Annotated in this window: 51 protein-coding genes and 3 tRNA genes (1 of these 54 cut by a window edge); 36 read left to right on the forward strand and 18 right to left on the reverse strand. The window is 65.6% G+C overall.

From position 1 onward, the window contains the following. The 9 genes from AC3WJU_RS02390 to AC3WJU_RS02430 all read left to right on the forward strand — a co-directional run. Positions 1-960, forward strand: partial view of an ABC transporter substrate-binding protein gene (locus AC3WJU_RS02390; protein ID WP_492259033.1) — the 3' portion only. 564 nt of this gene lie to the left of the window's left edge; only the last 960 of its 1,524 coding nucleotides appear in the window; its start codon lies beyond the left edge, outside the window; it ends in the stop codon at positions 958-960. Between the two features lie 87 nt (positions 961-1,047). Further along, a complete protein-coding gene (locus AC3WJU_RS02395) occupies positions 1,048-1,989 on the forward strand; it encodes an ABC transporter permease (protein ID WP_492259034.1) in 942 nt (313 codons plus the stop codon). After that, positions 1,986-3,848, forward strand: coding sequence for a dipeptide/oligopeptide/nickel ABC transporter permease/ATP-binding protein (locus AC3WJU_RS02400; protein WP_492259035.1), 1,863 nt, complete (start codon positions 1,986-1,988; stop codon positions 3,846-3,848). Before AC3WJU_RS02395 ends, AC3WJU_RS02400 begins: the two co-directional genes overlap by 4 nt. Further along, positions 3,845-4,705 (forward strand): ATP-binding cassette domain-containing protein, encoded by an 861-nt coding sequence (locus tag AC3WJU_RS02405; RefSeq protein ID WP_461835007.1) that lies wholly within the window; start codon positions 3,845-3,847, stop codon positions 4,703-4,705. Before AC3WJU_RS02400 ends, AC3WJU_RS02405 begins: the two co-directional genes overlap by 4 nt. 52 nt (positions 4,706-4,757) lie before the next feature. Then, the gene (locus AC3WJU_RS02410; RefSeq protein WP_492259036.1) at positions 4,758-6,194 is read left to right on the forward strand and encodes a GH1 family beta-glucosidase; all 1,437 of its coding nucleotides are present in this window, start codon (positions 4,758-4,760) and stop codon (positions 6,192-6,194) included. After that, the gene (locus tag AC3WJU_RS02415) at positions 6,191-8,737 is read left to right on the forward strand and encodes a beta-glucosidase family protein (RefSeq protein WP_492259037.1); all 2,547 of its coding nucleotides are present in this window, start codon (positions 6,191-6,193) and stop codon (positions 8,735-8,737) included. Before AC3WJU_RS02410 ends, AC3WJU_RS02415 begins: the two co-directional genes overlap by 4 nt. After that, the gene (locus tag AC3WJU_RS02420; protein WP_492259038.1) at positions 8,734-10,263 is read left to right on the forward strand and encodes a glycoside hydrolase family 43 protein; all 1,530 of its coding nucleotides are present in this window, start codon (positions 8,734-8,736) and stop codon (positions 10,261-10,263) included. Before AC3WJU_RS02415 ends, AC3WJU_RS02420 begins: the two co-directional genes overlap by 4 nt. Before the next feature lie 44 nt (positions 10,264-10,307). Further along, entirely contained in the window at positions 10,308-13,235 is a 2,928-nt protein-coding gene (locus AC3WJU_RS02425) for a family 78 glycoside hydrolase catalytic domain (RefSeq protein ID WP_492259039.1), read from the forward strand. A gap of 29 nt (positions 13,236-13,264) precedes the next feature. Further along, positions 13,265-15,037 (forward strand): DUF5605 domain-containing protein, encoded by a 1,773-nt coding sequence (locus AC3WJU_RS02430; RefSeq protein ID WP_492259040.1) that lies wholly within the window; start codon positions 13,265-13,267, stop codon positions 15,035-15,037. Positions 15,038-15,043: 6 nt separating this feature from the next. On the opposite strand, the gene hutG is transcribed toward AC3WJU_RS02430, so the two are convergent. Together hutG and AC3WJU_RS02440 are read right to left on the reverse strand one after the other, a co-directional pair. Further along, complete coding sequence (hutG, locus tag AC3WJU_RS02435) at positions 15,044-16,024, reverse strand: formimidoylglutamase (RefSeq protein WP_492259041.1); 981 nt, start codon at positions 16,022-16,024, stop codon at positions 15,044-15,046. Between the two features lie 74 nt (positions 16,025-16,098). Further along, positions 16,099-17,541 (reverse strand): NCS2 family permease, encoded by a 1,443-nt coding sequence (locus tag AC3WJU_RS02440; RefSeq protein WP_059388467.1) that lies wholly within the window; start codon positions 17,539-17,541, stop codon positions 16,099-16,101. 114 nt (positions 17,542-17,655) lie between these two features. On the opposite strand from AC3WJU_RS02440, the gene AC3WJU_RS02445 reads away from it, so the two are divergent. Then, the gene (locus tag AC3WJU_RS02445; protein ID WP_492259042.1) at positions 17,656-18,354 is read left to right on the forward strand and encodes a copper resistance CopC family protein; all 699 of its coding nucleotides are present in this window, start codon (positions 17,656-17,658) and stop codon (positions 18,352-18,354) included. Here the strand turns inward: AC3WJU_RS02445 and AC3WJU_RS02450 are convergent. Continuing rightward, positions 18,351-19,019, reverse strand: coding sequence for an NAD(P)/FAD-dependent oxidoreductase (locus tag AC3WJU_RS02450; protein ID WP_059388469.1), 669 nt, complete (start codon positions 19,017-19,019; stop codon positions 18,351-18,353). The genes AC3WJU_RS02445 and AC3WJU_RS02450 overlap by 4 nt on opposite strands. Before the next feature lie 397 nt (positions 19,020-19,416). Between AC3WJU_RS02450 and AC3WJU_RS02455 the strand changes: the two genes are divergently transcribed. Both AC3WJU_RS02455 and AC3WJU_RS02460 read left to right on the forward strand, forming a co-directional pair. Beyond that, complete coding sequence (locus AC3WJU_RS02455; RefSeq protein ID WP_284991875.1) at positions 19,417-20,469, forward strand: universal stress protein; 1,053 nt, start codon at positions 19,417-19,419, stop codon at positions 20,467-20,469. Positions 20,470-20,508: 39 nt separating this feature from the next. Further along, positions 20,509-23,250, forward strand: a complete 2,742-nt coding sequence (locus tag AC3WJU_RS02460) for a PEP/pyruvate-binding domain-containing protein (RefSeq protein WP_492259043.1) — start codon at positions 20,509-20,511, stop codon at positions 23,248-23,250. Between the two features lies 1 nt (position 23,251). On the opposite strand, the gene AC3WJU_RS02465 is transcribed toward AC3WJU_RS02460, so the two are convergent. Then, on the reverse strand, positions 23,252-23,761 hold the full coding sequence (locus AC3WJU_RS02465) for a metallopeptidase family protein (RefSeq protein WP_306960768.1): 510 nt from the start codon (positions 23,759-23,761) through the stop codon (positions 23,252-23,254). A 160-nt stretch (positions 23,762-23,921) separates the two neighbouring features. Here AC3WJU_RS02465 and AC3WJU_RS02470 point away from each other — a divergent pair, with 160 nt between their 5' ends. Next, positions 23,922-24,974, forward strand: coding sequence for a LacI family DNA-binding transcriptional regulator (locus AC3WJU_RS02470; protein WP_492259044.1), 1,053 nt, complete (start codon positions 23,922-23,924; stop codon positions 24,972-24,974). Between the two features lie 47 nt (positions 24,975-25,021). Beyond that, positions 25,022-25,942 carry a carbohydrate kinase family protein gene (locus AC3WJU_RS02475; RefSeq protein WP_284991870.1) on the forward strand — a complete coding sequence of 307 codons (921 nt, stop codon included), beginning with the start codon at positions 25,022-25,024 and terminating at the stop codon, positions 25,940-25,942. 57 nt (positions 25,943-25,999) lie between these two features. Here AC3WJU_RS02475 and AC3WJU_RS02480 read toward each other — a convergent pair whose 3' ends face one another. Next, positions 26,000-26,923, reverse strand: a complete 924-nt coding sequence (locus tag AC3WJU_RS02480; protein ID WP_332602523.1) for a DMT family transporter — start codon at positions 26,921-26,923, stop codon at positions 26,000-26,002. Between the two features lie 264 nt (positions 26,924-27,187). Between AC3WJU_RS02480 and AC3WJU_RS02485 the strand changes: the two genes are divergently transcribed. The 9 genes from AC3WJU_RS02485 (at position 27,188) to AC3WJU_RS02525 (ending at position 30,624) form a co-directional block, all read left to right on the forward strand. Further along, positions 27,188-27,260 (forward strand) — tRNA-Glu (locus AC3WJU_RS02485). Positions 27,261-27,360: 100 nt separating this feature from the next. Continuing rightward, positions 27,361-27,434: transfer RNA gene (locus AC3WJU_RS02490), tRNA-Asp, on the forward strand. A 50-nt stretch (positions 27,435-27,484) separates the two neighbouring features. After that, positions 27,485-27,560 (forward strand) — tRNA-Phe (locus AC3WJU_RS02495). 217 nt (positions 27,561-27,777) lie between these two features. After that, on the forward strand, positions 27,778-28,251 hold the full coding sequence (locus tag AC3WJU_RS02500; RefSeq protein WP_492259045.1) for an Asp23/Gls24 family envelope stress response protein: 474 nt from the start codon (positions 27,778-27,780) through the stop codon (positions 28,249-28,251). Further along, complete coding sequence (locus tag AC3WJU_RS02505; protein ID WP_059388473.1) at positions 28,248-28,439, forward strand: DUF2273 domain-containing protein; 192 nt, start codon at positions 28,248-28,250, stop codon at positions 28,437-28,439. Before AC3WJU_RS02500 ends, AC3WJU_RS02505 begins: the two co-directional genes overlap by 4 nt. Next, positions 28,436-28,819: a hypothetical protein gene (locus AC3WJU_RS02510; protein WP_059388474.1), complete on the forward strand. Its 384-nt coding sequence runs from the start codon at positions 28,436-28,438 to the stop codon at positions 28,817-28,819. The genes AC3WJU_RS02505 and AC3WJU_RS02510 overlap by 4 nt, the downstream gene beginning before the upstream one ends. Further along, positions 28,816-29,511, forward strand: coding sequence for a hypothetical protein (locus AC3WJU_RS02515; RefSeq protein WP_492259046.1), 696 nt, complete (start codon positions 28,816-28,818; stop codon positions 29,509-29,511). The genes AC3WJU_RS02510 and AC3WJU_RS02515 overlap by 4 nt, the downstream gene beginning before the upstream one ends. Next, complete coding sequence (locus AC3WJU_RS02520; RefSeq protein ID WP_284991866.1) at positions 29,508-30,119, forward strand: hypothetical protein; 612 nt, start codon at positions 29,508-29,510, stop codon at positions 30,117-30,119. Before AC3WJU_RS02515 ends, AC3WJU_RS02520 begins: the two co-directional genes overlap by 4 nt. A gap of 199 nt (positions 30,120-30,318) precedes the next feature. After that, positions 30,319-30,624 (forward strand): hypothetical protein, encoded by a 306-nt coding sequence (locus tag AC3WJU_RS02525; protein WP_492259047.1) that lies wholly within the window; start codon positions 30,319-30,321, stop codon positions 30,622-30,624. A gap of 120 nt (positions 30,625-30,744) precedes the next feature. Here the strand turns inward: AC3WJU_RS02525 and AC3WJU_RS02530 are convergent, their stop codons facing one another. Then, the gene (locus AC3WJU_RS02530; RefSeq protein ID WP_492259048.1) at positions 30,745-32,604 is read right to left on the reverse strand and encodes a glycoside hydrolase family 13 protein; all 1,860 of its coding nucleotides are present in this window, start codon (positions 32,602-32,604) and stop codon (positions 30,745-30,747) included. Positions 32,605-32,732: 128 nt separating this feature from the next. On the opposite strand from AC3WJU_RS02530, the gene AC3WJU_RS02535 reads away from it, so the two are divergent. The 5 genes from AC3WJU_RS02535 (at position 32,733) to AC3WJU_RS02555 (ending at position 37,442) form a co-directional block, all read left to right on the forward strand. Next, positions 32,733-34,013 (forward strand): ABC transporter substrate-binding protein, encoded by a 1,281-nt coding sequence (locus AC3WJU_RS02535; RefSeq protein ID WP_059388478.1) that lies wholly within the window; start codon positions 32,733-32,735, stop codon positions 34,011-34,013. Between the two features lie 87 nt (positions 34,014-34,100). Beyond that, entirely contained in the window at positions 34,101-35,123 is a 1,023-nt protein-coding gene (locus tag AC3WJU_RS02540; protein WP_059388479.1) for a carbohydrate ABC transporter permease, read from the forward strand. Further along, positions 35,120-35,995 (forward strand): carbohydrate ABC transporter permease, encoded by an 876-nt coding sequence (locus AC3WJU_RS02545; RefSeq protein ID WP_059388480.1) that lies wholly within the window; start codon positions 35,120-35,122, stop codon positions 35,993-35,995. The genes AC3WJU_RS02540 and AC3WJU_RS02545 overlap by 4 nt, the downstream gene beginning before the upstream one ends. Then, the gene (locus AC3WJU_RS02550; protein ID WP_253257252.1) at positions 35,992-36,264 is read left to right on the forward strand and encodes a hypothetical protein; all 273 of its coding nucleotides are present in this window, start codon (positions 35,992-35,994) and stop codon (positions 36,262-36,264) included. The genes AC3WJU_RS02545 and AC3WJU_RS02550 overlap by 4 nt, the downstream gene beginning before the upstream one ends. Positions 36,265-36,383: 119 nt before the next feature. Further along, positions 36,384-37,442 (forward strand): LacI family DNA-binding transcriptional regulator, encoded by a 1,059-nt coding sequence (locus AC3WJU_RS02555; protein WP_307052896.1) that lies wholly within the window; start codon positions 36,384-36,386, stop codon positions 37,440-37,442. 12 nt (positions 37,443-37,454) lie between these two features. Here AC3WJU_RS02555 and AC3WJU_RS02560 read toward each other — a convergent pair whose 3' ends face one another. The 6 genes from AC3WJU_RS02560 to AC3WJU_RS02585 all read right to left on the reverse strand — a co-directional run bounded on the left by AC3WJU_RS02560 (position 37,455) and on the right by AC3WJU_RS02585 (position 42,389). Then, positions 37,455-38,324 carry a DUF8083 family protein gene (locus AC3WJU_RS02560; RefSeq protein WP_284754665.1) on the reverse strand — a complete coding sequence of 290 codons (870 nt, stop codon included), beginning with the start codon at positions 38,322-38,324 and terminating at the stop codon, positions 37,455-37,457. A 32-nt stretch (positions 38,325-38,356) separates the two neighbouring features. Continuing rightward, complete coding sequence (locus AC3WJU_RS02565) at positions 38,357-39,163, reverse strand: exodeoxyribonuclease III (protein ID WP_492259049.1); 807 nt, start codon at positions 39,161-39,163, stop codon at positions 38,357-38,359. A gap of 63 nt (positions 39,164-39,226) precedes the next feature. Continuing rightward, positions 39,227-39,793, reverse strand: a complete 567-nt coding sequence (locus tag AC3WJU_RS02570; RefSeq protein ID WP_059388482.1) for an HdeD family acid-resistance protein — start codon at positions 39,791-39,793, stop codon at positions 39,227-39,229. Positions 39,794-39,859: 66 nt separating this feature from the next. Next, complete coding sequence (locus tag AC3WJU_RS02575; protein WP_306964081.1) at positions 39,860-40,444, reverse strand: dihydrofolate reductase family protein; 585 nt, start codon at positions 40,442-40,444, stop codon at positions 39,860-39,862. Between the two features lie 98 nt (positions 40,445-40,542). After that, positions 40,543-41,169, reverse strand: a complete 627-nt coding sequence (locus AC3WJU_RS02580) for a response regulator (protein ID WP_306964083.1) — start codon at positions 41,167-41,169, stop codon at positions 40,543-40,545. Continuing rightward, positions 41,166-42,389 carry a sensor histidine kinase gene (locus AC3WJU_RS02585; RefSeq protein ID WP_492259050.1) on the reverse strand — a complete coding sequence of 408 codons (1,224 nt, stop codon included), beginning with the start codon at positions 42,387-42,389 and terminating at the stop codon, positions 41,166-41,168. The genes AC3WJU_RS02580 and AC3WJU_RS02585 overlap by 4 nt, the downstream gene beginning before the upstream one ends. A 161-nt stretch (positions 42,390-42,550) precedes the next feature. Between AC3WJU_RS02585 and AC3WJU_RS02590 the strand changes: the two genes are divergently transcribed. After that, on the forward strand, positions 42,551-43,111 hold the full coding sequence (locus AC3WJU_RS02590; RefSeq protein ID WP_284991858.1) for a GlcG/HbpS family heme-binding protein: 561 nt from the start codon (positions 42,551-42,553) through the stop codon (positions 43,109-43,111). A 114-nt stretch (positions 43,112-43,225) separates the two neighbouring features. On the opposite strand, the gene AC3WJU_RS02595 is transcribed toward AC3WJU_RS02590, so the two are convergent. Genes AC3WJU_RS02595 through AC3WJU_RS02605 form a run of 3 tightly spaced genes read right to left on the reverse strand, consistent with a single transcriptional unit; the run spans position 43,226 to position 45,854 of the window. Then, entirely contained in the window at positions 43,226-44,431 is a 1,206-nt protein-coding gene (locus AC3WJU_RS02595; protein ID WP_492259051.1) for an acetyl-CoA acetyltransferase, read from the reverse strand. Beyond that, positions 44,428-45,111, reverse strand: coding sequence for a CoA transferase subunit B (locus AC3WJU_RS02600; protein ID WP_307052890.1), 684 nt, complete (start codon positions 45,109-45,111; stop codon positions 44,428-44,430). The genes AC3WJU_RS02595 and AC3WJU_RS02600 overlap by 4 nt, the downstream gene beginning before the upstream one ends. A 26-nt stretch (positions 45,112-45,137) precedes the next feature. Continuing rightward, the gene (locus AC3WJU_RS02605) at positions 45,138-45,854 is read right to left on the reverse strand and encodes a CoA transferase subunit A (RefSeq protein ID WP_284991248.1); all 717 of its coding nucleotides are present in this window, start codon (positions 45,852-45,854) and stop codon (positions 45,138-45,140) included. A gap of 208 nt (positions 45,855-46,062) precedes the next feature. Here AC3WJU_RS02605 and AC3WJU_RS02610 point away from each other — a divergent pair, with 208 nt between their 5' ends. The 7 genes from AC3WJU_RS02610 to AC3WJU_RS02640 all read left to right on the forward strand — a co-directional run bounded on the left by AC3WJU_RS02610 (position 46,063) and on the right by AC3WJU_RS02640 (position 53,589). Then, positions 46,063-46,839 carry an IclR family transcriptional regulator gene (locus AC3WJU_RS02610; RefSeq protein ID WP_284991239.1) on the forward strand — a complete coding sequence of 259 codons (777 nt, stop codon included), beginning with the start codon at positions 46,063-46,065 and terminating at the stop codon, positions 46,837-46,839. A gap of 148 nt (positions 46,840-46,987) precedes the next feature. Next, entirely contained in the window at positions 46,988-47,659 is a 672-nt protein-coding gene (locus tag AC3WJU_RS02615) for a fasciclin domain-containing protein (RefSeq protein WP_059388488.1), read from the forward strand. Positions 47,660-47,733: 74 nt separating this feature from the next. Next, complete coding sequence (locus tag AC3WJU_RS02620) at positions 47,734-49,125, forward strand: cryptochrome/photolyase family protein (RefSeq protein ID WP_492259052.1); 1,392 nt, start codon at positions 47,734-47,736, stop codon at positions 49,123-49,125. A 146-nt stretch (positions 49,126-49,271) separates the two neighbouring features. Beyond that, positions 49,272-50,771: a CoA-acylating methylmalonate-semialdehyde dehydrogenase gene (locus tag AC3WJU_RS02625; protein ID WP_284991241.1), complete on the forward strand. Its 1,500-nt coding sequence runs from the start codon at positions 49,272-49,274 to the stop codon at positions 50,769-50,771. Next, a complete protein-coding gene (locus tag AC3WJU_RS02630; RefSeq protein WP_492259053.1) occupies positions 50,771-51,817 on the forward strand; it encodes an enoyl-CoA hydratase/isomerase family protein in 1,047 nt (348 codons plus the stop codon). Before AC3WJU_RS02625 ends, AC3WJU_RS02630 begins: the two co-directional genes overlap by 1 nt. Then, positions 51,810-52,730 (forward strand): 3-hydroxyisobutyrate dehydrogenase, encoded by a 921-nt coding sequence (gene mmsB / locus AC3WJU_RS02635; RefSeq protein WP_284764097.1) that lies wholly within the window; start codon positions 51,810-51,812, stop codon positions 52,728-52,730. The genes AC3WJU_RS02630 and mmsB overlap by 8 nt, the downstream gene beginning before the upstream one ends. Positions 52,731-52,809: 79 nt before the next feature. Then, positions 52,810-53,589 (forward strand): enoyl-CoA hydratase, encoded by a 780-nt coding sequence (locus AC3WJU_RS02640; RefSeq protein ID WP_492259054.1) that lies wholly within the window; start codon positions 52,810-52,812, stop codon positions 53,587-53,589. Here the strand turns inward: AC3WJU_RS02640 and AC3WJU_RS02645 are convergent. The 3 genes from AC3WJU_RS02645 to AC3WJU_RS02655 form a co-directional block, all read right to left on the reverse strand. Further along, positions 53,576-54,409 (reverse strand): sulfurtransferase, encoded by an 834-nt coding sequence (locus AC3WJU_RS02645; protein WP_492259055.1) that lies wholly within the window; start codon positions 54,407-54,409, stop codon positions 53,576-53,578. The genes AC3WJU_RS02640 and AC3WJU_RS02645 overlap by 14 nt on opposite strands. A 62-nt stretch (positions 54,410-54,471) precedes the next feature. After that, positions 54,472-54,978 (reverse strand): MarR family winged helix-turn-helix transcriptional regulator, encoded by a 507-nt coding sequence (locus tag AC3WJU_RS02650; protein WP_306964104.1) that lies wholly within the window; start codon positions 54,976-54,978, stop codon positions 54,472-54,474. A gap of 26 nt (positions 54,979-55,004) precedes the next feature. Further along, positions 55,005-56,720, reverse strand: a complete 1,716-nt coding sequence (locus tag AC3WJU_RS02655; RefSeq protein ID WP_492259056.1) for an AMP-binding protein — start codon at positions 56,718-56,720, stop codon at positions 55,005-55,007. Between the last annotated feature and the right edge of the window lie 172 nt (positions 56,721-56,892).

A 56,892-nucleotide genomic window follows, 5' to 3' on the forward strand; every position in this document is an offset into this window, starting at 1 on the left:
GGTCCGTATGTGCTGGATACCGCCGCCACCGTGACCGGCACGTCCTACAGCTACCACCGCAACCCGAATTACTGGGACAAGAGTTTGGTGCACTACGACAACCTTGTCCTCAACGTCTACGGTGACCAGACCTCCCTGCTGAACGCCATCAAGTCCGGACAGCTCAACGCCGCCAACACCGCCGACAACAACACGCTCACGGAGATCCAGGCTGCCGGGTACAAGGTCAACCCACTCCAGCTGAACTGGGCAGGGCTCATCCTGTTTGACCGGGCCGGAACCACCAACCCCGCGCTCAAGGACGTCCGCGTCCGGCAGGCACTCAACTACGCCTTCGACACCAAGGCGATGCTGCAGTCAATCGGCCAGGGCTATGGCGAGCTGACCACCCAGGTGTTCCCGCCGTCGTCGGCTGCCTATGACAAGTCCCTGGACTCCCGCTACGCCTACAACCCTGCCAAGGCCAAGGAACTGCTTGCCCAGGCCGGATACGCCAGCGGGCTGACCCTGAAGCTGCCGTCCTCGGCGCTCATGGGCAACACCCTCCCGGCTCTGATCACCCAGCAGCTCAAGGATGTCGGCATCACGGCTGAGTTCACGGACACCGGCAACAACTTCATCGCCGACCTCCTGGCGCCGAAGTATGGCGTGAGCTACATGATCCTGGAGCAGCAGTCCGACTGGCAGCTGATCAACATGAAGATCGCTCCCGGTGCCCCGTGGAACCCGTACAAGTACGAGGACCCGAAGGTGGACAAGCTGATCAACAAGATCCATGTCGGTTCTACGGATGAGCAGACGGCCGCCGCGAAGGAACTGAACAAATACATCGTGGAGCAGGCATGGTTCGCTCCGTGGTACCGCCCGCAGTCCAGCTTCGTCACCGACGCCAAGACCAAGGTCGAGGTCCAGACGGGTAACGCCTACCCGTTCATCTGGTCCTTCTCTCCCGCCTCCTAGCGGACAGCCGCCGGGACCGGACCACGCGCTGACCCAAGCCGTGGTCCGGGCCCGGCGGCCCCAGGAACCTTCCCTTAAGGAACTTTGATGTACCGTTTCGTGCTGCGCCGCCTGCTTTCGGGCGTCCTCCTGCTGTTCGTCATTACAACGGTCGCCTACTTGCTGCTGTACGCGGGTGGCGGCGACATCGCCCGCCGCATCGTGGGCCCCACAGCCAGCCAGGCCCAGGTGACCCTGAAGGCTTCCCAGCTGGGCCTGAACCGCCCGCTCGTGGTCCAGTACTGGGATTGGCTCACCCACGCCGTCACCGGCGACCTTGGACGCTCGTGGTTCAACGGCCAACTGGTCAGCACCGGCGTCACCAGCCGGGTATCGGTGACCCTCTCCCTGGTGTTGGGCGCCACCATCATCGCGGCCGTGATCTCCGTGGTCATCGCTGTCCTGGCCGCAGTGCGCCGGGGCTGGGTGGACCGCGTGGTCCAGTTCGTGGGCGTCCTGGGATTCGCGATTCCCGGCTTCCTCATCGCTTTGGGACTCGTGTCCCTGTTCGCTTTGAACCTCAAGTGGTTCAAGGCCACCGGCTATGTACCGATTACGACGTCGTTCGGCGGCTGGGCGGCTACGGTCACCTTGCCGATCATCGCCCTTTCGATCGGCTGTATCGCCTCGGTGGTCCAGCAGGTCCGGGGATCCCTGATCGATGCGCTCCGCCAGGACTATGTCCGCACGCTCCGGGCCCGCGGCCTCTCCTTCAACCGGGTGGTGTACAGGCACGTGCTGCGCAACGCCGGCGGTCCTGCCCTGGCAGTCCTCTCGGTCCAGTTCATCGGCCTGCTCGGCGGTGCCGTGATCGTTGAACAGATCTTCGCCCTGCCCGGCCTCGGGCAGATCGCCGTTGCCGCCACCAGCCAGGGGGACATCCCGGTGGTGATGGGCGTCGTCGTCGCCACCGCCGCCATCGTGGTGATCGTCAACCTCATCATCGACCTCGCCCAAGGCTGGCTCAACCCGAAAGTTCGGCTGTCATGATCGACACTTCCATCGCACTGCCCACCCAGGCAGCCAAAGTCTCCTTGTTCCGCAAGCTCCTCACGAACCCCACCGGCGCCGTATCCATGCTGGTCCTCGCGGTCGTGGCTTTGGCCGCGGTGCTGGCACCTGTGCTCGCAACGCACGACCCAGGGCTGGCCAGCCTGCAGGCGGTCCTGGCCAAGTCCGGCCCTGACCACGTGCTGGGTGCGGACAGTGCCGGCCGTGACGTCTTCAGTCGTCTGCTCTTCGCTGGACAGTTCAGCTTGGCCGGGGCGCTGTTGGCGCTGGTTGTCGCCGTCGCGATCGGCGTCACGGGCGGCCTGGTGGCCGGATACTACGGCGGCTGGTTCGATTCGGTATCCTCATGGCTCACCGGCCTGCTCATGGCGATGCCCGGCATCGTCATCCTGCTGGCCGCGCGGGCCGTCGTGGGGCCATCGATGTGGTTGTCCATGATGATCTTCGGCGTCCTGCTTTCCCCGGCCTACTTCCGCTTGGTGTACGCCTGCGTGACGGCGGTGCGCAACGAACTGTACGTCGACGCGGCACGGGTCTCCGGGCTCAGTGATTTCCGGATCATCGGCCGCCACATCCTCACCGTGGTGCGCGCACCCGTCATCATCCAGTCCGCCATGGTCCTTGGCATCGCCATCGCCATCCAGGCCGGCCTGGAATTCCTCGGCTTGGGCGACCTCAACATCCCCACGTGGGGGAGCATGCTCAACGACGGCTTCATCAACCTCTACAAGGCACCCACCCTTGTCCTGTGGCCAAGCCTCGTCCTCGGCGTCGTCTGCATCGCGCTGACCCTGCTGGCCAATGCGATGCGCGACGAACTCGAGCGCAGCCGCGGGCCGGTCAAGCGCCGCCGCAAGGGGGCCGCCGTCGTCGACGCCGCAGAAGCCGCCGCCAAGCGCGGCGAGCCGACCGTGGTGCATCCCGAAACACCCGCCGGTGCACGCACTGCTAGCGCCGGTGAGGTCCTTCTGGAGGTCACCGACCTGGGCGTCGGCTACGACCAGCCCGATGGTTCCACCACCCACGTGGTGAACCATGTGGGCCTCACGGTCCGCCGGGGCGAGGTTCACGGGCTGGTGGGCGAGTCCGGCTCGGGCAAGACCCAGACCGCCTTCTCGATCCTCCGGCTCCTGCCGCAGGGCGGACGCGTCACCGGCGGCTCCATCGTCTTCGACGGCACGGACCTGGCCCGCCTCTCCGAGAAGGAAATGACGAAGGTCCGCGGCCAGCGCATCGCCTATATCCCGCAGGAACCCATGAGCAACCTGGACGCCGCCTTCACGATCGGCAGCCAGCTCATGGAGCCCATGCGGGTATGCCTCGGCATCTCCAAAGCGGAAGCCCGGAAGCGTGCACTGGCTCTGCTGGCCAAAGTGGGGATTCCCCACCCCGAACGGACCTTCAACGCCTATCCGCATGAAATCTCCGGAGGCATGGCGCAGCGGGTGCTGATCGCCGGCGCGGTCTCCTGTGAGCCGGACTTGCTTATCGCGGACGAGCCCACCACTGCATTGGACGTCACGGTGCAGGCCGAAGTGCTTGACCTGCTGCGCGAACTCCAGGACGAGCTGAAAATGGGCGTCATCCTGGTGACCCACAACTTCGGTGTCGTCGCCGATCTGTGCGACCGCGTGACCGTGATGCAGACAGGCCGCGTCGTGGAAACCGGGCCCGTCCGGACCATCTTCAAGGACGCCCGCCACCCGTACACCCGGCAACTGTTGGAAGCGATCCTCGAGGATGCGGCACCGCGCGGCCCGCTGGGCGCCGCTGGTCCCCGCACAAACGGTGCAAGCACCGACGGATCCCTCACCAGCCTGACAGGAGTGAAGCCATGACCGAAACACTGCTCGACGTCCGGGACGTCGTCGTCGAATATCCCCTCAAGGGCTTCCGGAAGGAACCGTTCAAGGCCCTCAAGGGCGTTTCCCTCGACATCCGCCCCGGCGAGACGGTGGGCCTGGTGGGGGAGTCGGGATCCGGCAAGACCACGCTGGGCCGCGCCGTGCTGGGGCTCGCCCCGGTCACCGGGGGAAGCATTAAATACCGCGGCCAGGAAATCTCCCAAGCCACGCGCGCCCAGCGCAAGGAGCTCAGCCACGAGATCCAGGTGGTGTTCCAGGATCCGTACACCTCGCTCAACCCGTCCATGACCATCGAGCAGATCCTCACCGAGCCGCTCACGGTCCGGAAAGTGGAACGCCAGGCCGCCAACAAGCGGGTCGCCGAGCTGCTGGACCAGGTCCGGTTGCCGCACGGCGCCGCCCACCGGCTGCCGCGCGAGTTCTCCGGCGGGCAGCGCCAACGCATCGCCATCGCCCGGGCCCTGGCACTGGATCCGAAGCTGATCGTGTGCGACGAACCCGTCTCGGCCCTGGACCTCTCCACCCAAGCCACGGTGCTGGACCTTTTCATCGAGATCCAGGAACGCACCGGCGTCGCCTACCTCTTTGTCTCCCATGACCTCGCGGTGGTCCGCCACCTCAGCCACCGCGTCGCCGTGATGTATCACGGCGAAATCGTCGAATGGGGCGACGGAGAGCAAGTCACCGGAGAACCGGAGCATCCCTACACCCAGAGGCTCTTCATGGCCGCCCCGGTCCCCGATCCGGACCGGCAAGCCCAGCGCCGCGCCGACCGCCTGCGCTTGCTGGACATCCAGCACCAGCAGAACGTCCAGGCCGGCGTGGCCTGACCCGCTGCCAGCCCCACCTTCAGAACAACACAGACCCACGAAAGGCGAGCCCATGACTCAGCCGCCACTGTCCGCGAGCCCGGAACTCTCCCCGGCCGCAACGTTTCCCGCCGACTTCGCCTGGGGCGTGGCCACCGCCGCGTACCAAATCGAAGGTGCCGTCAACGAGGGCGGACGCGGCCAGAGCATCTGGGACACCTTCTCCCACGAGCCGGGCACCACCATCCACGGTGACAACGGGGACATCGCCTGCGACCACTTCCACCGCTGGGAACAGGACCTTGACCTCATGGTGGAGCTGGGCATCCCGTCTTACCGGCTGTCCTTGTCCTGGTCCCGGCTGCAGCCCACCGGCGTCGGCCCGCTCAACCCCGAAGGCGTGCGCTTCTACCGTGACCTGCTGGCAGGCTGCGCCGCCCGCGGCATCACCCCGTACGTGACGCTCTACCACTGGGACCTGCCACAGGCACTGCAGGACGACGGCGGCTGGCCGGCCCGGCGTACTGCCCACCGTTTCGGGGAGTACGCAGGGCTCGTGGCCGAGGCGTTGGGTGACCTTGCCGAGCACTGGATCACCATCAACGAGCCGATGTGCGCGGCCTTCCTTGGCCACTCCTGGGGCATGCAGGCCCCAGGCATCAAGGACGACCGCCTCGCCGTGCGCGCAGCCCACCACCTGCTCCTGGCCCACGGCCTGGCGTTGGCCGAATTCCGTGCCCGCCGCCCCGAGGCCAAGGTGGGCATCACCAATATCATCGGCAACCTCAACCCGGCGAGCAATTCCGAAGCCGACCGCAAGGCCACGGAATACTGGGACGCCGTCAGCAACCGGATCTTCCTGGACCCCGTCTACCGGGGCCGCTACGCCGAGTCCACCCTTGCGGCCTACGGCCAGTACGGGCTGACCGCCACCGGTGAGGATGCCTCGGCCGAAGACCTCGTCCAACCCGGGGACCTGGCCATCATCTCGGCACCCGGGGACTTTGCCGGAATCAACCACTACACCAACATGCTGGTTTCCGCGGACGAAGCAGCCCCGGGAGGGGCAAGCTGGACGCACGTGCTGCCGGCGCCGTCGTCGTTCGGTTGGTCCAATACGCCCGTGGCACTCAAAGCGGTACTCAAGCGGGTCGCCGCCGAATACACCTCCCTTCCTCTGTACGTCACGGAAAACGGCGTCACGTTCCACGACTACGTGGATCCGAACGGCGAGGTCCGCGACCCCGAACGCATCGACTACCTGCGCGGCTACATTTCCGCGGTAGGCGAGGCGATCGCCGACGGCGTGGACGTCCGCGGCTACTTCGCGTGGTCCTTCATGGACAACTTCGAATGGGCCGAAGGCTACGACAAACGCTTCGGCCTGGTCTACGTGGACTACGGCACCCAGGCCCGCATCCCCAAGTGGAGCGCGTACTGGTACCGGGACATCATTGCCGCCCAGCGCGAAGCCGCAGTAGCCGCAGTCACCACGGGTGCCACCGCATGAGCATCGACACTTCATCCCCCAAGACAGACAAGAAAGCCACCATGGAACTCCTCACCGACCAGACCATCGACCAACGCCTCGAGTCCCTGCTGGCCCGGCTGAGCCTGGAGGAGAAGGTGCGGTTGCTGACGGGCCGGGATTTCTGGACCACGTGGCCTGTGGAGAAGATCGGGCTGCGGCGGATGTTGTTCTCGGACGGGCCCACGGGGGTGCGGGGCGAGGTGTGGGATGAGCGGGCGCCGTCGATGAATTTCCCGTCCGCGACGGCGATCAGCTCTTCCTGGGATCCTGCGATGGCGGACCGTTTGGGGGCTGCGTCGGCGGTGGAGGCCCGGCGCAAGGGGGTCGATGTGGTGCTGGGCCCGACGATCAACCTGCACCGTTCCCCGCTGGGTGGCCGGCATTTCGAGGCGTTCAGCGAGGACCCGGTCCTGACCGCTGAGCTCGCCGCGGCGTATGTGGCGGGGGTGCAGCGCAACGGGGTGGGGGCGACCCCCAAGCATTACGTGGCCAATGATTCGGAGACGGACCGGTTCACGGTGGATGTGAAGGTGGGGGAGCGGCCCTTGCGGGAGCTGTACCTGCTGGCGTTCGAGAAGGCCATTGTGGACTCGAAGGCGTGGCTGGTGATGAGCGCGTACAACTCGGTCAACGGTGCCACGGCCACGGAGAACGAGCTGCTGGAATCACCGCTGAATACTGAGTGGGGTTTCGATGGTGTGGTGATCAGCGACTGGACCGCGGTGCGCAGCGTGGAGAGCGCGAAGCATTCCCAGGACCTGGTGATGCCGGGTCCGGACGGTCCCTGGGGTTCGGCGCTCGTGCTGGCGGTGAAGTGCGGCACGGTTCCGGAGGCTGCGGTTGACCGGAAGGTGTTGCGGATCCTGCAGCTCGCCGCCCGGGTGGGCGCCCTGGAGGGCTTCGAACCCGTGGCGGCGGAACCGGCGGAGCGGGAGGACCCGGTAGCGTTCGCCCGGGAAGCGTCGGTGGCCGGGACCGTGATGGTGAAGAACGACGGCGTGCTGCCGCTGGCTCCCGCCTCCGTGACCGGCGTCGCGGTGATCGGGCACAATGCCCGCCATGCCAGGACCCAGGGCGGCGGGTCCGCGACCGTGGTCCCGGAAAGGATCGTCACCCCGCTGGACGGGATCCGTGCGGCGTTCAGGCCGGAGAACGTCAGCTACACCGTGGGCGCGGTGGTGCAGGAAGGCATCGCCGAACTGCCCCTGGAACAGCTCAGGAACCCTGTCACGGGCGAGCCGGGGCTGCGGGTGCGCTTCTTTGCCTCCACGGGCAAGGAACTGTTCGCGGAGGACCGCCGCTCCACCGCGCTGGTTTGGTTCGGCGGGGATGCCCCGATCGCGGAGTCCTCCATGGTCCAGTTCCATACCCACTACACGCCCGAGGAGACCGGCACCATCCGGCTGGGCTTTTCCACCGTGGGGCACGGGCGGATCTTCGTGGACGGGGTCCTGGCACATGAGGCGTCCATCGAGGCCACGGGCACGGACCTGGGTGCGGCGTTCCTGGCCCCGCCCTCCGCTTCCGTCCCGGTCGAGGCCACGGCGGGTGTTCCGCTGGAAGTGACGGTGGAACTGGACCTCGCCGGGCGCGCCGGCGCCCTGGGCAACGCCCTGGCTGTGACCATCGGGCTCGAAGCGGACAACACCGACCCCGAGGCACTCATCAACGACGCCGTCGAAGCGGCGAAAGCGGCGCATGTCGCCATCGTCGTCGTCGGCACGAACTCGCGCGTCGAATCCGAAGGCTACGACCGCACCACCCTGGAGCTTCCGGGCCTGCAGGACCGCCTGGTCCGCGCCGTCGCCGCGGCCAACCCGCGCACCGTGGTGGTGGTGAACTCCGGGTCCCCGGTGCTGCTGCCCTGGCGGGACGAGGTGGCGGCGATCCTGATCGGGTACTTCGGCGGGCAGGAATTCGGCACCGCCCTCGCCGACATCCTCACCGGCGCGGCCGAGCCCGGGGGCCGGCTTCCGACCACCTGGCCCGGGGCCCAGGAGGACGTGCCGGTCCTGAACACCACCCCGGACGCGAACGGGGAACTGGCCTATACCGAGGGGATCCACATCGGTTACCGGGCCTGGCTGAAGGCAGGAGCCGCTCCGGCGTACGAATTCGGGCACGGACTCGGCTACACCCGTTGGACCCTCGACACAGCCGAAGCCCCCGCAGCGGCGGTGCCCGGCGCCGTCGTGCCCCTCACGGTGGCCCTCACCAACACCGGCACCCGCCCCGGCAAGCAGGTGGTGCAGGTCTACGCCGAACGGCCCGGCTCCGCCGTGGACCGTCCCGTGCGCTGGCTCGTCGCCTGCGCCCCCGTATGGGCCGAACCCGGCGAAACCCGCACCGCGGTGATCGACGTGCCCACCCGGCTGCTGGCCTACTGGGACAACGGCTGGACCTACGAACCCGGTGACTACCGCCTGCGCATCGGCACCTCCGTCACCGAACTGCCGCTCGAAACCGTTCTCACCCTGACCGACGAGACCCTGACCGACTCAAACCAGGACGGCGCTGCATGAACTTCCCCAACCCACTGATTCCCGGCTTCAACCCCGATCCCAGCATCGTCAAGGTCGGCGAGGACTACTACCTCGCGACATCCACGTTCGAATACCTCCCCGGCATTCCGGTCTACCACAGCACCGACCTGGTCACCTGGGACCGGATCGGCCACGTGGTGGACCGGGAAGGGCAGCTCGATTCAAGGGACGTGCCCACCCTTGGAGGCGCGTGGGCACCCACAATCCGTTTCCACGACGGCCTCTTCTACGTCGCCGTCACCGACGCCATGGCACGCGGGACCCTGGTGTTCACGGCAGAGGACCCTGCCGGGCCATGGAGCGACGGACTCGCCATTGAGGGCGCCATCGGCATCGACCAGGACCTTGCCTGGGACGAGGACGGCACCGCCTACATGACGTACTCGGGACTCGACACCGTCACCGGGAACATCGGCGAGCACGGCGGCATCCTCCAAGTCCGCGTGGATCTGGAAACCGGCAAGGCCCTTGAGGTGCCCCGTAGCGTGTGGTCCGGGACCGGACTGATGTTCCCGGAAGCGCCCCACCTTTACCGGCATGGCGACTACTGGTACCTCATGATCGCCGAAGGCGGGACCGAGCGCGGACACAGCGTCAGCATTGCCCGCGGAACCTCGCCGGCCGGTCCTTTCGAGGGCAACCCGGCCAACCCCATCTTGAGCGCCCGCAGCACCGAGCGTCCCATCCAGAACACCGGCCACGGCGACCTCGTGCAGACGCCCGACGGCGGCTGGGCCATGGTGCTCTTGGGCATGCGGCCCAAGGGCATGACCCGGGCTTTCTCCGCCCTGGGCCGGGAAACCTTCATCACCCCGGTCACGTGGGAGGACGGCTGGCCCGTCGTCGAACCCGTCATCCTCAACCCCCGCCCGGGCGGCGGCGAGTTCGAGGACAACTTTACGGACGCCGAGCTCGACGGCGGCTGGATCGCCGTGCGGCGATTCCCTGGCACGTTCGCCTCCACCGAGAAGAACCCCGGGCGCCTCACCCTGGTCAGCGACGGCGCCGGCCTGGACGATCCACGGCCTTCCTTCCTGGGCCGCCGCCAGCGGTACCAGGTGGAGACCATCTCCGCGCTGGTGGACACCGGATCGTCCGAGGACCTGGACCCCCTTGACGGGGGAAGGAATGCCGGCGGCCTCGCCGTCCGCTACGACGAGGCACACCACTATTCGATCGAACTGAGCGGAACCACCCTGACGGCGCGGGCCCGGATCTCCTCGATCGAAGAAAGCTGGACGCGACAGGTTCCCGCCGGGCCACTGGAACTTCGCATCGCAACCCGACAGCCGGATTCGGGCGCGGGATTCGGGCACCTGAGCTCGGACACCATCGCCCTCCAGGCAGTCGTCGACGGCGAACTGCTCACCTTGGCCGAACTGGACGGCCGCTACCTCTCGGCGGAAACCGCAGCCTCCTTCACGGGACGCGTTGCCGGCGTCTTCGCGAGCCGCGGCGCGGTCACGTTCGACTGGTTCCGTAGCGAAGGCCGCGAACCACAGTAGAAACTCCAGCGCCCATCCACCCACCGCTTCCGAAAGGCCCCTCCGTGACATCAACATCCCTGGCACCGCAGCCAGCAGGTCTCCGCCAGGCTTCTGTCAGCCGGTTCAGCGCTGAGTACCGGACCGATACCGCCTTCGTGGCCAATCCGCGGCCGCGGCTCAGCTGGGTCGTCGCCACGGAGAGCACCGATTGGCAGCAGACCCGTGCCGAACTGCGGCTGACCCGTGCGGGGGCTGTCGAGTCGGCAGTGCACGAAGGCCCTGACTCGGTGCTGGTGGAGTGGCCTTTTGAGGCCATCGACGCCGGGGAGCAGGTGGCAGTCGAGGTGCGCGTCTCGGGGAACGACGGCGGCACCACGGCTTGGAGCGCACCCTTGGCTTTGGCGGGTGGCTACCTTGAAGGGCCGTGGCAGGCCGAAGCGATCAGCCTGCCCGTCCTTTCCCGGGCGGAGATTCCGCTCGGGCAGCCCGGCCAATTGCGGCACGAATTCACGGTGGGCACGGGCTTGGCCAAAGCCACCCTCTTCGCCACCGCGCACGGTGTCTACCAGGCCGAAATCAACGGCTCGGAAGTGGATGACCAGGTTCTGAAACCGGGCTGGACGGCTTACGCTGACCGCCTCAACCACGAAACCACCGACGTCACCGCGCTCCTTAAAACGGGGGCCAACGCCATTGGTGTGTGGCTCGCGGGAGGCTGGTACACCGAAAAGTACGGCTTCCACGGCTTCGCCACACCGTTCTACGGCGAGCAACCGGCCGTCAAAGTGGAACTGCATCTCGAATACGCCAACGGCACACGTCAAACCGTGGCCAGCGGCCCGGAGTGGCGGGGCACCACGGCGGGCCCACTCGTTTCCAGCGGCATCTACGCGGGGGAATCCTTCGATGCGCGGCGTATCGAGGCCGGCTGGTCATCGCCGGACTTCGACGATTCGCGCTGGCTTCCCGCTTGCTTGGACTCCGGAGCAGTGAATTCCAGGGCTGCGGACTCCAAGTCATGGGTGGAAGCAACTCCCGCCGTGGCGCCTCCGGTCCGTCGGATCGAAGAACTGCCGGTCCGGGAAATCCTGACCACGCCTTCCGGCGCCACCGTCCTGGACTTCGGCCAGAACCTGGTGGGCCGCCTCCGGATCCGGGTAAGCGGCGACGCGGGACGCCGGATCACACTCCGCCATGCTGAGGTCCTGGAGGATGGTGAACTGTCCCTCCGTCCGCTTCGCCTGGCTGCCGCTACGGACAGCTACACCCTCGCCGGCGGCGGGGAGGATTCCGGGGAGGAGGAATGGGAGCCTCGCTTCACGTTCCACGGGTTCCGCTATGCACAAGTAGACAACTGGCCAGGCGAGCTGGACCCGGCGGCGATCACCGCCGTCGTCATCCACAACGACATGCGCCGCACCGGATGGTTCGAGTGCTCGGACCCGATGTTGAACCGCCTGCACGAGAACGCCCTGTGGGGAATGCGCGGCAACTTCCTGGCGCTGCCCACCGACTGCCCGCAGCGGGACGAGCGCCTTGGCTGGACCGGAGACATCCAGGTCTTCAGCCCGACGGCCAGCTACCTCTACGACTCCTTGGGGTTCCTCAGCTCCTGGCTGCAGGATCTCGCCCTCGAACAGAGCCACCGCAACGGTGTGGTGCCCATTGTGGTTCCTGCGGTGCTCGGCATGCTGGAATCGCCCGTGGCCGCCTGGGGTGACGCCGCCACGGTGGTTCCGTGGGTGCTCTATGAACGCTTCGGCGACCTCGGACTGCTGGGCCGGCAGTACCGAAGCATGTGCGATTGGGCTGATGCGTTGCTCCGCGTCCGGGACAGCTCCGGCTTGTGGCAGGGCCAAATGCAGCTGGGCGACTGGCTGGACCCGGCCGCACCGCCGGACAAGCCCGGCGCCGCCCGCACCCACGGCGACATCGTGGCCAGCGCCTACCTTTTCCGTTCCCTCGACCTCACGGCAAAGGCCGCGGCCGTGCTGGGCGCCGACGACCACGGCAAATACTCGGCCCTCGCCGAAGACGTGCGCAGCGCGTTCCTGGCCGAATACGTCACGCCCGCCGGCCGCATGGTTTCCGATGCGCAGACGGCCTACTCGCTGGCACTCATGTTCGGAATCAGCACGGACCCCGTCCAACGCCAGGCACTTGGTGACCGGCTCGCCGAACTCGTTCGGCTGGGCGGCTACAGGATCGCCACCGGCTTCGTCGGCACGCCCCTCATCGCGGACGCCCTGACGGTCACCGGGCACATGGATGCTGCCGAGCGCTTGCTCACCCAGACCGAATGCCCCTCCTGGCTTTACCCCGTCACGCAGGGCGCCACCACCATCTGGGAACGCTGGGACTCCATCCTGGAGGACGGCACGGTCAACCCCGGCGAAATGACCTCCTTCAACCACTACGCGCTCGGCGCCATTGCCGATTGGATGCACCGGACCGTTGCCGGCCTGGCTCCTGCTGCGCCGGGCTACCGGAAACAGCACATCGCTCCGCGTCCGCTCCGGAGCCTGCAGCATGCCGGCACCTCACACGAGACGCCGTACGGCCTGGCCAGCGTGGCCTGGAAGCGTTCCGGCGAGCGAATCCTCGTGGAAGCCGTCGTGCCTTCGGGGACCACCGCCGTCGTTTCCTTGCCTGACGGATCCGAGGAGTTCGAAGTGGGATCCGGCCGGTACGCCTGGGACGTGCCCGACGCCGCTCCTGCCGCGGCGTACGGTGCCGTGTCCTTGGACTCGCCGCTGTCCGCCATCATGGACGATCCCGGGGCCTACGCGGCAGTGTGGCAGGCCATCGACGCGCACGATCCCGCCGCGGCCGCCCAATTCCGCAAGGACACCGTCTGGTACCGCCAGACGTCCCTGAACCAGGGGCTGATCTTCACTCCAGCGCCCATCAAGCGAGAGATCGGCTCCGCATTGTCGGCACTGAGCGGCACACGCACCGATGTCCCGCCCCTTACTCCACGAGAACACTGACCTGAGAACCCCGAACCGAGAAGGCAAAGATGACCACTTTCACCGCTGAAAGCCCCCTGTACTTCGTGATGCGGCACGCCGAAGGAAACCGCATCCTGAGCGAACGCGTCCCCACGCTTGTGAACAGCCCGGCGCTGCACACGCTCTACTTCCACGAGGTGGGCACCATCCTGGGAACAGAGGAGGCCCTGCAGGGGAAGCCCGGGGAAACCGCGGAGATCCTGCGCCTCCTCGGCGAGTTGGAACCCGAGGATCTTGCAGCCCAGCGGGCCGCCGAGGCGGCGGCCGATCTTCCCGCTCCGGCGGGGGACTATGAGCCCGGCTCAGTGGTGCGCGGCAGCGCGGGGGCGGAGTACCCGACGACGGCGGCCGCCCAGGAGCGCTTCGAGCTCACCCTGGCCGGTCCCTCGCACGGCAACCCATTCACCGACGTCGAACTCCGGGCCGTGTTCACTTCTCCGTCAGGTGAAACGCTCAGTGTGCCCGGTTTCTACGACGGCGACGGGAGCTACAAGGTCCGGCTCCTGGTTCCGGGCCCGGGGGAGTGGACGTTCACCACCACCAGCAACGCGCGCTCGCTGGACGGCGTTACCGGCGCGTTCACGGCCCGCGAGCCGGTTGCCGGGACGAAGGGCGTGGTCCGGGTGGCCAAGACCTTCCACTTCGCCTATGAGGACGGCAGCCCGTACCTGCCCATCGGCACTACCTCCTACGCCTGGACCCATCAGGGCGATGCGCTGGAGAAGCAGACCCTGGATACGTTGGCGGCCGGTCCGTTCAACAAGATGCGTATGTGCGTTTTCCCGAAGTCCTATCTGTTCAACGAGAACGAGCCGGAGTTCTACCCCTTCGAAGGATCCCTCGCTGCCGGCTTCGACTATGACCGGCCCAACCCGGAGTTCTACCGGCACCTGGAACACAGGATCGGGCAATTGGAGGAACTCGGGATCGAGGCGGACCTCATCCTGTTCCACGCGTACGACCGCTGGGGTTTCTCCACGATGAGCCCGGGCCAGGATGACCGCTACCTGAAGTACGTCGTGGCCCGGTTGGCTTCGCACCGGAACATCTGGTGGTCGCTGGCCAACGAGTACGATCTCCTGTTCCGCAAGACCACCGAGGACTGGGAGCGCTTCGCGGGCATTGTCCAGGCCAATGACCCGAGCGGGCACCTGCTGTCCATCCACAATTGCCATGCGTTCTACGACTACTCCCGGCCATGGGTTACGCACAGCAGCATCCAGCGCCAGGACGTCCACAAGACGGCTGAATTCACCGGGGAATGGCGGGAGCGCTGGGGCAAACCGGTGGTCATCGACGAGTGCGCGTACGAGGGCAACATTGATCAGGGCTGGGGAAACATCACCGGCGAGGAAATGACCCGGCGGTTCTGGGAGGGGGCCGTCCGGGGCGGGTACGTGGGCCACGGCGAAACGTACATGCACCCTGCTGACGTGCTGTGGTGGGCCAAGGGCGGCGAATTCCATGGCAGCAGCCCGGAGCGGATCGCTTTCCTGCGCCGCATTCTCGAGGAAACCCCGGGCGGATTCCTTGAGCCTCTGCCGAGCGCCTGGGACGTCCCCACCGCCGGCATTCGGCACGAGTACGAGATCAGCTATTTCGGTTTCAACCAGCCCACCTACCGGAACTTCGTGATGCCCGCCGGCCGCCGTTACGAGGTGGACATCATCGACACCTGGAACATGAGCATCGACACCCGGCCGGACGCAGTGGAAGGGCGCTTCCGCGTGGAGCTCCCCGGCCGCCAGTTCATCGCCGTCAGGCTCCGCGCCGTCGGCTAACCCCGCCTACCCCAGCAGCGTGTTCACCAAGCGCGCGGCCACCTTGGCGGTCCGCGAGTCGATATCGAACTCGGGGTTGAGCTCGGCGACGTCCAGGTGCATGAGTTTTCCGCTCGTGGCAACTTGCTTGCACACCGCGCTGATAACGGGCAGCGGCACCCCATACGCCGCAGGCGCGCTCACGCCGGGAGCCACCGACGCCGGTAGCACGTCCAGGTCGATCGTCAGGTACAGCACGTCCACGCTGTCCACGAACCGCGCCACGAACTCCTGAACGGCCTCCGCGGAGCACTCCTCGTCCAGCAGATACTTCACGCCCAGCCGGTCCGCCGTGTTGAAGAGGGTGCGCGTGTTGTTGGGCTCGGAGATTCCGACGACGGCGTAGTTCAGTTCGCGGCCCTCGGCGGCTTCCGCCCGGGCCATCTGCAGGAACGGCGTGCCTGAGCTCGGCACCGGTTCGTCCCGCAGGTCGAAGTGCGCGTCGAGGTTCAGGACTCCGAGGCGCTTGCCGCCCCTCACGGCCTCCGAGCCAGCCACACCCAGGTAGCTGGCGAAAGCAGTTTCGTGCCCGCCGCCGAGCAGCACCGTGAGCTTGCCGCCGTCGAGCAGTTCCGAAATCACGCGGCCCGCGCGCGCTTGGCCTGCCTCCAGGGAGCCAGCCTCCACCGAGCCGTCCTCCACAACCACGTCGCCGGCGTCGAACACGTCCCGGTCCAGATGGAAAGCCAGCGGACCCAGGGCCTGCCGGATGGCCGCCGGAGCGGCGGCCGCGCCCATACGGCCCTTGTTGCGCCGCACGCCCTCGTCACTGCGGAAGCCCACGACGACGGCGGCCCGGGAGCCCGCGTCCCGCGCGCCGGGGGCGGCTGCATCGGGAGTGTGGGGCGCCACGGCCTGCCACCAGCGGCGGTGCTCATCGCCATTGCCGTCGAAGCGGCCGGTCCACGGCGTGGGGCGGACATCGGCAACAGCGCGGGAAATCTCCATGGTTAAAGCTCAACGCATGGCGGTACCGAAAAACATCGCTTGGGGGCGGAGGGTGTCCGGTATTCCGGAAAGGCCTATTTGACTCCCAGGATTTCCTCGACGGGACCGATCCCGAAGAACAACAGGAACGCAGCGGCCACGGCCCACATGAGCGGATGGACTTCGCGGGCCCTGCCCTGGAACGTGCGGATGAGTGCGAAGGAGATGAACCCGGCGCCCAGGCCGTTCGCGATCGAGTAGGTGAACGGCATGAGGGCCATGGTCAGGAACGCGGGAATGCCGACTCCCCAGTCCTGCCAGTGGATCTTGCCCACCTGGGACACCATCATGAAGCCCACCACCACCAGGGCGGGGGCGACGGCCTCGAACGGGACCAGGTTGATGAGCGGGGTGAAGAACATGGCCACGAGGAACAGCAGGCCGGTCACGATCGACGCCAAGCCGGTGCGGGCACCCTCGCCGATGCCGGCGCCGGATTCCACGAAAATCTGGTTGGAGGACACGGACGAGCCGCCGCCGATGATCGCGCCGAGGGCGTCCACCTGCAGGACACGGTCAACGTTGGGGATGTTTCCGTGTTTGTCGATGTTTCCTGCTTCCCTCGCCAAGCCCACCATGGTGCCCATGGCGTCGAAGAAGATACTGAGCAGGATCACGAACGCCAGCAGGGTGGCAGCGATGATGCCAAGGTGCTGGAACGCCCCGAAGGGGTTCGCCTTGCCAATGAGGGACAGGTCGGGAGCGGCCCACTCGGTGAACTTGGGCGCCACCAGGGACCAGCCGCGGGGATTGTAGGTTTTACCGTCGAAACTCGGGCCGATGTGCAGGGTGAATTCCAGGATGGCGGCAAGGGCGGTGGAGACGATGATGCCGATCAGGATGGCGCCACGTACCTTGCGGACCACCAAGGCGATGGTCAGGACGAGTCCGACGACGAACACGAGGGTGGGCCAGCCCAGCAGCTTCCCGTCGACGCCCAGGCCCAGGGGAACCGTGGTGCCGGCGGCGTCCGGGATGCGGCGCACGAAGCCGGCGTTGACGAGGCCGATCAGCGCGATGAAGAGGCCGATGCCCACCACGATCGCGGTTTTCAGGGCCTCAGGGACGGCTTTGAAGACCGCGGTGCGGAAACCGGTGAGCACCAGGATCAGCATGGTGAGGCCCGAGAGCATCACGAGGCCCATCATGTCCGGCCATGTCAGGCCGGGGTGTGAGGCAATGGTGACTGCCACGAAGGCGTTGACGCCCAGCCCGGTAGCGATGGCGAAGGGGTGCTTGGCCCAGGCTCCCATGAGGATCGTCAGGATGCCGGCGACGAAGGCGGTGGTGGCGGCGACGGCGGCGAAGCCAAGTGAAGCGCCACTGGAGTCCGCCCCGGAAAGGATCAAGGGGTTGAGGACCACGATGTAGCTCATGGCAAAGAAGGTCGCGAAGCCGCCTCGGATTTCTCGCGAATAGTTGGATCCGCGTTCCGAAATCTTGAAGTAGCGGTCGATGGCTGAGCCCTGCTTGAGCATGGAAGTCTCCGGGGATCGGGGAAGTTTGCTCTCAAATCCTATGCCCGCGGCTTCGGCACTCCCGCGAATTCGCCTAGTCTGTAAGGAATCCAACACCAAGGGAGTTATTCGCTCATGCGCCCTATCCGCCAGATGCTGGCCGTCGTCGTCGCTGCCACGGCGGTTCTTTTCTCTGCCGCCCTGTTCTCGGCGGCACCCGCCTTCGCGCACGATGTAGCCGAGTCAACGTCACCGGCCAACGGCTCAACGGTTGCCAGCGTCCCGGACTCCGTGTCCATCACGTTCAACAACCGGCCGCTCCTGCTCGGCTCGCAGATCCGGGTGAACGACGCCTCAGGGCAGAACTGGGCAGATGGTTCCGTCGAGATTGTGGACGCCGTGGTGTCGCAAAAGCTGCGGCCTGGCGCGCCCGCCGGCGCATTCACCGTCATCTGGCGCGTCGTCAGTTCGGATTCGCACCCCATTGAAGGCACCTTCACGTTCACCGCCAAGGCAGGAAGTACGACGGCGGGCGGCGGCTCCGCGAGCACCGCACCTTCGGCGGATGTACCCACCGCCGGCACCGCGGCCCCTGGTTCGACGACGACGCCCGAAAAGGTGCCCGATGCCTCCCAGCCGTTCCCCTGGAGCATTGTGATCTTCGCCGTGGTTGCCGCGGGCCTGCTGGTCTTCCTCGGCATCACCGCACGACGCCGGCTGGCAGGCGGGGGTTCCGATGATTCTGACGATTCCGGCGACGCTGATGACGCTGATGACGCAGGCGATGAAGAGGACTCCGAGGTTGAGCCCGGCAGCCCCGGGAAGAAGCCCTAGGCCAGGGCGGGAACAGCTGCAAAGGTGCCCGTGAGCGCCCCGTGGACGCTGTCCGGGTAGACCTTGGCGGAAATCGCCTGGCCCACCACCTTGGCTTGGCGCAGGACTTCCTTCGGTGTGGGTGTGGCAAGTTCGCCGACCCCAACCAAGTACATTCCGATCGCCCGCATGGCCGCGACGAGGTTCTGGCCGATGGCGAAGCCGAGCTCGGCAAGCATTCGCCGCAACTGGCTCTGTCCACAACGGGTGACAACAACGTGGTCGGCCAAAAGCACTCCGTTGGCGGTGTGAACGGCCCATTGGTACGAGGCGACGCCCGAGGACCCTGAAACTACCGATCCGGAAATCACGGACCCCGCGGCAGCTTCGTCCAGGCGATCGAGCCGGACAGCGCGCGTGGTGCTCCGTACGTCGAGCCCGTGACTGGTTGCGTAGTTGCGCAGGTGCCGCAGGATTTCGCTGCGCTCCTGGAGGCACGCGGCGTCGGCGGCGTCGCAACGCTGCAGGATGCCGGTGTTGAGCGGCTGCAAAGGTCCGGGGACGTACATTCCGTCCACCACGATGGCATCCACGCCGTAGCGGCTGAGTTCGCTGGCCACGGCCAGGCCGGGCATGCCGGCACCGATGACCACGGTGGTGGTGCGTTCCGTACTCGCAGCAGGCATGGTTGACACAGCTTGGCTCCTCTTTGAAGGTGCGTTGCCGAGGCAACAGCGGGGTGGCGTCCGGGTCCCCAAGCGGTCGCGAATGATGGCCGTTGATGTGTTGAAAAACACGATCCCCGGTCATCAGTGCCTCGAACATTACAGAAGAAATCGCGTGGTGGATAGCCCCGGCATCGGCATGTCCGCCGATGCGTTTTTCGCGCCCCGATTCGGCGGATTTCGCCGCCCTCGCCGGGGTTTCCACATACGCTTCTTCCGGCTTGATTCGGCCCTTGCAAACGAGAATAGTGAGCATTGGAGACCGCAACTCACGGCAGTCGAGCGAGAAACACGTTGTGGGCGCGGCCTCTGGCAGAATAGCCGCAACATCAGCCAGCAGTGCGAGGAGGCAGGCCCCATGGACCAGCACGGCAAACACTCTGAGAGCCATCAACCAGAGACCGAAGGCAACGGAGAGGAACCCTCCATTGCCCCCGGCGGAATTGTAGTGGGCGTTGACGGCAGCGAACACGGCCAATGCGCCCTCGTTTGGGCCGCCCGCGAGGCTGAACGCAGGCAGCTGCCCTTGCATGTGGTCACGGCCTACTCCGTGCCGATCTTCGCGGCTTCAGGGCTCGACGGCGGCTACGCGACAGTGGATGACTCCGTGATCCGGGACGGCGCCGAGGCGATCGTCAAGCAAGCCCTGGAGAAGGTCTCCGGCTACGCCATCGACGTCGATGGCTCGGTGGAGAACGGAGATGCCGCCGGCGTGCTGCTCGATCTGTCCGAAACGGCCGAACTCCTGGTCTTCGGCACCCGGGGACGCGGCGGCTTTGTCGGCAGGCTCCTGGGCTCCGTGAGCAGTGCCCTGCCGGCGCACTCCAAATGCCCCACCGTGACGGTCCCACTCTTCTGCGCGGACCGGCTGGGTGAAACCACGGAGGACAAGCACATCAAGGCCGAGCGCGCGAAGTCCGGCTCCCGCGTTGTCGAGAATGTGGTCGCAGTCGGCGTGGACGGCTCGGAACAGGCGCGCGTTGCCGTCCTGGAGGCCGCGGAGCAGGCTCAACGCATGGGCGCCAAGCTGCGCGTCATCTGCGCCGTACCCGAATACAGCGGCTCCTTGGCGTGGGTTCCGGCACCCCTGGACCGGGAGGCACTCTTCAAGGACATCAGGATCCAGTTGGACGCAGGCTTGGCGTGGCTCAAGAGCCACTTCCCCAAGCTTCCGGCGGAAACCCAACTGCTCGATGGTTCGCCAGTGGAAGTCCTCGTGGAAGTGAGCCGCAGCGTCGAACTCGTGGTGCTGGGCACGCGCGGGCGGGGAGGCTTCGCAGGAATGCTCCTCGGATCGACGTCGGATGGAGTCCTGCACCATGCCAAAGGACCCGTGCTGGTTGTTCCAGACCGCGAGGACCCCAGGCTGGCGGACCGCGCCAACTTCGGTCCCATGCTCGGCGCCGCATAACAGGCAAGCCCAAGGACCGGTGGACGCAGGCAGACGGTAATGGTGGAGCACGCAGAGCCCAGGGAGGCATCGCGCTTGATCGTCGAGCTGCGCCGGATCCGGGCAACCATGCTTCCAGAGGTCGGCGGCAAGGCGGCCAATCTCGGCGAGCTGATCTGGGCGGGACTTCCGGTCCCGCCCGGGTTTTGCCTGACCACCGAGGCCTACCGGCGCGCATTGCAGCCGGATGGAAGCCCCGAGCCAGCCGTCCGGGACATTCTCCGTGGCCTTGAGGCCGTGGAACCCGGCGACCTTGAGGGGCTCGCTTCCCTCGCGGCCCGCGCCAGGGAAACAGTGCTCGACGCCGGGATCCCGGCCGACGTCGAAGGCGCCGTTCGCTCGGCCTACTCCGCGCTTGGCCCGGATGTCCCTGTGGCCGTCAGGTCCTCTGCCACCGCCGAGGACCTGCCCTTTGCCAGTTTCGCGGGACAGCAGGACACCTACCTGAACGTCGTGGGGGCAGATGCCGTCCTGCGGGCCGTCCGGAAGTGCTGGGCTTCCCTGTGGACGGACCGGGCAGTCAGCTACCGGGCAAGCAACGGGATCGACCACGCCACGGTGACGCTCGCCGTCGTCGTCCAACGGATGGTGGACGCTGAGGCCGCGGGGGTGTTGTTCACCGCGAATCCGGTGACCGGGCGCCGCCGCGAGGCGGTCATCGACGCCAATCCCGGGCTCGGTGAGGCCGTGGTCTCCGGCGCCGTGAATCCGGACCACTTTGTGGTGGATTCGCTCACCGGCAGGATCACGGAACGGCGGATCGGGGACCGGAAGCTGGTGATTCGCTCCGTTCCCGGCGGCGGGACCGAAAGGCTCGACGCCGAGCCTCGGGCCGAAGGCGGAACCGCGCGGGACGCCTGCCTTGCCGACTCCCAGATCAGGGCGCTCGCGGTCCTCGGCCAGCGCGTCGAGGAGCACTACGGAGCACCGCAGGACACTGAATGGGCCATCGACGGCGACGGCAAACTGTGGCTCACCCAAGCGCGCCCCATCACCACGCTCTACCCGCAAATGACCCGGCAACCAGCGGTCCCCGGTCCCCACGCGTACCTTTGCTTCAGCCTCGCCCAAGGCCTCACCCGCCCCCTCACTCCCATGGGACTCGCGGGCATCAGGCTCATGGGGTCCTCGGTGGCCGGCGCGGCGGGATTCCGGGTTCCCGAACCGCGGGACGGGCCTTCGCCCTACTACGAGGCGGGGCAGCGGATCTATTTTGACCTCACTGCGGTGCTCAGGAGCAGGGCCGGGCGCGCCATCGTGCCCAGGATTTTCGACGTCATGGAAGCACGTTCGGCGTCCATCATGCGTGCCCTGTTCGAGGACCCGCGTTTCGCCGTCACCAGCAAGACGCCTTTCAAACTGCTCAGGCACGTTGGCCCGATCGTGCTCCGCTTCCACCTTCCGGAGACGCTGCTGCGTGCTCTCTTTCGGCCGGACGTTGCCCTTGGCAAGGTGGAACAGCTGGACGGGAACCTGAAGGCCACGCATGAAGTCCCCACCGATGCCACCCCCCGTGAAAAACTGGACCACGCCGAGCGGATACTGCGCACGGAATTGTTCCCCATACTGCCCAATATCCTGCCCCCGGTAGCGCTCGGCTTCGCGATGATGGGGCTGGTACGGAAGCTGCTTGGAGAACAGGCTTCCTGGGGTGAGCTCCAAACCATCATCCGCGGCCTGCCCAACAACGTCACCACCGAAATGGACCTTGCGCTGTGGCGGCTCTCGGCCAGTATCCGTGACGATCCCGCTTCCGCGGTGGCGTTTACCGGTGGCGATCCCGCTGCGCTCGCGGAGAGCTACCGCGATGGCAAGCTGCCGGTCGTCGCGCAATCGGGATTGGCCTCGTTCCTGCGCGACTACGGGCACCGGGCCATCGCGGAAATCGACCTGGGCATGCCCCGCTGGTCCGACGACCCCACCCACATCATCGGAGTCCTGGTCAATTACCTTCGCCTCGACGATCCCCGCCTGGCGCCGGACAAACAGTTCGAAAAAGCAGCCCGCGACGCCGAGGAACAAGCCGCCGTGCTGGTGGCCCGTGCGCGGTCCAAGAGTCCGCTCCACGCCAGGATCGTGAAAATGGCACTCGAACGGACACGCATGTTTGCCGGGCTCCGTGAACTTCCCAAGTACCACCTCGTGCGGGGCTTCGCCGCGGTCCGAGCACAGGTTGCGGAAGCAGGGGAGGCCTTGGCGGAAGCGGGAATCATCGACGATGCCAGCGACGTCTTCTTCCTGGATTTCAACGACGCCCGCCACGGCTTGGACGGCAAGGATCTCCACGAGCTCGTGGCGCAGCGCCGCGAAGCCTATGAGCTTGAACTCAAGCGCCGCCACGTGCCACGCGTGCTGCTCTCCGACGGCACCGAGCCGGAAGCGCTGCCAGCCGGTCTCCTGAGCGGCGCGACGGGGGCACCGGCGTCGGACGGCATGCTGTTGGGAACCCCGGCTTCGGCGGGAACCGTGACGGCGGTGGCAAGGGTGATCATGGACCCGGTGGGCGCGCATCTTGAACCCGGAGAAATCCTGGTGGCGCCCTCGACGGATCCCGGCTGGACGCCCCTCTTCCTGACCGCCGGGGGACTCGTGATGGAGATGGGCGGTCCCAACTCGCATGGCGCCGTCGTGGCTCGTGAGTACGGGATTCCGGCAATCGTGGGCGTCCCGGATGCCACGTCCCGGATCAGCACAGGACAGACGATCACGGTGGATGGCGCCGCGGGGACGGTGGCTTTCTAGCCTATCCCCAGCCGAGTTCGTGCAAACGGTCGTCGCCGATGCCGAAGTGGTGGGCGATCTCATGGATCACCGTGATGGCCACTTCGTCGATTACTTCCTGGCGGGATCCGCAGATATCCAGGATCGGCTGACGGAAAATGGTGATCCGGTCCGGGAGGGAACCGGCATCCCACCAAGAGTCCCGTTCCGTCAACGGCACGCCCTCATACAGGCCCAGGAGTACGGTGTCCGGTTCGTCTCCAGGCTGCGGGATGTAGTCGTCCTCGATGAAGATGGCCACGTTGTCCATGGCGCGGGCAGCTTTGTCCGGGATGAGGAGCAATGCATCGCTGACGGCTGCCTCGAAGTCTTCCGGCGACATACTGAACGGAACGGTACTGGCCGCCGCGGCGTCAGCGCCAATCCCGGGACCCCCGGATCCGGGGCCGGGGAGCGGAGAGGAAATGCGCTGGCCGCCAGGGGCATCGCCGTCGGGAACAATCGGCAGGCCGGGAGGTAAATTCGCGGGCATGATCCGACTCTAGTCCGCGGCGCGGTCGTTGACGCCGGATGTGATGACAGCTACAGTTTTCCGGGCTGGTAATTCGTATAACCCAGCCCCAGGTTAAGCCCAGCCAGTCGTGCGGATCCTGTGACAAGCACCCCGGAGTTCCCAGTAGACAGGCCAGCCCATGACCCGCCCCGGCAGCCGCTCAGGCACGACGATGAACGACGTCGCTGCCGCAGCCGGTGTTTCCCAGGCCACGGTTTCCTTGGTGCTCAATGACGCCGCAGGAACCAGGTTCTCTGAGGAAACCCGACGCCGGGTCCATGCCGCCGCCAACGAACTGGGGTATCGGACCAACGCCCACGCCAAAGTGCTCCGCGACGGCGTTGCCGGGATGATCGGCTTCGTCGGCGACTTCGTGGCCACGGCGCCATTCGCGGGCAAGATCATCGAGGGCGCCCAAGCCCGGGCTTGGGAGGCCGGACTGCTCCTCCTGACCGTCAACACCGGTGGCGACAAGGCCCTCGAGGCCGCTTCGCTGGAGACCATGCTGTCCTACAAGGTGGCCGGAGTGGTCTACGCCGCCATGTACCACCGGGTCCTTGACGTACCAGACGTCCTGGCCGAGGTGCCCGCCGTCGTGCTCAATTCGCGCGACCGGTCCGGGCGGTTCCCGAGCATCGCTCCGCAGGAGGAGCTGGGCGGCTACACCGCCACCAAACGCCTGGTGGACGCGGGTCACCGGCGTATCGCGATGATCAACATCGGCGCGGTGGACGGCGAGCTGCCTGCCGCCGTCGGACGCCATGCGGGCTATCTCCGGGCACTCAAGGAGGCCGGCCTCGACGCCGACCCACTGCTCCACAGGATCGGCGACGGGCATGAATCCGGCGGATTCGACAATGCCCTGGCGCTCATGACCGGTCCTCAGCCACCCACTGCCATCTTCTGCGCCAACGACCGCACCGCCTGGGGCAGCTACCAGGCGCTGGCCCAACTCGGATTATCGATCCCGCGCGATGTGTCGCTGGTGGGTTTCGACAACCAGGAAACGCTCGCCCCGCACTTGCGGCCCGGACTGACCACGCTGGAACTGCCTTTCCTTGAGATGGGCCGGCGCGCCATCGAACTGCTGCTGGCCGGCGCGGAACGTGATGGCAGTACCGAATACTTTGAATGTCCCCTGGTCGAACGCCATTCCGTGGCGGCGCCCCCGAAAACCACCGTTAGCCCCTGAAATTCACTAGCAGTCAGTGAACTCCCCAACCAAGGAACAGGAAACGCATGAACCACTCGCACCTTGCGTCCGAGCCGCTCGACGTCGTCGTGGTCGGCGAAGCGCTCATCGACATCGTCAACTCGCCTGGAGGCCAGACCGAATACCCGGGCGGCTCGCCTGCGAATGTCGCCTACGGCCTCGGGCGGCTCGATGTGAAAGCAGGGCTGCTGACCGCCGTCGGGCGCGACTCCCGGGGCGAGTCCATCGCGGCCCACCTGGCAAGCGCCGGCGTGGTTGTCCTTCCGGGCTCGCAATCGCTTGCGAAGACCGCGACGGCGACTGCGGAGATCGCCGCGGACGGTTCGGCCAAGTACACCTTCGACATCGAGTGGAACCTGGGCCCCGCCGCACTCCCTTACGCGCCAAAGGTGCTCCACACGGGCTCGATCGCCACGTTCCTCGAGCCCGGCGCGGCTAACGTCAGGACGCTCCTGGAGCAGGCCCAGGGTGGGTGCATCGTCACCTACGACCCCAACATCCGCACCGACCTCCTGGGCAGCCACAGCGAGGCCCTCCGCATTTTCGAGGAGCTCGTACCGCTGACCAGCGTGGTGAAGCTCAGCGACGACGACGCGTTCTGGCTCTACCCCGGCAAGTCCCTGGAAGAGACTGCAACACACATCCTGGGCCTCGGTGCGGGCCTGGCCGTCGTCACCCGAGGTGCCCAGGGTTCCTTGATGGCGACGCCGCACACCCAGTTGACGGTTCCGGCGGTGACCTCGGTGGTGGCGGACACCATTGGCGCCGGCGATTCCTACATGTCTGCGCTGATCCTCGGGCTGCTGCTGCGCGGTAGCCAAGGGCTCGCGCCCACCGTTCTCGAACGCATCGGACAGACCGCCTCCATGGCCGCGTCCATTACCGTGGGGCGTCCGGGAGCCAATCCGCCCACGCACCGCGAGCTTCTCGCCGGGATGGCAAGGTAGCCGCGGCGGAGGTGCGACGGCGGTGCGGCGCACCTTGGCGCCGGGCCGCCCGGCTTCTTAGCGGGGGGTGATCCCGCGGGAACGGCGCCGCGTCAACCCGACGCCCACAAGGCAGATGACGCCGCCCACAAGGCCCCAGATGGTGGGGATTTCCTTGAGGACCGCCCAGGAAATCAGGATCGTGGTGCCCGGAACCAGGTACGTCGTGGCGGCGAGTTTCCCGGCCTCGATGAGGGACAGTGCGTAGGCCCATGTGGTGAAAGCGATGGCGGTGGGGAAAATTCCGAGGTACACCAAGCCGAGGGTGGCCGGAAGGGGTGCGGCCTGCACTTCGGCCACTAGTTGGCCGGCCCACGGCAGGCAGCACACGGCGCCCACCATGATGCCAAACCAGGTGGCCTGTGCAGCGGAGAACGTGCGCAGTACCGGCTTCTGGACAATCACGCTCACCGCGGCGAGCACAGCGGCAAGGAGGCACAACAGCACTCCGGCGACATCCGCCGTCGAGCGCTGTCCCGAACCGAGCGCGATCAGCGCAACGCCGCCGAACGCCACGAGGCTGCCGATGATCAGCCAGCGCGGAAAGCCTTCTTTCAGGATCACGCCGGCCAGGACGGCGATCAGGATCGGCGAGACGTTGATGAGCATGGCGCTGGTTCCGGCATCGAGCATGTGCTCGGCGGCGTTCAGGGCGAGGTTGTAACCTGCGAACCACATGACGCCGTAGGCGAGGATGGGCAGCCATTCGCGTCCTTTGGGCCAGCGCTTGAGCCTGGGCAGGGCGACAATGCCGAGCGCGACGGCGGCAACCACCAGCCGTCCGAGCGTCAGGGAGCCCGGGGAGAAGCTGGGTCCCACTGCGCGGATGCCCACGAAGGCGGACGCCCAGAGGACAACGGTGACGATGACGGCGGCGATGCCGAGCTTACTGATGGTCCGGGAGGGTGTGGTCGCCGGAGAGACTGGTGTGCTTGTGGCCATGGTGCCAATCTAGCCCGGGAGCAGCTGGACGGACTGGCGGAATTCGGACGTCTTTCAACAAGAAACCGCCAACCCTGGCACGGCGGTTTTGAGCGGTGGCTTGAGACTGGCGCTGCGTCCTGGTTTGAGACCCCGTTTGCGTTCCGCGCTGCGCGATTTGGGAATATCCCTGAGTATGCTCTAAAGTTTTAGAGTCCAGTTCGGACGAGCGAGAAGCGGTAAACGCATAGCGTTGTTGACCGTCGCGAATTCGGATTGTTCCAGGCCCCCATCGTCTAGCGGCCTAGGACACCGCCCTTTCACGGCGGCGGCACGGGTTCGAATCCCGTTGGGGGTACGCAAGGAACTGGTCAAGCCGGGCTGAAAAGTCTGGTAGGCTGGAAGCCTTGAAAAAAGCGGTAGAGATACCGCAATCGTAGTAGAGATACTGCAAGCAAGGCCCTGTAGCGCAGTTGGTTAGCGCGCCGCCCTGTCACGGCGGAGGTCGCGGGTTCAAGTCCCGTCAGGGTCGCTCTGATTGCCGGAAGAAGTTCCGGCAATCATGGTGACATTGTCACCTAAGGCTCTGTAGCTCAGTTGGTAGAGCGTTCGACTGAAAATCGAAAGGTCACCGGATCGACGCCGGTCGGAGCCACCACTGGGAAGCGTCAGTTCTTCGGAACTGGCGCTTTTCTTCATTTAAGCTGCGATGGAAATGCCTGGGGTTATTCGATTTCTGCCTAAAAGGCGGACATTTCAGCGCGCGTGCCCCATTTACGGCAATGATCCAGCAGAATCTCATGACGACGGCCGGCTTGTCTCCGCCTTGTCTTGGCCAAGCGCTAGGGTGGTACTCAAGAGAAGGGGAGGGCTAAATGGACCAGCAGGAAAGCTACACCGCGCCTGAACCGGAAGCCGTTGGGGCTCCGGTATCCGAGGACCGGCAAACGGTGGCGGGAAGTGGCCGCACAGTGATCTCGGATTCCGCTGTCGCCAAGGTTGCCGGCATTGCGGCCAGGGGTGTTCCAGGCGTCTATTCCCTCGGCTCGGCTCCTTCGCGCGCCCTCGGAGCCATCCGCGATGCCGTTGGTAGCCAGGACCACGCCGCAGGCGTCCGCGCTGAGGTCGGAGAAACCCAAGTGGCCGTGGACCTCAATCTTGTGGCCGTCTACGGATACCCTTTGCATGATGTCGCGAACCAGGTCCGCGCGGCCGTCTATCGTGCCGTCGAATCGTTGGTGGGCCTGGAGGTCATTGAGGTCAACGTTGAGATCAACGACGTCTACGTTGCTCCGCCCGTCAAAGCCGGAACAAGAGGCGCATTATCGGAAAGGGAGCCACTCCAGTGAACTTGACCGTTGTCGGAATCGGGATCGGCGCCTTCGTGGCGTTCATGGCCTTCCAATTCGGGCTGTGGGGTTTCATCATCGCGCTTCTCTTCATGGGCATCGGTGCGCTTCTGGGCCGCGCCGCGGACGGAAAGCTTGACCTGCGCAGCGTGCTGGATGCCCTCACCGGCCGCCGCTCGTCGTCATGAGTTCCACGGCTGAGGCTGTGCAGCCCGCCGTGAATCTGGCTGGCCACAACCGAATCAGCACCCAGGCGCTCACCACCTTGGCCCAGGCAGCCGCCGCGGAAGCGCTTGGGGTCTCGTCGCAGGATGTTCGCGCCGAATGGTCGGACGACGACGGCCTGCTGGCACTCTCGATTGTCGCCCCGATCAGTGTGCCCTCGCTGACGGACGTCCTCAGGGACCCCCTGCGGGTAGCGGGATACGGTGGAACGGTCTGGGACCGGGCCGTAGCTGCCAAGACGGCCATTCTTGAGCGTGTCACCCAGCTCAGCGGTTCCACCTTGAGCCGCGTGGATATCCGGATCAGCGGCGCACGCGTCAGCGAAGGAGTCCGCGTCCGATGAGCCACGCCCAGACCCCGCACGTCCGGCGCAGCCAACCGGACACTGCGCCGACTCAGACGGCCGAAGGCGACACCCCCGGTGTCTACACGCCCGGGACCCCAGGCAACGGCGACCGGATCGACGTCGGACTCCAGCGCATCCTCAAGCGTGAGACCCGCTCGCCCCGCGCTGGAATGGCGGCGCTGGCCGCGGCGCTCGTGATCGCGGCCTGTCTCTATGCCCTCCTCGAATCCGCGCTGCGTGCCATTGGTCAACCACCGTGGCTCATCGATCCGCAAACAGCGGCCGAACGGCTGACGGCCCTTCCCGGAGGGATTTCCCCCTTGCTGCTTGGTGCCCTGGGCGGGGTCGTGGCCATGGTGGGCCTGATGTTCTTCTTGAACGCAGTCCTGCCCGGCCGAAAGTCCCGTCACTTGCTTGAGGATCCCCGGGCCGGAGTGGTGGTGGACGACGAGGTCATCGCTTCGGCGCTGGCCAGGGCCGCCCGGACGGCAGCGAACGTCACCCAGGAGCAGGTCATGGTGGTGGTTTCGCAGAGGCTGGTTGTGGTCAACGTCCGGCCAACCTCGGGCGTGCCGTTGCACGAGGAACGGATCCTTGCCGCCGTCGAGGATGAACTTCAAAGGATGGCCCCTTCGCCCATGCCTTCAGTCCGGGTCAATGTCGCCGCTTCCGGGGTGATCGGGGCATGAACGGTACTCCGCACGTCCTCAACCGCATCCTGATCGGCATCCTTGGCCTGAAACTATTGGCCATCGGCATTCTCCTGATACTGCTCGCCACTGTCCCCGCCGTCGGAAGTTGGTGGCAAAGCTGGTCCACCGGGCTCTGGGAACACGCCAAGTACCTCTCTGAGCAGACCCGCATTCCAGGGCGTGAGGAAAGCTGGCTTTGGGTCGCCGCAGCTGCGGTGCTTGTTGTGCTGATCGTGCTCATGGTGTCCTGGGTGTCGCAGCAAGGCAAGGGCCGCGCCAACCTCATCGTGTCGGAGTACGACGACGCTCAGACTGCCGGGGACGTCAACATCGGCGGGAACCTTGCCGAGCAGGCGCTCAAGGCGGCCCTTGCGGAACGTACGGATCTTGCGGGCGTGACGGTGGCAACCTACGAGGTCAACGGTCGTCCCGGGCTCCGGGTCAGGGTCCAGCCCCGTCAAGGCGTTTCCCCGCACGCACTCGCCGCGGATGTCTCCCGGCTCGTGGAGGCGCTGGACATTGTGGTGGGACGCCGGACTCCCGTCTTGATCCATATCGGGGCCGGCGCACGGACCAGGTTCAGCAAGGCCGAGCGCGTTCGTTGAACTGACACGCGACCGTTGTTAATCGGATGGCTATGTTACCTCGCAGGCGTTTTGCGTTGCAGAGGTATCTGCAGGGCCATAGTTTGAAGGGTAGGGGGAACTCTTCCCTTTGGTTGGGCTTGCCCGGCCGGCACTGGACCTTGGGTCCGTAGTCAAGCCGATGGACCAAAACACTTGGGCCAGGAACAAGGAGAAAACCATGAGCGAAGAAGTCAACAACATCAAGCAAAGCGCCGAAGCCGCGGCTGAACAGGCCAAGCACGTCGCAGGTGACGCCGCGGAGCACGTCAAGGAATTTGCCGGCGAAGCGGTCGGGAGCGCGAAGGAATTTGCCGGTGACGCCGCGGAGCACGTCAAGGAGTTCCTGTCGGGTGACGTGGCTGAGAAGGCCAAGGACCTAGCGGGGGATGTTGCCGGGAACGCCAAGGAAATCGTGGGCGACGTGGCTGAGAACGCCAAGGGCCTCGGCTCGAAGATCGCCGGTTTCTTCAAGGGCGGCAAGTAGGCTCCACGCCAAGACGACGCCTTCCTGACCTTCTTTGGTTAGAGAACGGGGCCGACACGCAGAACTTGCTGCGTGTCGGCCCCGTTTCCGTGCCAAAGAAGGTCAGGAAGGGAAGGGGCCCTACTTCGCCACGAGGTATGCCCCGCTGTCCGGGGCAATCGAGGCCCCGCCCGAGCCGCCATCGCTGGAGAGTTCCACCCGGAGCCCGGCCGGCACGGGGAGGGCGGCAGTACCCATGTTGACTACAACCAGCACGTCGCGGTTGTGGAAGGCCAGGACTCCGTTGGCGGGATCGTGCTCCTCGGCCCACTGGAACGTGCCCGAGCCCAGGCGATGCGTGCGGCGGAAAGCCAGGACCGAGCGGTACAGCTCGAGGGTGGAGCCCACGACGCCGGCCTGGACGTCCGCCGCCAGCTCGCCGAACGCTTCGGGCTGGGGCAGCCAGGGCGCAGCAGGCGCTCCACCGGCAGCCGCGGCGCCCGCGGTACCGGACGACGCCCCCTCCGAGAACCCGAAGCCGGGCGCCCCGGACTTCCAGGGCAGTGGTACGCGGCACCCATCGCGGCCGCGCTCCACGCCCTTGGTACGGAAGAATGACGGATCCTGGCGAGCGTCTGCCGGAAGGGAGGTGTGTTCCGGCAGGCCGAGTTCCTCACCCTGGTACAAATAGGCCGAGCCCGGCAGGGCGAAAGACACCATGGAGGCCGCCCGTGCCCGGGCCAGGCCCAGGACGGCGTCGGGTTGTTCGTCTTCCGCCGCGATTCCCTTGGGGAACGTGGTGGGATCTGCCAGCCCGAAGCGGCTGGGGTGCCGGACGGTGTCGTGGTTGCTCAGGACCCAGGTGGAGGGCGCCTCGACGGATCCCGCCGCGTCCAGGGAAGACTCGATTGCCACGGCCATGCGCTCCGCGTCCCAGCCCGCCAGGAGAAAATCGAAGTTGAAGGCCTGCTGCATTTCATCCTTGCGGACGTACCGGGCCAATCGCTCCGCGGGCTCTACCCAGGCCTCGGCAACCAGCATGCGGTCCCCGTCGTACTCGGCGAGGACTCTGTGCCATTCTCGGTAGATCTCGTGGACCCCGTCCTGGTCGAAGAAGGGCGACGGCGGGTCCAGCGGCGGCTTGACCGTGTGCTCGACGGCGGTCGCGACGGGCCCGGCAGCGGGCACGGCTCCGGCAGCGATGTGGGGGTGTGCGGTGTGCGGTTCGACGGCTTCGCTGTGGGCGCCCGGTGCGGACAGGCCACCTTCGACCATGGCGGCAGAGCCTTCCCAGTCCGGCAAGCCGGCTTCTTTGACCAGACCGTGGGCAACGTCCACCCGGAAGCCGTCAACTCCGCGGTCCAGCCAGAAGCGCAGCACCGAGCGCATCTCCTCGTGGACTTCTGGGTTCTCCCAGTTGAGGTCGGGCTGCTTCGTGTCGAAAAGGTGCAGGTACCACTCGCCGGGAGTGCCGTCGTCGTTCGTCAGGCGCGTCCACGCGGGGCCGCCGAAGATGGATTTCCAATTGTTCGGGGCCAGGGCCCCATCCCCGGAGCCCGCTTTGGAGTCTTTGCCCGGGTGGAACATGTAACGCTCACGCTCGGGGGAGCCGGGGGCTGCGGCGAGGGCTTCGCGGAACCAGGCGTGCTCGTCCGAGGTGTGGTTGGGCACGAGGTCGACGATCACCTTGATGCCCAGGCTGTGTGCTTTCTCCAGCATTGCGTCGAAGTCGTCCAGCGTGCCGAAAAGGGGGTCCACTGCCCGGTAGTCCGCTACGTCGTATCCCGCATCAGCCTGCGGTGACTTGTAGAACGGGGAGAGCCACACGGCATCAACGCCCAATTCTTGCAGATAGGGCAGTTTCGCGGTGACCCCGGCAAGGTCGCCCATTCCGTCGCCGTTGGCATCGGCGAACGAGCGCGGATAAATCTGGTAGACGACGGCGCTTGCCCACCACGCGGAATTGTCGGAACCGGGGGTTGGGATCGGGGAGTGCGGCACTGGATTCCTCTCGATGACATATTTTTGTGTAAACGCTTGCATAACTACCCGGAAGCTTACTAATGTGAGGCTCACCACATCAACCGCACAGCGGAAATACCTGGTCCACTCACTGAGGAGTTCCCAGCATGAACACACGCAAGTACCTTTTGCCGGCCGCTGTTGCCGGCGTGCTAGCCATGTCCCTGTCCGCCTGTGGTGGCGGCGGTGGCGGCGGCACAGCCTCAAGCGGCGGAGATGCCGCAGCGAACCTCGACGGACGCGGTCCAATCACCTACGTCCAGGGCAAAGACAACAGCAACGTTGTCCGCCCGCTCGTCGATAAGTGGAATGCGGCGCACCCGGACCAGAAGGTCACTTTCAAGGAGCAGTCCGACCAGGCGGACCAGCAACACGACGATTTGGTCCAGAACTTCCAGGCAAAGAACGTCAATTACGACGTCGTTGACGTGGACGTCATCTGGACCGCCGAGTTTGCAGCGAAGGGTTGGCTGCAGCCGCTCACGGACAAGATGAGCATCGATACCTCAAAGATGCTGCCCGCCACGGTCAAGACGGCGACCTACAACAACACGCTCTTCGCGGCACCCCAGACCTCGGACGGCGGCATCCTCTACTACCGCAAGGACCTGGTGCCCACCCCGCCCAAGACCTGGGACGAGATGATGAGCATGTGCTCCATCGCGAAGTCGAACGGCATCGACTGCTACGCAGGACAGTTCGCCAAGTATGAAGGCCTCACCGTGAACGCGGCTGAAGCCATCAACTCGGCCGGCGGCACGATCGTTGGCGACGACGGCAAGTCCACCGTGACCTCGGCGGCGGCGAAGGCCGGGCTCAACAACCTGGTCACCGCCTACAAGAGCGGAAACATCCCCACGCAAGGCGTGACCTACCAGGAAGAACAGGGCCGGCAGTCCTTCGAAGACGGCAAGCTCCTCTTCCTGCGCAACTGGCCCTACGTCTACAACCTCGCCAAGACGGACGGTTCGTCCAAGGTGAAGGACACCTTCGGCATGGCTCCGCTCCCGGGTAAGAGCGGCCCCGGCGCCTCTTCCCTCGGTGGACACAACCTCGCCGTCAGCGTCTACTCGGCGCACAAGGCAACGGCCAAGGACTTCCTGACCTTCATGACAAGTGAAGAGACTGAAAAGTTCTACGCAACGCAGGGCTCGCTGGCCCCGGTGCTCGCTTCCTTGTACGACGACCCGACCCTGGTCCAGCAGCTGCCGTACCTTCCGGTGCTGAAGACCTCGATCTCGAATGCCGTGCCGCGCCCGGTCACGCCGTTCTACCCGGCTGTCACCAAAGCCATCCAGGACAACGCCTACGCTGCCATCAAGGGTGACAAGTCCGTCGATCAAGCAATGACGGATATGGACACGGCCATCAACTCGGCCAGCCAATAGCGACACCTCCAGTGAACCCCGGGCGGCCGGCGCTTTACGCGTACGGCCGCCCGGGGGGCACGCCATCAATTTCCGGAAGGAGGGGAAATGTCCACCCTTGCGCAACCTAAGCGGGCGCCAGAGACACCAAGCCCCAAAACCAAAAAAGTTCAAAAAGAAGTAGGACAGGACCGGGCGGCCACGTCTCAAGGCCGCTGGGCGTTCTGGTTGATTTCCCCCGCCTTGGTATTGCTTGCCGTTGTCATCGTGTACCCGGTGGTCAACGCGATTATCATGGCGTTCCAGAAGGACCAGGGCCTTGACCCGGTCACCAAGGTCTTCGTCCAGGGCGGACCCGCGGGCTTCGATAACTTTGTCCACTGGTTGGCCCAGCAATGTGGCTCTGCTGCCTGTGCTCCTGGCACCCTCGGCGCCCAATTCTGGAGCGCGGTCGGAACGACGTTCTTCTTCACGGCGGTCACCGTTGTCCTGGAGACTGTCCTCGGGTTCTGGATGGCCGTCATCATGGCCCGGACGTTCCGCGGCCGCAGCGCCCTTCGTGCTGCAGTCCTGGTTCCGTGGGCCATTCCAACGGCCGTGACCGCGAAACTGTGGTTCTTCATCTTCGCTTTCGACGGAATCGCCAACAAGCTCTTTGGTACCGCAATCCTGTGGACAGGCAGCGAATGGCCGGCCCGCTGGGCGATCATCATTTCAGACGTTTGGAAGACGACGCCGTTCATGGCCCTGCTGATCTTGGCTGGCCTGCAGATCATCCCGGCCGAAGTGTACGAAGCCGCGAAGGTGGACGGCGCCTCGGCTTGGCAGCGCTTCACCCAGATCACCCTGCCGCTGGTGAAGCCGGCACTCATGGTGGCTGTCCTGTTCCGTGTCCTTGACGCACTGCGCATGTATGACCTCCCGGCCATCATGACCCAGGGCTCGAACGGCACAACAACGTTGTCCATTTTGGTTGTTGACCAGATCCGTCAGGGATTCAACTCAGCAGCGGCGTTGTCAACTATCACGTTCTTGATCATCTTCCTCGTTGCGTTCATCTTCGTTCGTTTCCTGGGAGCCAACGCAGTCGCCTCAGCCACACCCAAGACCACCAAGGGGCAGGACAAATGACCGCCGTGAGCATTGACTCCGCGCCTAAGACAGCTGCCCGACGGCGGGAACGCTGGGCGAGCGGGCGCACGTACATCAGCGCAGGGCTCATCTTCATCTGGTGCCTGATTCCCTTTTACTGGATGATCGTGACCGCGTTCCGCGACGTTGGATATACCTTCGATTCGACGCCTTTCTTCACCCACGTCACCTGGGACAACTTCAACACGGTGTTCTCCGAAAGCCTGGGCAACCACTTCGGCCGGAACCTGTTGAACTCGCTCTTCGTGGCAGGGGTAACCACAGTTGTCGCCCTGCTTTTCGGGGTTTTCGCGGCATATGCCTTGTCCAGGCTTGAATTCCGCTTCAAGTTCCTGGTCCTCGGCTTTGTCCTTGGGGCCTCGATGTTCCCGGGTGTGGCCTTGGTGACTCCGTTGTTCCAGCTGTTCACGAACATCGGCTGGTACGGCACATATCAGGCGCTGATCATTCCGAACATCTCGTTTGTTCTCCCCCTGACGGTTTACACCCTGACGTCCTTCTTCCGGGAAATGCCGTGGGAGCTGGAGGAATCAGCCCGGATTGATGGCTGCACGCAAGGCCAGGCATTCCGCAAGGTGATCATGCCGCTCGCTGCGCCAGCTGTTTTCACCACCGCCATCCTGGCGTTCATCGCTTCGTGGAACGAGTTCCTCATCGCGAGCCAGCTGTCCAATGACCAGACGAAGACCGTCACGGTCGCTATCGCCTACTTCGCCGGTGCCCAGGCCCACCAGGAGCCGTACACCGCCGTCATGGCAGCCGGAACGGTTGTGACGATTCCGCTGGTGATCCTTGTGCTGGTCTTCCAGCGCAAGATCGTGGCGGGCCTGACAGCCGGCGCCGTCAAATGACGCAAACTCCCGATTCGGCCGGGCCGTCCATCGGCGGCCCGGCCAAGGAGCAGCACTCGCGGGTGAAATCGGCGGAAGATTTCGACCTCGTGATAGGTTTTCTCGGCTTCTGGGCCTTGGTCCTGCTGGTCATCACTGTGGCCGCCGAACTCACGGCCCAGCCCGCACTGGGCTGGGCCCTGGGCCTCTTGGCAGTGCTGCTGGCCTTGTGGGGGATGCTTCGGCTTCGCCGGCGGCTCCCGGCACGGACTTCCAGGCGCATCACGTGAGCAGCGAGCCGAAATAAGTAGCGCGGAATCGGCGGAGGACAGCCAGGCGGAATACGCTGGTTATCTGCCGTCTGGGAAGGAACCCCCGGCTTCCGCACGGATTCCTTGAGGGGGCTTGAGTGGCGAAAACGAGTGAACGGTCCCAGCGTGGCGGCCACGCAGGAGCCAGCATTGAGGATGTCGCACAGGCCGCTGGCGTTTCCACCGCCACCGTTTCCCGCGCAGTGCGCGGCCTTCCCCGGGTATCTCCTGCTACCCGGGAGAAGATCCTCAGGGTCGCGGGAGAACTTGGGTATGTGGCGTCGTCGTCTGCTTCGGGACTGGCCACGGGACGTACCAGGACGATTGGTGTCCTGGCCCCCTACGTGGACCGTTGGTTCTTCTTCAAGGCCATCGAGGGCGTGGACCGTGAGCTCCACGCCCGTGGTTACAACCTGTCCCTGTTCAACTTGGGCGGCCAGCGCGGAGCGCGGGAACGGCTCTTCAGCAAGACGATGGTCTACAAGCAGATCGATGCGCTCCTGGTCCTTTGTATGTCCCTGACGCCTGAGGAAATTGCCGATCTCCAAAGGATCGAAATCCCCTTGGTCATTGTCGGCGGTCCAGTGGAGGATTGCCCCAGCATCGGGATCGACGATTACGCCGCCTCGGTGGAAGCCACCATGCATCTGTTGAACCTCGGGCATCGGGAGATCGCGCTGCTCCACGGCCAGGACGATTCCGACCTGAACTTCACCGTGCCGCGGCTGCGCGTTGACGGCTTCACGGATGCCATGACGAGCGCGGGCTTCTCGATGCCGCCGGAATGGGACATCTTCGGAAACTTCACTGTGGGCAGTGGCCAGGAAGCCTTCGACGAGCTCTGGAGCAAACCTGGACCCAAGCCGACAGCGATCTTCTGTGCCTCAGATGAAATGGCCATGGGGGCCATGTTGCAGGCACGCCGTCGTGGCGTCCGCGTACCGGAAGAATTGTCCATCATCGGCATCGACAACCATGAATTCGCCGAGGCCATGGGGCTGACAACCGTAGCCCAGGACCCCGTGGAACAAGGCCAATTGGGCACGCGCATGCTGTTGGACGAATTGGCCGGGGCCACAGGTTCCGTGCGGTCAATGAAAGCAGCCCACCGGCTGATCGTGCGGGAAACCACCGCCCCGCCGCGGCCCGAAAGCTAGGAACCCCAAAAGCTAGGAAGCCCGGGCCAACTGCCTGATGGGGATCCAGCGGGAAGCCAGCCTGCGATACGCCGCGGCCGCTCCCGTCATGTCTCCCTCGGCCAGGCATTCGATGCCGAGCCTGACGTCCATGGGCGACTCGTCCGGGTACACCTTGTCCGCCACTGCACCGTAGTCCAGCTCGACCATTGACTGCACATGGAACAACTCGAGCCATTCGGTGAGCTGGGTGAGGTCGTCCAGCATGTCCAGGTCCGGGGCAGCAAGGGCGAGGTTGGCTACTGCGAAGCGTGCCCGGTCCAGAGCATCGGTCAGCGAGGCCCAGACCCTGACCGTCAGGATGCGGCCGCCGGATTCCACGACATCCTTGCGGTCCGATTCCTGGAACAGCGAGAACCAGCTGAAGGGGATCCCCCACGTGGAGGCCCGCGTGTGCACCCGCTTCGCGTCATGACTGGCGTTGATGCGGTCGATGCGAGCCTGGTGCCGGTCGCGCTGGTCCACGGGGATGAGCAGGTCCGCGAGCGGTCCGTGGATACCTTCCATGAGGGCATTGGCCGCCAATCCTGCCCGGATGACCAGCTGGCTGGGGCAGTAAAGCAGCCGCCCGGCGTCGGGATCGTTCCGGTCTCCGGAAGGAACCCGTGTGATGCGGACCAGATCCGTGCTCCCGGTCGGGAAGGGGTCCCCGCCCTTGCGTGTGACCCGTCCGAGGGAAGCGAGCAGCTCGGCATTTTCGACGGCGGCCCGCGAGCCGCTGCGGGTACCGCTCGCCACGAGCTGCTGCCGCTGGTCCTCGGGGAACGCTTCGAGCGGTTCGTAGACGCGCAACGCCGAAGAGAAGGGCAGTCCTGCCTGGCTCCCGTATAGCTTTCCGCTCATCGCGGGCCCGCCTCCTCCGTCATTGTTGCTACTCAGTCCGTAAGCTCCACGATCACGGGAGCGTGGTCCGAGGCGCCCTTGCCTTTGCGTTCCTCGCGGTCGATCGACGCCCCGGTGACGCGGGCGGCCAGCGCGGGGGAGGCCATGACGAAGTCGATGCGCATGCCCTCCTTCTTGGGGAACCGCAGCTGTGTGTAGTCCCAGTAGGTGTAGACGCCGGGACCTGGTGTGTAGGCGCGGGCGACGTCGGTGAAACCGGCCGTTTCGAACGCCCGGAAGGCCTCGCGCTCGGGTTCGCTGACGTGGGTGAGTGCGTTCGCCCTGAAGTAATCGATGTCCCAGACATCCTCGTCAAGCGGCGCGATGTTCCAGTCGCCCATGAGCGCCACCTGGGTCTCGGGGTTCTCCGTGATCCAGCCGGCGGCGTGGCCCTTCAGGGTGTCCAGCCACTTGAGCTTGTACGGCATGTGTTCGTCGTCCAGGGATCGGCCGTTGGGAACGTACAGGCTCCACACCCGTACCCCGCCACACGTTGCCGCAATGGCGCGGGCTTCCTGGACAGGATCCTTGCCGGTCTTTCCGAAGGCGGGCTGGTCAACAAAGGTGCGTTCGACGTCGTCGAGCCCTACGCGCGAGGCGATCGCGACGCCGTTCCATTGGCTCAGGCCGAAATGGGCAACCTCGTAGCCCATGCGCTCGAAGAGCTCCCACGGGAAGTTGTCGTCCTTGCACTTGGTTTCCTGCATGGCGAGGACGTCGCAGTCACTGCGCTGCAGCCAGGCCTCGACGCGGTCGGCACGTGCGCGGAGCGAATTTACATTCCAGGTAGCTATCTTCACAGCCACTAACTTACCGAACTTGGGACCTTGCGCATCCCCTCGCAGCAGATTGCTGCCGCAAGCCTAATGGGCGAGCATCACCGAAGAGGAGGCGCGCCTGCGGAGCTTGATGCCGGAGGCGATCAACAAAACGCCGCTGACCGCGGAGTATGTCGCGAGGAGTGCCACTACGCCCAGGAATCCCGCGCCCGGATTGACCAGCACAAAGAGCCCAAACAAAGTTGTGACCAACGCCGTCAACATCCAAATCCACCAAGCCCTGACCGTCGTCCTGGTGTCCATGGCAAGGATGATCTGCGAAACCCCGAGGACCAAGGCCCATGCTCCTATGAGGACGCCTAGTGCCGCGGCGGTAATTCCCGGCCACGAAACGGCAACGATGCCGGTCGCGACCGAGATGAAGCCGCCGATCAGGCTCCAGCGGGAGTGCCGTGCAGGATCGTAGAAGTAGTGGGCCATGTTGGTGAGCCCGTCGGTCATGGCGTACACGCCAAACACGTAGACGAGGGCAAACACCGTGGCGACCGGCAGGGAAGCGACCAGGAAGGCCAAGAGAAGGGCCAAAGCTCCCCGGAAGATCAGCGCCGTTCCTGAATGCTGAAACAACTTGCGACCTGCGGTGTCGGACATAGGGTCAGTTTAGACCCGGCGCGGTAGCTGGGGAATGGGCCGGCACGCGTGAGGCCACCCCTTTCGTTATCGGCGGGTGTAGTGGGCGATGATCACGCCCTTGGTGGTGGTGACGGAGCCGGTGAGTTCGAACTCGGTCAGCGGGGCTGGACCTTCGAACAGCCGCGTCCCGGTACCCAGGGTGAGCGGGTGGATCAGCAGCGTGAAGTTGTCGATGAGGCCTTCGGCGTGCAGGGAGCGGACCAGCGACGCGCTGCCGATGATCGTCAGATCGTTGCCCGGCCCGGCCTTGAGCTTGGCCACCGTCTCTGCGGCCTCGCCGGACAGCAGGATGGAGTTCTGCCAGGCGTCGGCGTTCTCCAGCGTCCTTGACACAACGTACTTCGATGCCGCGTTCATGTACACGGTGAACGGGTTGTCGTCGGCGCGGGTGCCCCAGGCGGTGATGAAATCGGTCCAGGTCCGGTGTCCGAACAGCATGTCCGCGGGTTTCGCCATGCCCTTGCCCATCTCACGGCCCATGACCTCGTCGTTGTACCCGCCGCCCCACCCACCGTGGGTGAAGCCACCGCGGGTGTCCTCGTCCGGACGGCCCAGGCCCTGGATGACTCCGTCGAGGGTGATGGACAACGTCGCATTTATCTGGCGCATGACATGCTCCCTTGCTCCTGCGGACCGCTCTCTGCGGCCCGGTCACCCCCTATACGAATGGCGACCGGCCAAATCGACACCGGCACCCGCATTTTTTCTTAACGCATCCCCTCGCGGCGGATGGCCACCGCAATCGCCGCCGCCCGCGTCTCGACGCCGAGCTTGGCGTAGATGTGCGCCAAATGCGTCTTGACCGTGGCCTCGGAGATGAATAGCCGTTTGCCGAGTTCGCGGTTGCTGAGGCCTTGAATGAGGAGGCTGAGCAGTTCGGCTTCCCGCGGGGTGAGGACCTCGTCCGGGTTGCGCAATTGCTGGAACAGCTTGCTGGCCACAGGCGCGCTCATGACGCTCTTGCCTTGGGCCGCGCCCCGGACCGCGGCGAAGATCTCCTCCGGCGCGGCGTCCTTGAGCACGTAGCCCATGGCACCTGCATCCACGGCCCTCACGATGTCGGCATCGGAATCATAGGTGGTGAACACCAATACCGCTTGCTGCTTGCTCGCTTGGAGCAATCGCTTGATCGCCTCGATTCCGTCCATGCCCTGGCCCATGGCGAGGTCCATCATGACGACGTCGGCCGGGTGTTGTTGCGCAATGACGAGGGCTTCCTCGCCCGATGCGGCTTCGGCGACGACGGTGATGTCCGGCTGGGTGCCGAGCAACGCCTTGAGTCCGCTGCGGACCACCAAATGGTCATCGACGAGCAGGACCGAAATGGGGTTCATGGGGCGTCTTTCTTGATGGGCGACTGGTGTGCTTGATCCGGTTCTGTAACCGGCAGCGGCAGTTGCGCGGCTACGACGGTTCCCTCTCCGGGGGAGCTCTCCACCGAAAATACCCCGCCGAGTTGTTCCACCCGTTGGCGCATGGCACGCAGACCGTAGCCGCCCTTTTCCGACGGCGGAGGTACCGCAACGGGATCAAAGCCGCGGCCGTCGTCGAACACGTCCAGGGTGACCGCCCCGGGCAGGAATCCAAGGGTTAAACTGGCCTGTTCAGCCTGGGCATGGAGCTTGATGTTGGCCGCCGCGCTTTGCGTCACGCGCATCAGGGCGTGGCGAACTTCGGCCGGTACTGGTCGGGGATCCCCGGTGACGTGGACGATCACGGAGTCGAGGTATTGGCGGGCGGCCTGTTCGAGGGCCTGGGGCAGCGGTCCGCTCTCCAGGCCAGGGGCGGAAAGTTCGTGGACCAGGCTGCGGGTGTCGGCCAGGTTCTGCCGCAGGAGGGTCCCGGCCTTCTGCACTTCCGCTTTCGCGCCCTCTTCAGGCCACGAGCGCTGCGCGGCTTCGAGCAGGAGCAGGCTGCTGGCAAGGCCTTGAGTGACGGTGTCGTGGATTTCCCTCGAGACACGTTCGCGCTCCGCGGCGATCCCGGCCGCGCGTTCGCTCGCGGCCAGGCGTTCCTGCGCTTGGGACACGTCGGCGTGGAGTTGGCGTTGCAGCGCGGCGTCGTCCTCAATGCGGTCGTAGATCAACGTGAGCAGAACCGCTGCGGCGATGGGCCCGAGCAGCATGGCGACGTCGGTGTCGCCGCTGAGGCGGAACAGCCCGATGGCCGTGGCACTTGCCGTCAAACCCGCGGCCAGATAGGCGATCCAGCCGCTGAAGGCAGCGCGGGACAGGAAAAACAAAGCGAAGGAGCACCAAGCGAAACTCGGTGCGGCAATGACCAGCGCGGCCCAGGCAAGCACGAGCGCCACCATCCACAACAGCCACGGTTGGCGCCGCTTGGCCAGCACCGCCACCACTGCATAGAGAACGCAGACCGCGGCCGCCAGGGCCACGGTCCAGAGATTGTCGGCCGGGCTGTGCCGCAGGACGTAGCGCACGCCGGATGCCACCATGAGCACCGCGAAGCTGAGGTGGACCACTGCATCGATCGGGCCCCGGGTGGGGCGGAAGGCAGCGGGACGGGAGGCCGTCCTGTTCGGAGATTCCGGCATTCTTCCCATGCTAGGCGCGTTCAGGTCGCCGGTCTCTCCGCCTTTTGGCTGATACCGGGACCGGAAGGGATGAGGCCGGGCACGACGAGCGCCGGATGTGGTGAGGGAGCCCTGCGGGAAGCATGGAACTGTACCCGTTGCCGACCTCCCGGAGGACCACCATGAAGAAGTCCAACAAGATCTTTGCCGCCGCTGCCGTTGGAGCCTTGCTCCTGACCGGAGGGGCAACCGCCGTCGCGAACGCCGTGACGCCCGCCGCGGCCAAAACCGCGACGGCCGCCGTCGACGTCAGTCCCTCCGCGGAAAACGTGGTCCCCCAGAACCGCATCACCGTCGGTGCATCCAGCCAGGCAGTCAACGCCGCTTTGGCGAAGTGCCAGGCCGACAAGCTTCCTTTCGTCACGGTTGCGCTCGTGGACCGCTTCGGGACAGTCCAAGCCTTGCTCCGCGGCGACAATGCGGCCGAACACACCATCGAGGCCGCCAAGCAGAAGGCCTACACCGCAGCCGCCTTCGGTGCGCCCACCAGCGAACTCGCCAAGCGAATCAACGGCAACGGACCGTCGATCGCCGACCTCCCGGGCACCCTCTTCCTGCCCGGCGGAGTGCCGCTCAAGGTGAACGGCGTGTCCGTGGCGGGGATCGGCGTCGGCGGTGCGCCGGACGGCGCCCTGGACGAAGCCTGCGCGGCAGCTGGTGCGGCGGTGCTAGCGGCGAAGTAGGGCCGCGCCTGCACCTCCGGGTGCCCAACTGACTCGCAGTTGTTGTCGTTATGCGGGCTGAAAACGACAACAACTGCGAGTCAGTTGGGGTGGCCGCCCCGTGAAATACCGAGGCTAGACTGCTTCTAGGACGCTCACGTAGTTCGCGATGCCTACGCCGCCCATGTTTTGTACGGCTCCGCGGCGGGCGTTGGGCAGTTGCATCGCGCCCGCGGTTCCCGTGAGCTGCATGGCCGCGATGACGTGCTGCGACACGCCGGTAGCGCCCACGGGGTGGCCCTTGGCCTTGAGCCCGCCGGACACATTGATGGGCAGCTTGCCGTCCTTGTAGACCCAGCCTTCCTGCACCGCGCGGGAACCTTCGCCCCTCGGCGTCAGTCCCATGGCCTCGTACATGATCAGTTCGGCGATCGTGAAGCAATCGTGCACTTCGGCGAAGTCCAGCCCGTCGATCCCGACGCCGGCCATCCCCAGCGCGCGCGCCCAGGACACCCGCGTGGCCGCGAACTCCGTAGGGTCGCGGCGTTCTGCCGGGAAGAAGCCGTTTGCGTGCCCGAAGCCCGCCAGCCGCACCGGTTCAGTAGCAGCGCCCGACGCCGGGCCGAGGGAGAGCACGACGGCTGCGGCGCCGTCGGACACGGGGGAGCAGTCGGTGCGGCGGAGCGGTTCGGCCACCATGGGATTCTTCTCGGAAACCGTCCGGCAGAACTCCTCGCCGAAGTCCCGGTGCATCTGCGCGTAGGGGTTGTCCATGCCGTTGTGGTGGTTCTTGGCGGCGATGGAACCAAGGATATCGCCGAGATCCGCTCCGCCCAGGCCCGCTCCGTAGCGCTTCTCGTAGTGCTTGGCCACCTCGGCGAAGAGCCCCGTGAAGCCGGTGGTGGAGGCCTTGCCTGCCATCTCGTAGGACGCGCCAAGGAGTGCGGCTCCCACCACGTCGGCCCCGGCGTCCGTCATCTTTTCGGCACCGATCACCAGGACGTTGCGGGCCGTCCCGGCAAGCACGGATTTCACGCCCTGTTGGAATGCGGCGGAACCGGAGGCGCAGGCGTTCTCCGTCCGGGTAGCCGGCACGTTGGCGAGGTCCTCGGACAGCTGCAGGGCCAAGGAAGACGTGAAGCCCAGGGGCTGCATGCCCGAGTTGAACTGGCCGAGGTAGATCTCATCGATGTCCCGCGGCTCAAGGCCCGAGTTCCGGATGGCCTCCGCGGACACCTGAACGATCAGGGACTCGAGCGTCTCGTCCGTGAGTTTGCCGAACTTGCTGTGTCCCCAACCGGTGAGGAGGACGTCTTTGCCGAACTGGTTTTGCAGGCTCATGCTGTGGCTCCTTCGAGGGCGGCTTCTTCCAAGGAGACCGTGAACGCGGCCCCCGTCTTGCTTTGGATCTCTTCGACGGTGACCCCGGGCGCGAGGCGGGTCAGCGTCAGCTGCCGCCCATGGTCGTTGTCGTTCTTGAACAAATCGAACACTGCGAGGTCACTGACAATGCGGTCCACTACCCGGAGGCCGGTCAACGGCAGGGTGCATTCCCGGACGATCTTGGCGCTCCCGTCCTTGGCGTTGTGCTCGGTGAGGACCACGACGCGCGGTGTCCCGGCCACCAGGTCCATGGCGCCGCCCATGCCCTTGACCATCTTTCCCGGAATGGTCCAGTTGGCGAGGTCGCCGTTGCCCGAAACCTGCATGGCGCCGAGGATGGCAACCTTGACGTGTCCGCCGCGGATCATGCCGAACGACGTCGCGGAGTCGAAGATGCTGCCGCCGGGCAGGACTGTGACGGTCTGCTTACCGGCGTTGATGAGGTCAGCGTCTTCCTCGCCTTCGTAGGGGAAAGGCCCCATCCCGAGGAGGCCGTTCTCGCTCTGCAGCACGACCCGTACGCCGTCGGGCAGGTTGTTGGCAACGAGGGTGGGAATGCCGATGCCGAGGTTGACGTAATCGCCGTCGTTGAGTTCCTGGGCCGCAATGGCGGCCATCTCGTCGCGGGTCCATGCCATGGTGGTACTCCTTCGCTTGGTGGTGTTCAGACGGCCAGGGCATCAGTGCGGGGCCGGACGGTACGCTGCTCAATGTCCTTGGGCCGGCCGCTCGCCTGGACCAGCCGTTGGACGTAGACGCCGGGTGTCACGACGTGGTTCGGATCCAATTCGCCGGGCTCCACGATCACTTCGGCCTCGGCGATGGTCACGATTCCCGCCGTCGCCACCACGGGGTTGAAGTTCCGGGCCGTGTAGCGGTAGATCAGGTTGCCGTCCGTGTCCGCGGTATGGGCGTGGACCAGCGCGACGTCGGCGACGATCCCGCGCTCGCGGACGTACGTGACGCCGTCGAACTCTTCGAGCGGTTTGCCCTCGGCAACCAGGGTTCCGACGCCGGTCCGCGTGTAGAAAGCCGGGATGCCTGCCCCGCCGGCGCGGAGGCGTTCGGCGAGCGTGCCCTGCGGAGCGAACTCGACCTCAAGCTGGCCGGAGAGGTACTGCTCGGCGAAGAGCTTGTTCTCGCCCACGTACGAGGCGATGACCTTGCGGACCTGGCCGGCTTCGATGAGGACGCCGAGCCCCTTGCCGTCGATGCCCATGTTGTTGGAAACCACCGTCAGCTCCTTGACGCCCGAGTCGCGGACGGCGTCGATCAGGTCGGCGGGGATGCCGCTGAGGCCGAAGCCGCCGACGGCGATCGTCTGGCCGTCGCGGAGGACGTCCTGTAGTGCAACGGCGGCGCTGGGGTGGATTTTGGCCATGGCGTTGTCCTCGTCTTTGAGTTGGGTCGCCCAGCGGCTATCCACTTTGTGGACACTGGGCTGAGTTGGCGGTCTGAAAAGGAGCATATGGCGGTTCTGCGCGGAGGGTCAACGGCGTTCCTTGGCCAGCAAGGCTGAACTTGCACAGTGTGGACGCTACTCTTTGAAGTGTCCACATTGTGGAGGAAATCTTTGGAGAGGGGTAGCGTTGCCAACTCAGCATCCGCAAACCAAGCCGGTCCAGGGCGCCCAAGTGGTAGGCCGGGTCGCTGCGCTCCTCCGGCTCGTGGGACGCAAGCCGGAGGGCATGTCCATCGCTGGCCTGGTCCGCGAGTCGGGCTTGACCCGCCCCACGGTGCACCGCTTGCTCGCGTCCCTCGCCGCTGAAGGCCTGCTGGACCACGATCAGCGGACCGGTAACTGGATCTTGGGGCCGGAGATCTTCCTCCTGGGCTCGGTGGCGGCGGCCCGGTTCCCGGTTGAGGACCTGGCGCGGCCCAGCCTCCGCCGCCTCGCCGAGGAGAGCGGCGAAAGCGCCTTCTATTCGATCCGTCGTGGCCACGAAACCGTGTGCGTGCTTCGCGAGGAAGGCAGCTTCCCGGTGCGGTCATTCGTCTTGCACGAGGGCGTCAGGTTCCCGCTCGGCGTCGCGTCGGCGGGCACAGCGATCATGGCCTTCCTGGCGGACGAGGAGCAGGAAACGATCTTGTCCGGCTGGGAACGGCACGCCGGGGACTTCGCCGCTGGCCACACTGAGAGCGTGGTGCGCCGGAACCTTGAGCAGACCCGGATGGCCGGGTACTCGGTGAATCCCGGTTTGGTGCTGGAGGGCAGTTGGGGGATGGCCGCCGCCGTCTTCGACCAGCTGGGCCGGCCCATCGGCGCTCTGTCCCTCACAGGGATCGAACCGCGGTTCCGTCCTGAACGCCAGGAATTCCTCGGCAAGTTGCTCATGGAAGAAGCCCACCGCATGAGCTCCGCTTAACCCCTTTCAAATTAAGTTTTGAAACTCACCCATCCCTGTGGCCCGCACCTCCGAATAGCTGGCATAAGGACTTAGCCCGCAAGGGTGAAGTGCTTTCACGCCGGAATCAACCGGCACCGAATGTCAGTCCGTTTGAAGGAGAAATGTCATGCTTGCTACAAAGCGCACGTCTTTTGCGATCGCCGGCCTCGCCGCTTCCGCCCTGCTGGGCCTCACTGCATGTGGCGGCTCCGCTACCACGGCTTCACCCTCATCGGCGGCTCCGAGCCCGTCGTCCACCATGGCAGCGACCCCCTCAGCGTCGGCAAGTGCCGCGATGGACCCGAGCAAAGACCTGGTTGGCCCGGGCTGTGCAGCTTACGCCTCCCAGGTTCCCAGCGGTGCAGGTTCCGTTGCCGGCATGGCGCTCGACCCCGTAGCCGTGGCCGCTTCCAACAACCCGTTGCTCAAGACCCTCACGGCCGCTGTGTCCGGCAAGCTGAACCCCAAGGTCAACCTGGTGGACACGCTTAATGGCAGCCAGTTCACTGTCTTCGCTCCCGTGGACAGCGCTTTCGCCAAGATCCCCGCCGCCACCATCGACGGCCTCAAGACCGACGACGCTACATTGAGCAAGATCCTCACCTACCACGTCATCCCCGGCCAGCTGACCCCGGACCAGATCGTGGGAACCCACAAGACGGTTGAGGGCGACTCCGTGACCGTTACGGGAACCAAGGACGCACTCAAGGTTGACGGAGGTTCCGCCGTGATCTGCGGCGGCGTCCACACTGCCAACGCCACGGTGTACCTGGTTGACTCCGTCCTGATGCCTAAGTAAATCTCAACACAGATCATGCCCCTTAGGATTCGTCCTAGGGGGCATGGCCTTTGCGCGAAATCCGAGGGGAAATAGTGAAGCCGTCGATCGTGTGGTTCCGGGACGACCTCCGGGCCACGGACAACCCGGCGCTGCGGGCGGCAGCCGAGGACGGCGCCGCCGTCGCGCTCTATGTACTCGACGAGGAATCGCCGGGCATCAGGCCGCTTGGCGGAGCCTCCCGATGGTGGCTGCATCATTCCCTGCTTGCCCTTCGCGAAGACCTCGCCGCCCTGGGCGTGCCGCTCTTGCTGCGCCGCGGACGGGCGGCGGAGATCGTCCGGCAGACCGCGACGGCGATGGGTTCCGGATCGCTGTACTGGAACCGCCGTTACGGCGAGGCAGAGCGAACGCTCGACGCCGGCATCAAGGCCTGGGCGCGCGAGTCCGGAATGCACTCGGAGAGTTTCCAGGCATCGTTGCTGCATGAACCGTGGGCCGTCACCACGAAGCAAGGGGGGCCGTTCAAGGTCTTCACGCCCTTTTGGCGGGCTGTGTCCGGCTTGGATTTCCGTGAACCGCTGGAGGCTCCGGAACCCGGCCGCGGATTCTCCGGCCAGCTCCCCGAATCCGAGGAATTGGACTCTTGGGGATTGTTGCCGCGGAACCCCGACTGGTCTGCCGGACTGGCCGAAAGCTGGCAGCCGGGTTCGGCCCAGGCGCATGAGCTACTTGATGACTTCCTGGAGCACGGGCTGGCGGACTATTCGGTGAACCGGGATCGGCCGGACCTGCCGGGCAGCAGCCGGTTGTCGCCCTTCTTGCGGTGGGGACAGCTCAGCCCGTTCGAGGTGTGGCATGCCCAGCAGGGCCGGCGCCGGGAACCGGGCGACGGTGCGGCCGTTTTCGCCTCGGAACTCGGTTGGCGTGAATTCTGCTGGCACCAATACTTCCATCATCCGGACCTGGCAACGGCCAATTTGCGGCCCGGTTTCGACCACTACCCGTGGGCTTGGCCGGTTGGTCAGGGTGCAGGCCCGCTTGGGGAAGTCACGGAGGCCGCCGACCTCCTTCGCGCATGGCAGGAGGGCCGCACCGGGTTCCCCATGGTGGACGCCGGCCAGCGGCAATTGTGGCACACGGGATGGATGCACAACCGGGTCCGCATGGTTTCCGCCAGCCTCCTGGTGAAGAACCTGGGCATCCATTGGCAAGTGGGCGAGCAATGGTTCTGGGACACCTTGGTGGATGCCGATCCTGCGTCCAATCCTGCGAACTGGCAGTGGGTAGCCGGTTCCGGCGCGGACGCCTCGCCTTTCTTCAGGATCTTCAATCCGGAGACCCAGGCAGCGAAATTCGATCCCGATGGCAGATACGTTGGCCAGTGGATCCCTGAGCTGTCCACGGCGGACTATCCGGAGCCGGTGGTGGACCTTAAGGCCTCGCGGCGGGAGGCCCTGGATGCCTACGGCTCGCTTCCTCGTTGAGCCAGGCCACCTGGGCACGAGCTGACGTCCTCTAGAAATTAGTAGGAAGTCCGAGTATATTCGGGATCAAAGACGTCCGGGAGCGCAGTTGGACATGCGCTTTCGAGGCCGATGGCGGGCATTCCCCCTATGCAAAGGAGCATTCCATGGTGCGCGAACTTTCCCACTACATTGACGGCCAGAGGGTCGATGGCACCTCCACGCGCTTTGGCGATGTCTACAATCCTTGTACCGGCGAGGTCCAGGCTCGGCTTCCCCTGGCAAGTGCTGATGAGGTCAGGAACGCCATTGCGAGCGCGGAGAAAGGCCAGCTCGAATGGGGCGCCATGAACCCGCAGCGCCGCGGCCGGATCCTGCTGAAGTTCGTGGACTTGGTCAACGAGCACATGGACGAACTCGCCACGCTCCTTTCGTCCGAGCACGGCAAGACCTTCCCCGACGCCAAGGGTGATATCCAGCGCGGCATCGAGGTGGTGGAGTTCGCCGCCGGGGCACCGCACCTGCTCAAGGGCGAATTCTCGGACAACGCCGGCACCGGCATCGACGTCCACTCGCTGCGCCAGCCGCTCGGCGTCGTCGCGGGCATCACGCCTTTCAACTTCCCGGCCATGATTCCGCTCTGGAAGTCCGGCCCGGCGCTGGCGGCCGGCAACGCCTTCATCCTCAAGCCTTCGGAGCGCGACCCTTCGGTGCCGCTGCGCCTGGCCGAGCTCTTTACCGAGGCGGGGTTGCCGGACGGCGTCTTCAACGTCATCAACGGTGACAAGGAAGCCGTGGATACCCTCCTCGAGGATCCGCGGGTGAAGGCTATCGGATTCGTCGGTTCCACGCCGATTGCCCAGTACATTTACGCCACCGCGGCGGCCCACGGGAAGCGCGCCCAGTGTTTCGGCGGCGCCAAGAACCACATGGTGATCATGCCCGACGCCGATCTCGACATGGCAGCGGATGCCCTCATCGGTGCCGGCTTCGGTTCCGCCGGCGAGCGTTGTATGGCGATTTCGGTGGCCGTGCCGGTTGGCCAGGAGACGGCGGACCAGCTCGTCTCGAAGCTGCAGGACCGCATCAAGGGCCTGAAGGTGGGCCCCAGCCTGGCTGCGGATTCGGACTTCGGACCTGTCGTGGCCGCCTCGGCGAAACACCGTATCGAGGGGTACATCCAGGCCGGCGTCGACCAGGGTGCCACGCTCGTCACCGATGGGCGCGACCTGAAGGTGGACGGCTACGCCGGAGGTTTCTGGGTGGGCCCCACCCTCTTCGACAACGTCACGAAGGACATGTCCATCTACAAGGAGGAGATCTTCGGCCCGGTCCTGAGCGTCCTCCGCGCAGCCGACTACGAAGAAGCGCTGCGGCTCTGCTCCGAGCACGAGTTCGGCAACGGCGTCGCGATCTTCACCCGCGACGGCGACGCTGCCCGCGACTTCGCGAGCCGCGTCGAAGTGGGCATGGTGGGCATCAACGTTCCCATTCCCGTCCCGATTGCCTACTACACCTTCGGCGGATGGAAGGCCTCGGGCTTCGGCGACCTCAACCAGCACGGCGCGGACGCGTTCCGCTTCTACACCAAGACCAAGACGGTCACCACCCGTTGGCCCTCCGGCATCCGCCAGGGCGCCAGCTTCGTGATGCCGGCCGGCAGCTGATGGCCGAGGTCCTGTTCGAGAAGCGCGGCCACCTCGGCGTCATCACCCTGAACCGGCCACAGGCCGTCAACGCCCTCAACGCCGGCATGGTGCACGCCATGCTGGAGCAGCTCACCGCGTGGGCGGAGGACGACGCCGTCAAGACCGTTCTGGTGCACGGCGCCGGGGACCGCGGACTATGCGCGGGTGGGGACATCGTGGCGATCTACGACGACATCCTGCGCCGCGGAGACCGGACCGCGGATTTCTGGGCTGCGGAATACCGCTTGAACTCACTCATTGCCCGGTACCCGAAGCCCTACGTGGCCTTCATGGATGGACTGGTCCTCGGCGGCGGGGTCGGGATATCGGCCCATGGCTCAGTCCGTGTGGTCACAGAGAGGACCCGCACGGGCATGCCGGAAACCACCATTGGTTTTGTGCCCGACGTCGGCGGGACCCTTCTGCTCTCCCGCTCGCCGGGGGAGTCCGGTACCCACGCCGCCCTCACGGGTGCCCATTTAAGCGGAGTTGACGCCTTGTTCCTGGGGCTCGCGGACCACTTCGTCCCGTCCGAAAGCCTGCCCGCGCTCGCGGAAGCGCTGGAAAGCTCGACGGCGGAGGCCGCCGTCGGGCGCTTCGTGCAGGACCCGCCGGCCTCGGCGCTGTCCGGCCAGCGGAAGTGGATCGACGACGCCTACGCTTCGGATGACGCCGAGGAAATCGTCGCGAGGCTGCGCAACGCCGGCGGGGAAGCCGCTTCAGCCGCCGAGACGATCGGGGCAAAGTCGCCTACAGCCGTGAAAGTCACCCTGGAATCGCTGCGGCGGGTCAAGGGGCTCTCCCTCGACGAGGCCTTGGAGCAGGAATACCGCGTTGGCGTGCGGTGCCTGGCCGGGCCTGATTTTCGCGAGGGGATCCGTGCCCAGGTGGTGGACAAGGACCGCAACCCGCAATGGAAGCCGGCTTCCCTGGCGGAGGTGTCGCCGGCCGCCGTCGAGGGTTTCTTCGCGCCGCTCGGCGATCGTGAACTCAAACTTCATTCAAAGGAGTCCGACCATGTCTGACGCAGTTTCCGGCACCATCGCTTTCCTCGGCCTTGGCCACATGGGCGGCCCGATGGCCGTGAACCTTGTCAAAGCAGGGCATCACGTCGTCGCGTACGATCCCGTGCCGGCAGCACTCGAGGCGGCGCGTGAACACGGTATTGCCACGGTGGATTCCGCTCCGGAAGCGGTCGCGGGGGCCTCCGTTGTCCTGACCATGTTGCCCAGCGGCAAGCACGTCCTGGACGCCTACCGGGGAGTGGACGGAGCGCCGGGCCTGCTCTCGGTAGCGGCCCCGGACACGCTGTTCCTCGACTGCTCCACGATCAACGTAGACGAGGCACGCGAGGCAGCAGCCATTGCGCTGGAGGCTGGCCACCGCTCCGTGGACGCGCCGGTTTCCGGAGGCGTGGTGGGTGCCGAAGCCGGGACCCTGACCTTCATGGTGGGGGCACTGCCCGAGGACTTCGAAACGGTGAAGCCGATCCTGGAGCTCATGGGCCGGAGGATCGTGCACTGCGGCGACCACGGAGCCGGGCAGGCCGCCAAAGTCTGCAACAACATGATCCTGGGCGTTTCCATGATTGCCGTCAGCGAGGCGTTCGTGCTGGGCGAGAAGCTGGGCCTCACTCACCAGGCGTTGTTCGACGTCGCCTCCAACGCCTCGGGGCAGTGCTGGGCGCTGACCACTAACTGCCCGGTTCCCGGACCGGTTCCCACGAGCCCGGCCAACCGCGACTACCAGCCCGGATTCGCCGGAGCGCTCATGGCCAAGGACCTGCGGCTCGCGGTCAACGCGCTTGAGAGCACCGGAGTGGACGGGCAAATGGGACACCTCGCCTCGAGGATTTACGACGCTTTCGCCGCCGAAGGCGGAGCCGGGCGCGACTTCTCCGGCATCATCACGGACATCCGGGACAAGTCCGCCAAGTAGCCTTGGCGGGTAGGTCATTTCCGGGGGCCCACAACGTGGGCAACCGACACAACTGAGCAACCGACAAAAGGGGCACGGCTTGGCGCAGCAGTACGAAAACATCCTGGTGGAACTCCGTGGACGGGTAGGCCTGGTGACCCTGAACCGGCCGAAGGCGCTCAACGCGTTGAACCAGGCCACCATGAATGAGATCGTGGCCGCCGTGTCGGACATGGATGCGGATCCCGGGGTGGGCGCCGTGGTGATCACCGGCTCGGAGAAGGCCTTCGCGGCCGGCGCCGACATCAAGGAGATGGCAACCAAGGGGTACATGGAAATGTACGCCGCCGACTGGTTCCGCGCCTGGGAAAACCTCACGCGCCTGCGCATTCCCGTGATTGCCGCGGTGTCCGGTTTCGCCCTCGGCGGGGGCTGCGAACTTGCCATGATGTGCGATTTCATCATTGCCGGCGACAACGCCAAGTTCGGCCAGCCGGAAATCAACCTCGGCGTCATTCCGGGCATGGGCGGTTCGCAGCGGCTGACCCATGCCGTGGGCAAGGCCAAAGCGATGGACATGATCCTCACCGGGCGGTTCATGGACGCCAATGAAGCCGAGCGGGCGGGACTCGTTTCCCGCGTCGTGCCGGCCGCATCCGTGGTGGAGGAGGCCCTGGAGGCCGCCAAAGTGATCGCGTCCAAGTCCAGACCGGTTGCCATGGTGGCCAAGGAAGCCGTCAACGCAGCCTTCGAAACCGGCCTCTCCCAGGGTGTCCTGTTCGAGCGTCGGATCTTCCACTCATTGTTTGCCACCGAGGACCAAAAGGAAGGCATGGCCGCGTTCACCGAGAAGCGCCAGCCGGAGTTCAAGCACCGCTAGTCCCGAGCTCGACCGGGTATTCGAGCGCGTGGCCGTATTGGGACCATCCGCCAGTGAAGAGCCGCCCGTGTCCGAGGCCGGTGTGCTCCAGGGCCAAAAGATTGTGGCAGGCCGTCACCCCGGACCCGCAATAGCTGATCACGTTCTCGGCCGATGTGATGCCCGCCGTGGCGAAGATGCCCAGCAACTCGGCCTTGCTGCGCAATTTCCCGGCGGGGCCCAGGTTCTCCCTGCACGGGACGTTCCGCGCGCCGGGCACATGCCCGGGCCTTGGATCGATGGGGTCCTGCCTGCCCTCGAATCGGTCGCGGTTGCGTGCGTCCACGGCGAGGTTTGATTCGATCGAGAGCTCGTGGATCTCCGCCAGGCGGTTCCTGGGCCACGGTTGTGCGGTGAAATCACCTGCGGGCCTCGAAGGATGTTCGGTTTCCAAGGGCCCTTCATAGTTCGCCAACCCGCCATCCAGCAGAGCGGAGCTGTGGCCTGTGGCGCGCAGCATCCAAACCAAGCGTGCGGCGATGACTCCGCCGGCGTCGTCGTATGCCACCACGATGTCGTCGTCGCTGATTCCCACTTCCCGCATCCCAAGGGCAAAATCTTCCGGCGGGGGGAGCGGGTTTCTTCCCTTGAGAGGCGATCCCTCAGCCGAGAGCCATCGATCCAGGTCGACAAAAACGGCACCGGGGATGTGCCCGCCGTCGTACGCCGCCCGGCCCGAGCGCCCGTCGAGGTACCAGCGCACATCGGCCAGCACCACGCGGCGACGGTTTTGAGATAACCATTCGATGTCGACAAAGGGTTCTATCGCTGCACTCTTCATGGCTCAATGCTATGCATCAGTCTCATTATTTGATATGCGTATCTCGCAATGTGGTCAGGGGGTCAGTCCGTGAAGTCGCCCGCCGCCTTGCGGAAGTCTCCCAGCACGCGGATCAGGTGCTCGACGTCTTCGTCCCCGAAACCGGACTGGCCGAACACCTCGTTGTTGAGTGCCGTCGTCGCGCGCTTCGCGAGGGTGCGGCCCTCCGCGGTGAGTTCGATCAGCGTGGTGCGCCCGTCAGTGGGGTGCGGGGAGCGGACCACGAGGGCTGCCTTTTCCAGACGGTCGACGGCGTTGGTCACCGACGTCGGATGCACCTGGAGCAGCGCGCTGGCCTTGTTCATGGGCAACGCGCCGCTGCGGGCGAAACTCAGTAGCGCCAGGAGCTCGTAGCGCGCGAAGGTCAGGCCGAATGGTTTCAAGACGCCCTCGATCCGCGCCAAAAGGATCTGCTGCGTACGCATGATCGCGGTGATGGCCGCCATGGGCGCGGCGACGTCGCCCCAGCCGTGGCGTTCCCAGTTTCGCTGGGCGTCGGCGATGGGGTCGCGGGGGAGTGGGCTGCCCACGGTACCTCCTGACATTGCTTGGCTGCCTATTCTTTCAGACTCGGGAACTCGTCCTCGGTGTACTCCACACCCAGGCCGGCCGGCAGCGGACCATCGCCATGGCGGGCCACCTCCGTGCCCCGAAGTTCGACGCGCCTGATCTTGCCGGAAATCGTCTTGGGCAGTTCGCCGAATTCGAGCCGCCGGATGCGCTTGAATGGCGCCAAATGCTGCCGGCAGTATCTGAGGATGTCCTCCGCCACAGCCGGGCCGGGCTCGTAGCCGGCGGCGAGCACCACGAACGCTTTGGGCACCGAAAGCTTCACCGGATCCGGAGAGGGCACGACGGCGGCCTCCGCCACCGCGGGGTGTTCGATCAGGACGCTTTCGAGTTCGAAAGGGGACAAGCGGTAGTCCGATGACTTGAAGACATCGTCCCCGCGGCCCACGTAGGTAATGACGCCGTTCCCGTCCCGGCTGGCCATGTCGCCCGTGTGGTAATAACCGTCGCGGAAGGCCTCGGCCGTCTTTTCCGGGTCGCCGAAGTAGGACTTCATGAGCCCCACGGGGCGGGGGTCCAGGCGCAAGCACAGCTCGCCGTCGTCGGCCTCTTCGCCAGTGGTAGGGTCAACGAGCACCACGTCGTAGCCCGGCAGCGGCCGTCCCATCGAGCCTGTCTTGACCGGCTGCCCCGGAGTGTTCGCGACCTGGACTGTTGACTCTGTCTGGCCGAAGCCGTCGCGGATGGTTTGGCCCCAGGCCCTCTCCACCTGCCCGATCACCTCGGCGTTGAGCGGTTCGCCCGCTGAAACCACCTTGGTGGGCGGGGTTTTGAGCAGGGTCAGGTCGGCCTGGATGAGCATGCGCCATACTGTGGGCGGGGCGCAGAAACTCGTGACTCCTTCGCGGCCCATCTGTTCCATGAGGGCCTTGGCATCGAAGCGGTCGTAGTTGTAGACGAAGACGCAGGCCTCGGCGATCCAGGGCGTGAAAACGTTGGACCACGCGTGCTTGGCCCAACCGGGGGACGCCACGTTGAGGTGGACGTCTCCAGGCTCCAGGCCGATCCAATACATCGTCGAGAGGTGCCCGACCGGATACGAGGTGTGGGTGTGCTCCACCAGCTTCGCCCGCGACGTAGTGCCCGAGGTGAAGTAGAGGAGCATGGTTTCGTCGGCGACGGTGGGGGCGTCCGGGACGAACGTCGTCTCTGCGGAACCCGATTCGACATACTGAAGGGCACCGGGGGTCTGGCCGTCGCCCACTTCAATGAGGGTGTAATCGCCCGGGACCTCGGCGAACTTGGCGATATTGGCGCTTCCGACGGCGGCCCAGCGGGCGCCGCCGCGTTCCACGCGATCCGCGATGTCGCGTGGGCCCATGAGCGTGGTGGTGGGGATCAGGACCACACCGAGTTTGATCCCGGCGAGCATGAGTTCCCACAGTTCCACCTGGTTGCCGAGCATGATGATCATGCGGTCTCCCCGACGGACGCCCTTGGCTCGGAGCCAGTTGGCGAGCTGCGAGGACCGTGCGGAGAGCTCGGCGAAGCTGCGGCGGGTGGAGCTACCGTCCTGCTCGACGATGACGAGCGCAGGGTTGTTGGCCGTGGCTGGATTGGCTGCGATCTGGTCGAACCAGTCGAGCGCGAAGTTGAACTCGCTGAAGCGGGGCCACTGGAATTCGCTGTGTGCGCGGGAGTAGTCGGTGCGCAGCTCAAGGAGCCGGTCGCGGGCTGCACGGAAGTCGTCGGTGACTGTCATTGTCTGCCTTTCGCCCTGCGTGGAATGGGTAAACGCGGACCGGGAAGGGGCTGCCCGTGTGATCCGCCTCACCTGCAATATACTAGGACATCCAAGGGTTTGGAAGAGGCAGCCGTGCGGTGCTGCGTCCCGTCACGCTGGGCAGGCTTTTGTGGAATGACGACGGCGGCGC

The organism is Arthrobacter sp. FW306-1B-F12A (assembly GCF_058781865.1).

Coding starts and splice junctions, on each gene's coding strand:
- AC3WJU_RS02395 (WP_492259034.1), top strand. CDS start 1,048: ATGTACCGTTTCGTGCTGCGCCGCCTGCTTTCGGGCGTCCTCCTGCTG.
- AC3WJU_RS02400 (WP_492259035.1), top strand. CDS start 1,986: ATGATCGACACTTCCATCGCACTGCCCACCCAGGCAGCCAAAGTCTCC.
- AC3WJU_RS02405 (WP_461835007.1), top strand. CDS start 3,845: ATGACCGAAACACTGCTCGACGTCCGGGACGTCGTCGTCGAATATCCC.
- AC3WJU_RS02410 (WP_492259036.1), top strand. CDS start 4,758: ATGACTCAGCCGCCACTGTCCGCGAGCCCGGAACTCTCCCCGGCCGCA.
- AC3WJU_RS02415 (WP_492259037.1), top strand. CDS start 6,191: ATGAGCATCGACACTTCATCCCCCAAGACAGACAAGAAAGCCACCATG.
- AC3WJU_RS02420 (WP_492259038.1), top strand. CDS start 8,734: ATGAACTTCCCCAACCCACTGATTCCCGGCTTCAACCCCGATCCCAGC.
- AC3WJU_RS02430 (WP_492259040.1), top strand. CDS start 13,265: ATGACCACTTTCACCGCTGAAAGCCCCCTGTACTTCGTGATGCGGCAC.
- hutG (WP_492259041.1), bottom strand. CDS start 16,024: ATGGAGATTTCCCGCGCTGTTGCCGATGTCCGCCCCACGCCGTGGACC.
- AC3WJU_RS02440 (WP_059388467.1), bottom strand. CDS start 17,541: ATGCTCAAGCAGGGCTCAGCCATCGACCGCTACTTCAAGATTTCGGAA.
- AC3WJU_RS02445 (WP_492259042.1), top strand. CDS start 17,656: ATGCGCCCTATCCGCCAGATGCTGGCCGTCGTCGTCGCTGCCACGGCG.
- AC3WJU_RS02450 (WP_059388469.1), bottom strand. CDS start 19,019: ATGCCTGCTGCGAGTACGGAACGCACCACCACCGTGGTCATCGGTGCC.
- AC3WJU_RS02455 (WP_284991875.1), top strand. CDS start 19,417: ATGGACCAGCACGGCAAACACTCTGAGAGCCATCAACCAGAGACCGAA.
- AC3WJU_RS02460 (WP_492259043.1), top strand. CDS start 20,509: ATGGTGGAGCACGCAGAGCCCAGGGAGGCATCGCGCTTGATCGTCGAG.
- AC3WJU_RS02465 (WP_306960768.1), bottom strand. CDS start 23,761: ATGCCCGCGAATTTACCTCCCGGCCTGCCGATTGTTCCCGACGGCGAT.
- AC3WJU_RS02470 (WP_492259044.1), top strand. CDS start 23,922: ATGACCCGCCCCGGCAGCCGCTCAGGCACGACGATGAACGACGTCGCT.
- AC3WJU_RS02475 (WP_284991870.1), top strand. CDS start 25,022: ATGAACCACTCGCACCTTGCGTCCGAGCCGCTCGACGTCGTCGTGGTC.
- AC3WJU_RS02480 (WP_332602523.1), bottom strand. CDS start 26,923: ATGGCCACAAGCACACCAGTCTCTCCGGCGACCACACCCTCCCGGACC.
- AC3WJU_RS02500 (WP_492259045.1), top strand. CDS start 27,778: ATGGACCAGCAGGAAAGCTACACCGCGCCTGAACCGGAAGCCGTTGGG.
- AC3WJU_RS02510 (WP_059388474.1), top strand. CDS start 28,436: ATGAGTTCCACGGCTGAGGCTGTGCAGCCCGCCGTGAATCTGGCTGGC.
- AC3WJU_RS02515 (WP_492259046.1), top strand. CDS start 28,816: ATGAGCCACGCCCAGACCCCGCACGTCCGGCGCAGCCAACCGGACACT.
- AC3WJU_RS02520 (WP_284991866.1), top strand. CDS start 29,508: ATGAACGGTACTCCGCACGTCCTCAACCGCATCCTGATCGGCATCCTT.
- AC3WJU_RS02525 (WP_492259047.1), top strand. CDS start 30,319: ATGAGCGAAGAAGTCAACAACATCAAGCAAAGCGCCGAAGCCGCGGCT.
- AC3WJU_RS02535 (WP_059388478.1), top strand. CDS start 32,733: ATGAACACACGCAAGTACCTTTTGCCGGCCGCTGTTGCCGGCGTGCTA.
- AC3WJU_RS02540 (WP_059388479.1), top strand. CDS start 34,101: ATGTCCACCCTTGCGCAACCTAAGCGGGCGCCAGAGACACCAAGCCCC.
- AC3WJU_RS02545 (WP_059388480.1), top strand. CDS start 35,120: ATGACCGCCGTGAGCATTGACTCCGCGCCTAAGACAGCTGCCCGACGG.
- AC3WJU_RS02550 (WP_253257252.1), top strand. CDS start 35,992: ATGACGCAAACTCCCGATTCGGCCGGGCCGTCCATCGGCGGCCCGGCC.
- AC3WJU_RS02560 (WP_284754665.1), bottom strand. CDS start 38,324: ATGAGCGGAAAGCTATACGGGAGCCAGGCAGGACTGCCCTTCTCTTCG.
- AC3WJU_RS02570 (WP_059388482.1), bottom strand. CDS start 39,793: ATGTCCGACACCGCAGGTCGCAAGTTGTTTCAGCATTCAGGAACGGCG.
- AC3WJU_RS02575 (WP_306964081.1), bottom strand. CDS start 40,444: ATGCGCCAGATAAATGCGACGTTGTCCATCACCCTCGACGGAGTCATC.
- AC3WJU_RS02580 (WP_306964083.1), bottom strand. CDS start 41,169: ATGAACCCCATTTCGGTCCTGCTCGTCGATGACCATTTGGTGGTCCGC.
- AC3WJU_RS02585 (WP_492259050.1), bottom strand. CDS start 42,389: ATGCCGGAATCTCCGAACAGGACGGCCTCCCGTCCCGCTGCCTTCCGC.
- AC3WJU_RS02590 (WP_284991858.1), top strand. CDS start 42,551: ATGAAGAAGTCCAACAAGATCTTTGCCGCCGCTGCCGTTGGAGCCTTG.
- AC3WJU_RS02595 (WP_492259051.1), bottom strand. CDS start 44,431: ATGAGCCTGCAAAACCAGTTCGGCAAAGACGTCCTCCTCACCGGTTGG.
- AC3WJU_RS02600 (WP_307052890.1), bottom strand. CDS start 45,111: ATGGCATGGACCCGCGACGAGATGGCCGCCATTGCGGCCCAGGAACTC.
- AC3WJU_RS02605 (WP_284991248.1), bottom strand. CDS start 45,854: ATGGCCAAAATCCACCCCAGCGCCGCCGTTGCACTACAGGACGTCCTC.
- AC3WJU_RS02615 (WP_059388488.1), top strand. CDS start 46,988: ATGCTTGCTACAAAGCGCACGTCTTTTGCGATCGCCGGCCTCGCCGCT.
- AC3WJU_RS02625 (WP_284991241.1), top strand. CDS start 49,272: ATGGTGCGCGAACTTTCCCACTACATTGACGGCCAGAGGGTCGATGGC.
- AC3WJU_RS02630 (WP_492259053.1), top strand. CDS start 50,771: ATGGCCGAGGTCCTGTTCGAGAAGCGCGGCCACCTCGGCGTCATCACC.
- mmsB (WP_284764097.1), top strand. CDS start 51,810: ATGTCTGACGCAGTTTCCGGCACCATCGCTTTCCTCGGCCTTGGCCAC.
- AC3WJU_RS02645 (WP_492259055.1), bottom strand. CDS start 54,409: ATGAAGAGTGCAGCGATAGAACCCTTTGTCGACATCGAATGGTTATCT.
- AC3WJU_RS02655 (WP_492259056.1), bottom strand. CDS start 56,720: ATGACAGTCACCGACGACTTCCGTGCAGCCCGCGACCGGCTCCTTGAG.